59 protein-coding genes and 2 tRNA genes (2 of these 61 cut by a window edge) are annotated in these 55,067 nt (G+C 70.1%); 31 read left to right on the top strand and 30 right to left on the bottom strand.

Features of this window, described 5'->3' with window-relative positions:
- Positions 1–262, top strand: partial view of an HVO_0234 family beta-propeller protein gene (locus K6T36_RS10150; protein ID WP_222921178.1) — the end only. The gene continues 593 nt to the left of window position 1, outside the view; only the last 262 of its 855 coding nucleotides appear in the window; its start codon lies off the left edge, out of view; it ends in the stop codon at positions 260–262.
- Positions 263–407: 145 nt separating this feature from the next.
- Positions 408–1,259: a ribose-phosphate diphosphokinase gene (gene prs, locus K6T36_RS10145; protein ID WP_222921177.1), complete on the top strand. Its 852-nt coding sequence runs from the start codon at positions 408–410 to the stop codon at positions 1,257–1,259.
- Between the two features lie 73 nt (positions 1,260–1,332).
- Here the strand turns inward: prs and K6T36_RS10140 are convergent, their stop codons facing one another.
- The gene (locus K6T36_RS10140; protein WP_222921176.1) at positions 1,333–1,575 is read right to left on the bottom strand and encodes a DUF8151 family protein; all 243 of its coding nucleotides are present in this window, start codon (positions 1,573–1,575) and stop codon (positions 1,333–1,335) included.
- 149 nt (positions 1,576–1,724) lie between these two features.
- Between K6T36_RS10140 and K6T36_RS10135 the strand changes: the two genes are divergently transcribed.
- From K6T36_RS10135 to K6T36_RS10105, 7 genes are all read left to right on the top strand, one after another.
- A complete protein-coding gene (locus tag K6T36_RS10135; RefSeq protein ID WP_222921175.1) occupies positions 1,725–1,886 on the top strand; it encodes a DUF7860 family protein in 162 nt (53 codons plus the stop codon).
- 194 nt (positions 1,887–2,080) lie between these two features.
- Positions 2,081–2,404 carry a TM2 domain-containing protein gene (locus tag K6T36_RS10130; RefSeq protein ID WP_222921174.1) on the top strand — a complete coding sequence of 108 codons (324 nt, stop codon included), beginning with the start codon at positions 2,081–2,083 and terminating at the stop codon, positions 2,402–2,404.
- 74 nt (positions 2,405–2,478) lie between these two features.
- Complete coding sequence (locus tag K6T36_RS10125) at positions 2,479–2,940, top strand: zinc ribbon domain-containing protein (protein ID WP_222921173.1); 462 nt, start codon at positions 2,479–2,481, stop codon at positions 2,938–2,940.
- Positions 2,941–2,989: 49 nt separating this feature from the next.
- Positions 2,990–3,613: a uracil-DNA glycosylase gene (locus K6T36_RS10120; RefSeq protein ID WP_222921172.1), complete on the top strand. Its 624-nt coding sequence runs from the start codon at positions 2,990–2,992 to the stop codon at positions 3,611–3,613.
- A gap of 93 nt (positions 3,614–3,706) precedes the next feature.
- A complete protein-coding gene (locus tag K6T36_RS10115; RefSeq protein ID WP_222921171.1) occupies positions 3,707–4,216 on the top strand; it encodes a hypothetical protein in 510 nt (169 codons plus the stop codon).
- A 51-nt stretch (positions 4,217–4,267) separates the two neighbouring features.
- Complete coding sequence (locus tag K6T36_RS10110) at positions 4,268–4,687, top strand: HIT family protein (protein ID WP_222921170.1); 420 nt, start codon at positions 4,268–4,270, stop codon at positions 4,685–4,687.
- A 98-nt stretch (positions 4,688–4,785) separates the two neighbouring features.
- The gene (locus K6T36_RS10105; protein WP_222921169.1) at positions 4,786–5,580 is read left to right on the top strand and encodes a CpaE/TadZ family protein; all 795 of its coding nucleotides are present in this window, start codon (positions 4,786–4,788) and stop codon (positions 5,578–5,580) included.
- A 12-nt stretch (positions 5,581–5,592) separates the two neighbouring features.
- Here K6T36_RS10105 and K6T36_RS10100 read toward each other — a convergent pair whose 3' ends face one another.
- On the bottom strand, positions 5,593–6,108 hold the full coding sequence (locus K6T36_RS10100) for a DUF7858 family protein (RefSeq protein ID WP_222921168.1): 516 nt from the start codon (positions 6,106–6,108) through the stop codon (positions 5,593–5,595).
- 168 nt (positions 6,109–6,276) lie between these two features.
- Between K6T36_RS10100 and K6T36_RS10095 the strand changes: the two genes are divergently transcribed.
- Positions 6,277–7,137 (top strand): transcription initiation factor IIB, encoded by an 861-nt coding sequence (locus K6T36_RS10095; RefSeq protein ID WP_222921167.1) that lies wholly within the window; start codon positions 6,277–6,279, stop codon positions 7,135–7,137.
- Between the two features lie 61 nt (positions 7,138–7,198).
- Here the strand turns inward: K6T36_RS10095 and K6T36_RS10090 are convergent, their stop codons facing one another.
- The 9 genes from K6T36_RS10090 to K6T36_RS10050 all read right to left on the bottom strand — a co-directional run bounded on the left by K6T36_RS10090 (position 7,199) and on the right by K6T36_RS10050 (position 15,427).
- Positions 7,199–7,861, bottom strand: a complete 663-nt coding sequence (locus K6T36_RS10090) for a MinD/ParA family ATP-binding protein (protein ID WP_222921166.1) — start codon at positions 7,859–7,861, stop codon at positions 7,199–7,201.
- Positions 7,858–8,637: a DUF7857 domain-containing protein gene (locus K6T36_RS10085; protein WP_222921165.1), complete on the bottom strand. Its 780-nt coding sequence runs from the start codon at positions 8,635–8,637 to the stop codon at positions 7,858–7,860. The genes K6T36_RS10090 and K6T36_RS10085 overlap by 4 nt, the downstream gene beginning before the upstream one ends.
- A gap of 84 nt (positions 8,638–8,721) precedes the next feature.
- A complete protein-coding gene (locus K6T36_RS10080; protein ID WP_222921164.1) occupies positions 8,722–9,651 on the bottom strand; it encodes a DUF7856 family protein in 930 nt (309 codons plus the stop codon).
- A complete protein-coding gene (locus tag K6T36_RS10075) occupies positions 9,648–9,986 on the bottom strand; it encodes a DUF7855 family protein (protein WP_222921163.1) in 339 nt (112 codons plus the stop codon). The genes K6T36_RS10080 and K6T36_RS10075 overlap by 4 nt, the downstream gene beginning before the upstream one ends.
- A gap of 67 nt (positions 9,987–10,053) precedes the next feature.
- Complete coding sequence (locus K6T36_RS10070) at positions 10,054–10,338, bottom strand: DUF7854 family protein (RefSeq protein ID WP_222921162.1); 285 nt, start codon at positions 10,336–10,338, stop codon at positions 10,054–10,056.
- A gap of 6 nt (positions 10,339–10,344) precedes the next feature.
- Complete coding sequence (locus K6T36_RS10065) at positions 10,345–12,459, bottom strand: minichromosome maintenance protein MCM (RefSeq protein ID WP_222921161.1); 2,115 nt, start codon at positions 12,457–12,459, stop codon at positions 10,345–10,347.
- Between the two features lie 69 nt (positions 12,460–12,528).
- Complete coding sequence (locus tag K6T36_RS10060; protein ID WP_222921160.1) at positions 12,529–13,350, bottom strand: group I intron-associated PD-(D/E)XK endonuclease; 822 nt, start codon at positions 13,348–13,350, stop codon at positions 12,529–12,531.
- A gap of 51 nt (positions 13,351–13,401) precedes the next feature.
- Positions 13,402–13,474, bottom strand: a tRNA-Pro gene (locus K6T36_RS10055).
- A gap of 111 nt (positions 13,475–13,585) precedes the next feature.
- Positions 13,586–15,427, bottom strand: coding sequence for an SLC13 family permease (locus K6T36_RS10050; RefSeq protein ID WP_345778306.1), 1,842 nt, complete (start codon positions 15,425–15,427; stop codon positions 13,586–13,588).
- Between the two features lie 157 nt (positions 15,428–15,584).
- Here K6T36_RS10050 and K6T36_RS10045 point away from each other — a divergent pair, with 157 nt between their 5' ends.
- Complete coding sequence (locus K6T36_RS10045) at positions 15,585–16,184, top strand: DUF5789 family protein (protein WP_222921159.1); 600 nt, start codon at positions 15,585–15,587, stop codon at positions 16,182–16,184.
- 54 nt (positions 16,185–16,238) lie between these two features.
- Here the strand turns inward: K6T36_RS10045 and K6T36_RS10040 are convergent, their stop codons facing one another.
- The 3 genes from K6T36_RS10040 to K6T36_RS10030 all read right to left on the bottom strand — a co-directional run bounded on the left by K6T36_RS10040 (position 16,239) and on the right by K6T36_RS10030 (position 19,687).
- A complete protein-coding gene (locus tag K6T36_RS10040) occupies positions 16,239–16,661 on the bottom strand; it encodes a DUF7539 family protein (protein WP_222921158.1) in 423 nt (140 codons plus the stop codon).
- 119 nt (positions 16,662–16,780) lie between these two features.
- The gene (locus tag K6T36_RS10035) at positions 16,781–18,823 is read right to left on the bottom strand and encodes a DEAD/DEAH box helicase (protein WP_222921157.1); all 2,043 of its coding nucleotides are present in this window, start codon (positions 18,821–18,823) and stop codon (positions 16,781–16,783) included.
- A gap of 444 nt (positions 18,824–19,267) precedes the next feature.
- The gene (locus K6T36_RS10030; protein ID WP_222921156.1) at positions 19,268–19,687 is read right to left on the bottom strand and encodes a cupin domain-containing protein; all 420 of its coding nucleotides are present in this window, start codon (positions 19,685–19,687) and stop codon (positions 19,268–19,270) included.
- Positions 19,688–19,761: 74 nt separating this feature from the next.
- On the opposite strand from K6T36_RS10030, the gene K6T36_RS10025 reads away from it, so the two are divergent.
- Positions 19,762–20,949, top strand: coding sequence for a CBS domain-containing protein (locus K6T36_RS10025; RefSeq protein ID WP_222921155.1), 1,188 nt, complete (start codon positions 19,762–19,764; stop codon positions 20,947–20,949).
- 106 nt (positions 20,950–21,055) lie between these two features.
- Here the strand turns inward: K6T36_RS10025 and K6T36_RS10020 are convergent, their stop codons facing one another.
- Positions 21,056–21,832 (bottom strand): response regulator, encoded by a 777-nt coding sequence (locus tag K6T36_RS10020; protein ID WP_222921154.1) that lies wholly within the window; start codon positions 21,830–21,832, stop codon positions 21,056–21,058.
- 147 nt (positions 21,833–21,979) lie between these two features.
- Positions 21,980–22,052, bottom strand: a tRNA-His gene (locus tag K6T36_RS10015).
- Between the two features lie 218 nt (positions 22,053–22,270).
- Between K6T36_RS10015 and K6T36_RS10010 the strand changes: the two genes are divergently transcribed.
- Positions 22,271–22,726 (top strand): DUF5814 domain-containing protein, encoded by a 456-nt coding sequence (locus K6T36_RS10010; protein ID WP_222921153.1) that lies wholly within the window; start codon positions 22,271–22,273, stop codon positions 22,724–22,726.
- Positions 22,727–22,867: 141 nt separating this feature from the next.
- Positions 22,868–24,289, top strand: coding sequence for a YjiH family protein (locus K6T36_RS10005; RefSeq protein WP_222921152.1), 1,422 nt, complete (start codon positions 22,868–22,870; stop codon positions 24,287–24,289).
- A gap of 57 nt (positions 24,290–24,346) precedes the next feature.
- On the opposite strand, the gene K6T36_RS10000 is transcribed toward K6T36_RS10005, so the two are convergent.
- Entirely contained in the window at positions 24,347–24,991 is a 645-nt protein-coding gene (locus tag K6T36_RS10000; RefSeq protein WP_222921151.1) for a helix-turn-helix domain-containing protein, read from the bottom strand.
- Between the two features lie 87 nt (positions 24,992–25,078).
- Here K6T36_RS10000 and hutU point away from each other — a divergent pair, with 87 nt between their 5' ends.
- From hutU to hutH, 4 genes are read left to right on the top strand one after another with little or no spacing between them, the layout of a single operon-like run.
- On the top strand, positions 25,079–26,833 hold the full coding sequence (hutU, locus tag K6T36_RS09995; RefSeq protein ID WP_222921150.1) for a urocanate hydratase: 1,755 nt from the start codon (positions 25,079–25,081) through the stop codon (positions 26,831–26,833).
- Entirely contained in the window at positions 26,830–27,762 is a 933-nt protein-coding gene (gene hutG, locus K6T36_RS09990) for a formimidoylglutamase (RefSeq protein WP_222921149.1), read from the top strand. The genes hutU and hutG overlap by 4 nt, the downstream gene beginning before the upstream one ends.
- Positions 27,759–29,000 (top strand): imidazolonepropionase, encoded by a 1,242-nt coding sequence (hutI, locus tag K6T36_RS09985; protein WP_222921148.1) that lies wholly within the window; start codon positions 27,759–27,761, stop codon positions 28,998–29,000. The genes hutG and hutI overlap by 4 nt, the downstream gene beginning before the upstream one ends.
- Positions 28,997–30,652 carry a histidine ammonia-lyase gene (hutH, locus tag K6T36_RS09980; protein WP_222921147.1) on the top strand — a complete coding sequence of 552 codons (1,656 nt, stop codon included), beginning with the start codon at positions 28,997–28,999 and terminating at the stop codon, positions 30,650–30,652. Before hutI ends, hutH begins: the two co-directional genes overlap by 4 nt.
- Positions 30,653–30,658: 6 nt before the next feature.
- Here hutH and K6T36_RS09975 read toward each other — a convergent pair whose 3' ends face one another.
- From K6T36_RS09975 to K6T36_RS09965, 3 genes are all read right to left on the bottom strand, one after another.
- Positions 30,659–31,072, bottom strand: coding sequence for a DUF8146 domain-containing protein (locus tag K6T36_RS09975; protein WP_222921146.1), 414 nt, complete (start codon positions 31,070–31,072; stop codon positions 30,659–30,661).
- A gap of 150 nt (positions 31,073–31,222) precedes the next feature.
- Positions 31,223–31,828, bottom strand: coding sequence for an RPA family protein (locus tag K6T36_RS09970; protein WP_222921145.1), 606 nt, complete (start codon positions 31,826–31,828; stop codon positions 31,223–31,225).
- The gene (locus K6T36_RS09965) at positions 31,828–32,766 is read right to left on the bottom strand and encodes a replication factor A (protein ID WP_222921144.1); all 939 of its coding nucleotides are present in this window, start codon (positions 32,764–32,766) and stop codon (positions 31,828–31,830) included. The genes K6T36_RS09970 and K6T36_RS09965 overlap by 1 nt, the downstream gene beginning before the upstream one ends.
- Before the next feature lie 239 nt (positions 32,767–33,005).
- Between K6T36_RS09965 and K6T36_RS09960 the strand changes: the two genes are divergently transcribed.
- Positions 33,006–33,299, top strand: coding sequence for a DUF7091 family protein (locus K6T36_RS09960; RefSeq protein WP_222923418.1), 294 nt, complete (start codon positions 33,006–33,008; stop codon positions 33,297–33,299).
- A gap of 343 nt (positions 33,300–33,642) precedes the next feature.
- Here the strand turns inward: K6T36_RS09960 and K6T36_RS09955 are convergent, their stop codons facing one another.
- The gene (locus tag K6T36_RS09955) at positions 33,643–34,032 is read right to left on the bottom strand and encodes a helix-turn-helix domain-containing protein (RefSeq protein WP_222606496.1); all 390 of its coding nucleotides are present in this window, start codon (positions 34,030–34,032) and stop codon (positions 33,643–33,645) included.
- A 130-nt stretch (positions 34,033–34,162) separates the two neighbouring features.
- A complete protein-coding gene (locus K6T36_RS09950; RefSeq protein WP_222921143.1) occupies positions 34,163–34,405 on the bottom strand; it encodes a DUF8001 family protein in 243 nt (80 codons plus the stop codon).
- Positions 34,406–34,463: 58 nt separating this feature from the next.
- Here K6T36_RS09950 and K6T36_RS09945 point away from each other — a divergent pair, with 58 nt between their 5' ends.
- Complete coding sequence (locus K6T36_RS09945; RefSeq protein ID WP_222923417.1) at positions 34,464–34,862, top strand: VOC family protein; 399 nt, start codon at positions 34,464–34,466, stop codon at positions 34,860–34,862.
- A gap of 66 nt (positions 34,863–34,928) precedes the next feature.
- Here the strand turns inward: K6T36_RS09945 and K6T36_RS09940 are convergent, their stop codons facing one another.
- Together K6T36_RS09940 and K6T36_RS09935 are read right to left on the bottom strand one after the other, a co-directional pair.
- Positions 34,929–35,642, bottom strand: coding sequence for a DUF5828 family protein (locus K6T36_RS09940; protein WP_222921142.1), 714 nt, complete (start codon positions 35,640–35,642; stop codon positions 34,929–34,931).
- Positions 35,643–35,729: 87 nt separating this feature from the next.
- The gene (locus tag K6T36_RS09935; RefSeq protein ID WP_222921141.1) at positions 35,730–35,951 is read right to left on the bottom strand and encodes a DUF8007 family protein; all 222 of its coding nucleotides are present in this window, start codon (positions 35,949–35,951) and stop codon (positions 35,730–35,732) included.
- Between the two features lie 113 nt (positions 35,952–36,064).
- On the opposite strand from K6T36_RS09935, the gene K6T36_RS09930 reads away from it, so the two are divergent.
- Positions 36,065–36,439 (top strand): cupin domain-containing protein, encoded by a 375-nt coding sequence (locus tag K6T36_RS09930; protein ID WP_222921140.1) that lies wholly within the window; start codon positions 36,065–36,067, stop codon positions 36,437–36,439.
- A gap of 2 nt (positions 36,440–36,441) precedes the next feature.
- Positions 36,442–37,170: a DUF8052 family protein gene (locus tag K6T36_RS09925; protein WP_222921139.1), complete on the top strand. Its 729-nt coding sequence runs from the start codon at positions 36,442–36,444 to the stop codon at positions 37,168–37,170.
- A gap of 6 nt (positions 37,171–37,176) precedes the next feature.
- Here K6T36_RS09925 and hemL read toward each other — a convergent pair whose 3' ends face one another.
- The 5 genes from hemL to hemC all read right to left on the bottom strand — a co-directional run bounded on the left by hemL (position 37,177) and on the right by hemC (position 43,862).
- Positions 37,177–38,520, bottom strand: coding sequence for a glutamate-1-semialdehyde 2,1-aminomutase (gene hemL, locus K6T36_RS09920; protein WP_222921138.1), 1,344 nt, complete (start codon positions 38,518–38,520; stop codon positions 37,177–37,179).
- 381 nt (positions 38,521–38,901) lie between these two features.
- Positions 38,902–40,536 (bottom strand): ammonium transporter, encoded by a 1,635-nt coding sequence (locus K6T36_RS09915; RefSeq protein ID WP_222923416.1) that lies wholly within the window; start codon positions 40,534–40,536, stop codon positions 38,902–38,904.
- A 414-nt stretch (positions 40,537–40,950) separates the two neighbouring features.
- Entirely contained in the window at positions 40,951–41,757 is an 807-nt protein-coding gene (locus K6T36_RS09910; RefSeq protein ID WP_390182332.1) for a uroporphyrinogen-III synthase, read from the bottom strand.
- A 71-nt stretch (positions 41,758–41,828) separates the two neighbouring features.
- Positions 41,829–42,728 carry a uroporphyrinogen-III C-methyltransferase gene (gene cobA, locus K6T36_RS09905; RefSeq protein ID WP_222921136.1) on the bottom strand — a complete coding sequence of 300 codons (900 nt, stop codon included), beginning with the start codon at positions 42,726–42,728 and terminating at the stop codon, positions 41,829–41,831.
- Positions 42,729–43,862, bottom strand: a complete 1,134-nt coding sequence (hemC, locus tag K6T36_RS09900; protein ID WP_222921135.1) for a hydroxymethylbilane synthase — start codon at positions 43,860–43,862, stop codon at positions 42,729–42,731.
- Between the two features lie 382 nt (positions 43,863–44,244).
- On the opposite strand from hemC, the gene K6T36_RS09895 reads away from it, so the two are divergent.
- From K6T36_RS09895 to argF, 9 genes are all read left to right on the top strand, one after another.
- Positions 44,245–45,492, top strand: a complete 1,248-nt coding sequence (locus tag K6T36_RS09895; RefSeq protein WP_222921134.1) for an argininosuccinate synthase — start codon at positions 44,245–44,247, stop codon at positions 45,490–45,492.
- Positions 45,493–47,001: an argininosuccinate lyase gene (argH, locus tag K6T36_RS09890; RefSeq protein ID WP_222921133.1), complete on the top strand. Its 1,509-nt coding sequence runs from the start codon at positions 45,493–45,495 to the stop codon at positions 46,999–47,001. It abuts the gene before it with no gap.
- Positions 47,002–47,375: 374 nt separating this feature from the next.
- Entirely contained in the window at positions 47,376–47,546 is a 171-nt protein-coding gene (gene lysW, locus K6T36_RS09885) for a lysine biosynthesis protein LysW (RefSeq protein WP_073308810.1), read from the top strand.
- Position 47,547: 1 nt separating this feature from the next.
- Positions 47,548–48,423: a lysine biosynthesis protein LysX gene (gene lysX, locus K6T36_RS09880; protein WP_222921132.1), complete on the top strand. Its 876-nt coding sequence runs from the start codon at positions 47,548–47,550 to the stop codon at positions 48,421–48,423.
- Positions 48,420–49,481: an N-acetyl-gamma-glutamyl-phosphate reductase gene (gene argC / locus K6T36_RS09875; RefSeq protein ID WP_222921131.1), complete on the top strand. Its 1,062-nt coding sequence runs from the start codon at positions 48,420–48,422 to the stop codon at positions 49,479–49,481. The genes lysX and argC overlap by 4 nt, the downstream gene beginning before the upstream one ends.
- Positions 49,478–50,428: an acetylglutamate/acetylaminoadipate kinase gene (locus K6T36_RS09870; protein WP_222921130.1), complete on the top strand. Its 951-nt coding sequence runs from the start codon at positions 49,478–49,480 to the stop codon at positions 50,426–50,428. The genes argC and K6T36_RS09870 overlap by 4 nt, the downstream gene beginning before the upstream one ends.
- Entirely contained in the window at positions 50,425–51,588 is a 1,164-nt protein-coding gene (locus tag K6T36_RS09865) for an aspartate aminotransferase family protein (RefSeq protein ID WP_222921129.1), read from the top strand. The genes K6T36_RS09870 and K6T36_RS09865 overlap by 4 nt, the downstream gene beginning before the upstream one ends.
- Positions 51,589–51,619: 31 nt before the next feature.
- Positions 51,620–52,714: a [LysW]-lysine hydrolase gene (locus K6T36_RS09860; RefSeq protein WP_225935090.1), complete on the top strand. Its 1,095-nt coding sequence runs from the start codon at positions 51,620–51,622 to the stop codon at positions 52,712–52,714.
- Positions 52,715–52,821: 107 nt separating this feature from the next.
- The gene (gene argF, locus K6T36_RS09855) at positions 52,822–53,757 is read left to right on the top strand and encodes an ornithine carbamoyltransferase (protein WP_222921127.1); all 936 of its coding nucleotides are present in this window, start codon (positions 52,822–52,824) and stop codon (positions 53,755–53,757) included.
- A gap of 27 nt (positions 53,758–53,784) precedes the next feature.
- Here the strand turns inward: argF and K6T36_RS09850 are convergent, their stop codons facing one another.
- A protein-coding gene (locus K6T36_RS09850; RefSeq protein WP_222921126.1) for an ATP-dependent DNA helicase crosses the window boundary here: on the bottom strand, positions 53,785–55,067 show its 3' portion. It continues 919 nt past the right edge of the window; 1,283 of the gene's 2,202 nt are visible here — the last part of the coding sequence; its start codon lies beyond the right edge, outside the window; it ends in the stop codon at positions 53,785–53,787.

Raw genomic sequence — 55,067 nt, 5'->3', positions numbered from 1 at the left:
CGGATTCCGCTGTGTCGCCGCGGATGCCGACGGGGAGCGAGCGGTCGCCGCAACGGGCGCGGCGCTGTACGAGCGCGCCGACGCGACCGCGACCGAGTGGGTCCGCCACGACGAGTCGGGCGTCGTCGACGCCGCGTTCGCGGGCCGGCACCTCGTCGCGGTCACCGACGGCGGCGAGGCTCGGGTGTACGCCGACGGGGGATGGCGCGGCCGGACCCTCGGCCTGCCGGACGTGCGGGCGGTCGCGATCCCCGGCGAGTAGTGACGACGACGGCTGAGTAGTGAAGACGAGCGCCGAGTAGTGGCGCCGCCGTCCCGTCCTCGATCGGGTCGTCGCGGGCTGTGATGCCGCCGCACGCGTCGCCCGAGTAGGAACGCGTTTGTATCCGGCGGCGGGAACGACGTGTATGATCGTACCCGGGTCCGCGTCGCAGGCGCTCGCGGCCGCCCTCGCCGAGCACACCGGCCGCCCGCTCGCCACGCCGGAGTACCGCTGGTTCCCGGACGGCGAGGAGTGCGCCGCCGTGCCCGAGTTCGCGGGCGAGGAGGCCGTCGTCGTCGCCGCGACCGACTCCAACGACGCGTTCGTCGAGCTGCTTCAGCTCCAGGACGCCGTCCGCGAGGCCGGCGCGGAGACCGTCACGACCGTCATCCCGTACATGGGCTACGCCCGCCAGGACCGGGCGTTCGAACACGGCGAGCCCGTCTCCGCGCGGGCGGTCGCCCGCGCCGTCTCGACCGGCACCGACCGCGTCGTCCTCGTGACGCCCCACGAGGCCGACGTTGCCGACTACTTCGACGTGCCCGTCGAGGTGCTTGAGGCGGCGCCGCTGCTCGCGGAGCCGCTGCCCGACGACCTCTCGGAGCCGCTGTTTCTCGGCCCCGACGCCTCCGCCGAGGGGCTCGCGGTCGCCGTGCGCGACGCCTTCGGCGGCGGCGAGACCGACTTCTTCGAGAAGGTTCGCGACTACGACACCGGCGAGGTGACCGTCAGCCCGAGCGACGCGGACGTGGCCGACCGCGACGTGGTCGTCGTCGACGACATCATCGCGACCGGGTCGACGATGAGCGAGGCGGTCGCCGCCCTGCGCGACCGCGACTGCGGCGACGTGTACACGGCGTGCGTCCACGGGATGCTCGCGAGCAACGCCCGCACGAAGCTCGCCGCCGCCGGCGTGACGCGGGTGATCGCGAGCGACACCCTCGAACGCGCCGAAAGCGACGTGTCGGTGGCGCCGCTCGTGGCCGACTCGCTGTAACCGCTCGACGGACGCGCTGTAACCGCCCGACTGACGCACTATTACCCCCGACAGACGCGCCGTCGCCGCCCGCTCACCGAGAGGCGAGGACGTGCCGCATCCGGGGAAGCGCCTGCCTGTAGCCGACGAGGTAGACGCCCCAGAACAGCGCGACCGCCCCGAGCACGGCGTCGACCGCCGCGACCTCGGGCGCCGTCGCCATCGTCGCCGCCGCCGCCCGCTCGAAGTGGATCCCGATCCCGGTGAGGACGACCGACGCGAGCAGTACGAAGAGGTACTCCGCCGCGACCCACGCGGCGTCGAACAGTCCTGACATACCACCAGGGCCGCCGTCGGCGAGTGAAACCCTTTCGGTCGGACCGAAAGCGCGAATCGACCGGCCCCGAAGTTCGGCCGCATATCAGGCAGAGACGGGAACCCCGATTACCCGACGCTCACCAGCGCGCGCTGCTCGGTTGTGCCGCCGTGTTCCTGCTCGCGGTCGCCGTCGAGGTCGGCGCCGCGGTCGCGGGGACGGCCCTCCCGCCGTGGGAGCACGCGCTGCTGGTCGACCTCGAACTGTTCGCCGTCGGCGGCGCGTTCCGCTCGGTGTTCGTGTTCGGCGTCGCGCTGCCGCTGACGGAGTAGCGGAGTCCTGTCCGGACGCTGATACGGATCCCGACGGCCGGTTCACCGCGACCCTCGCACCGGCCGACAGCGCTCGCCAACCGGAACCGAAGTCGGGCCCGTCCGGCGATCGGGTACATGCAGTATATTTCGCCTATCGTGATCGATATTCAACCAGTATACTTATTATAGTTGATGAAAGGTTTGACACGAAGATGAGCAATGCAACTCCCGGCGCCGACGAGCAGTTCTGCAGCAGTTGCGGCGAAGTGATCAAGAAGGAAGCGGAGATCTGCACCGAATGTGGCGTGCGCCAGTCGGGCGGGTCCTCCTCGGGCTCGAAGGACAAGACGAGCGCCGCCCTCCTCGCCATTTTCCTCGGCGGGCTCGGCGCACACCACTTCTACCTCGGCAACACCGGTCGCGGGATCATCTACCTCGTCTTCTCGTGGACGTTCATCCCGCTCCTCGTCGGGCTCATCGAGGGGATCATCTACCTCACGAAGTCCGAGGACGAGTTCCAGCAGCAGTACGCCTGACGTAGCGATACCCGCCATTTTTCGATGCACGCCATCCATCCAAGCCCCGGGACCGCCGATCGCGGATCACAGCCATGACCAAACGGAAGGCGGCCGACGAGGTGTTCTGTCGCTCCTGCGGGGAGGCGATCAAGCAGGCGTCGGAGCTGTGCCCCAACTGCGGGGTCCGAAACGACAACTACAGCCCCGCCAGTAGCGGCGGCGGTAGGAGTAGCGTCCACGACCCCGCGCAGTACGAAACCTCGGTGTCCGACACCTGGTGGTACGGCGTCGCCGCGGGAACCGGCGTCTGGGTGCTGCTCGTGCTCGCGTCGGCCCTGGGGGGCGATCTGGGTGCCGGCGGCGGAATACTCGTCCTGATCGGGTGGGCCGGGCTGCCGCTGTCGGTGTACTTCGATACCCAATACGTCCGCGCGAACTCCGAGTGGGACCCGAACGTCGCGGTCTGGGTGATCCTCTCGGCGATCTGGTTCCTCAACATCGCCGCCGGCGCGGCCTACCTCTATCGGCGCCATCAGGTGCTCGGGGAGCCCTGACCGCGGTCGGAGCGAAACCGCCAATCGCCGCGGCCCCGAACTCGACACCGTGACCGACACCGAGGAACCGATCCGGCACCCGGATTCCGACGATCGGCTCGTGATCGAGCCAGGCTGCTCGCGGTGTCCGGCACTGGTCGAGTCGCGAACCCGCATCTCGTGGGGCACCGGTCCCCGGGACGCGAGCGTGCTCGTCGTCGGCGAGGCACCCGGCGCCGGCGACCCCGACGCCGAGACCTGGAAGGGCGGCAACCACACCGGTTGCGCGTACACGTCCCGTCACTCCGGCCGTCGCGTGCGCCGACTCATGCGCGAACTCGGCTACGGCGACGACTGCTTCTTCACGAACGCGGCGAAGTGTCACCCCGAGGGAAACCGCGATCCGACCGACGCGGAGCTGTCGAACTGCCGCGGCCACCTCGAAACCGAGTTGGGGATCGTCGACCCGGCGGTCGTCGTCACGACGGGGAAACACGCGACGGCGACGCTACTCGCGTTCGAGGAAATCGAGCAGGACGGCTTCCTCGACTCGGTGTGCGAGCCGATCGAGTGCCCGACGCTCGGCGTGACATGTCTGCCGATCCTCCATCCGAGTTACCGGGAGGTGTGGCTCTCGCGCTTGGGGCTGAGCGCCGAGGAGTACCGGGAGCGGATCGCGGTGCACCTGCCGTAGCGGGCGGGTCGGGGAAGTCAACGAAGGCGGCCCCCTCGATCACGAACGAACGGGTATAGCAACAGATAACTAGGACTTCAGAGCACTTCGCTCATGCCCGCCGCCGACCCCTACATCGTCAACCGGATCAACGGGAACACCGAGGGATTCTTCGACGTCTCCGACCGCTACGACCCCGACGAGATCGAGGAGCTGTTCGCCGTCTCCGAGGTCGAGTTCGTGGTCGGCGGGGCCGGCGCGGGGATCCCGTACGAAGCACACGACGGGATGCGGACGTCGTTCAAGACCGACGTGGTGACGCACCGATACTCGCAGAACGGCATATGCGTTATCTCGGGGTCACGCATCGACATCGTCTCCGAGGAGGGGTACTCGTGGTCGGTTCCGTTCGGTTCGATCGACGCCGTCGGGCACAACGGCGTCTGGAACACCACGACGTACGGGATCATTCGGACGAAGACCGAGGACCGGTTCCGGTACAGTCTGTCCCTGGTCGTCGGCGGGACGGTGGTCGAGATCAACTCGACCGAGTTCGAGTTGGAACCCCACAGGCCCGACATCGAGGCCGTGGCCGAGTCCATCGCCGAGTTCATCTCGACGTAGGGGGACGAACGGCCCCTATCTTGAAGCGTGATGCCGACGCACCGATCGTCCATGAGCGACGACTGCATCTTCTGTTCGATCGTCGCGGGCGACATTCCCGCCCGCGTGGTCGCCGAGACCGACGACGCGCTCGCGTTCCTCGACGCGAACCCGATGGCCCGCGGTCACACCCTCGTGATCCCCAAGGCGCACCACCAGCGAGTCGCCGACCTCTCTCGTGAGGAGTCGCGCGCCGTCTTCGACCTCGTACACGACCTCGCGCCCCGGATCGAGGACGCGGTCGACGCCGACGCCCACACGATCGGCGTCAACGACGGCCCCGACGCCGGCCAGGAGGTCCCCCACGCGCACGTCCACGTCATCCCGCGCTTCGACGGCGACGGCGGCGGACCCATCCACGTCGCCGCCGGCGAGCGGCCGGACCTGGGCGACGACGAGTTGGACGAGATCGCCGACGCGATCGGAGCGTAGTCCCCGCCGCGGTCGCGGAGCACCGCTCCGGCCCGGTCCGATCTTGTTCCGCGAACTCAGACACGTAACTATATGGCGGATGCGGGCACAGCAGCCGCATGGCCAGCATCCGATCGCTCGCGTTCGTCGGCGCCGTCGGCGGCGCGGGCACGACCCGAACGGCCGTCGAGTGTGCCGCCGCGCTCGCGCGTGACGGCCGCGAGGTCGTCGTTCTCGACGCCGCCTACGCGACGCAGGGGCTCGGCGAGTTCGTTTCGGGCCGCATCGATCCCGACGTGACCGAGCTGTGTCTCGATCCCGACCGACCGCTCGCCGACGGGTTGTACGACCTCGATGCGGCGGTCGACGCCCGGATCGAACTCGCCCCGGCGCACGCGCCGTTCGAGCGTCTCGCCCGCGCGACCGGCGACGACGCGGCACAGGTGCTCGGCGAGCGAGTGGCGGAAGCCGTCGCCCGCGCCGACCACGTGATCGTCGACGTTCCGCCGGTCGCCGCCAACCCGCCGATAGCCGCGGTCCACTCGGTCGACCGCGTCGCGATCGTCGCTCCCGACACCGACCACGGCGCGGACGGCCGGCGGCGACAGCGGGACGTGCTCCGCGACATCGACGTGCCCGACGGCGACCCCGCGAGCGTCGCCGTCGCCGCTCCCGGGTCCGCCGGGCGAAGCGACGAATCCGGAAGCGCCGAGGCCGACGCGGACGCGACGATCCCGCGCGGGCCCAGCGAGTTCGCCGCCGCGCCGGCGTGTCTCGGCACGGACACGTTCGCCGCCGGCGTCGTCGCCGCGACGGAGACGCTGTTCGAGACCGAACTGGACGTCGAGTTCGAGGACCGCGGTGTGATCGGGCGGCTCGGCGCGGGCGTCGACCGCGTGCGCGGCGGGGAGTGAGAAACGGGCGGGTCAGCGCAGGTCGACGGCGGCAGTCATCGTCTCACCGAGGGCGTCCCGCTTCTCCACGCTCGCGTTCCCGCCCGCGGCCAACGCGCCGCGGGCGACGTCGGCCAGCTCCGGCACCGGATCGTGTGACTCGACGTAGCTCGCGAGCGCGAACGCCGCCTCGTCGCCGCCGCTGAGTTCGAGCGCGTCCGCACGCGGGATCTCGCCGCCGAGCCAGTCGCGAACCACGCGGCGGGCTGTCGGCGCGAGCGGGGAGACGCCCTGCACGCCGCAGCGATGGAGCACCTTCGCGGCCGTCACGGCCGCGACGCCGGCCTCGCGTGCGCTCGCGCCCACGCTCTGGCCGCGGGCGTGGTGGTCGAGCACCACCGCGGCCGCCTCGGGCGTACACGCCAACGCGTCGGCGTGGGGGGCGAGCCGGGAGGCGAGGTCGCCGCCGGTGTCGTCGACCGAGGCGACGCCGCGCGTCTCCTGACGTGCGGTCACCTCGATCCCGGCGGCGATGTCGGGGAGCGCCATGGTCACGCTCGGTCGCCATCCGATATAAATTCGATCGTCCGGGTCGATACGATAACGAGACTGTTGGGAGTAACGTACCGGTTATCGGTACGTTCGAGCGCCATAGAGCGGGTCGGGAGCGGCGGATCCCCCCACACATAAGTATGGGTTCGGGACCGACGTTCGAGTATGGAAACGAGCACGACGGCGTGTCCCGAATGCGAGGGTCGAGTGCACGCGGACGGCGACGAGGCGGTATGTAGCGAGTGCGGGCTCGTCGTCTCGGCGGACCGCATCGACCGCGGCCCCGAGTGGCGCAGCTTCGCGGACGACGACTGCGATCCGAGGCGGACCGGGGCGCCGTTGACGCGCTCGCGCCACGACCGCGGCCTCTCGACGGAGATCGGACACACGCGCGTGAAGGGGCGCAAGCGCCGGCAGTGGGCCCGGATGCGCAGACAGCACACGCGGGCGCGGATCTCCTCGAAACGGGACCGCAACAAGGTGTACGGATTCACCGAGATCCGGCGGATCGTCTCGGCGGCCGGGCTTCCCGAGTCGCTGCGCGATCAGGCGTGTTCGCTGTTCGAGTCGGCCCAGGACGCCGACCTGCTTCGCGGACGCTCGCTGGAGGGGTTCGCCGCCGCGGCGGTGTACGTCGCCTGCCGGGTCGCCGGCGTCTCGCGCACCCGCGGCGAGCTCGTCGCCGAGGCGAAGGCCGACGCCGACGAACTCCGCGCCGCCTTCGACGCGATGAACCGCGAGCTCGGCCTCCCCGTCGGACCCATCGATCCCGTCGAGTATCTCCCCCGGTTCGCCACGGAACTCGGGCTCGACGCCGCGGTCGAACGCGCCGCCCGCGAGTACCTCGATGTCGCCCGCGACGAGGGGCTCACGAACGGACGGAACCCCTGCGGCGTCGCCGCGGCGTGTCTGTACGCCGCCGCGCGCGACGGGGACGCCGACTGCACGCAGGCGGCCGCGGCCGACGTTGCGGACGTGACGCCCGTTACGCTCCGCTCGTCGTACGTCGAGCTTCGCGAGGAGTGACGGGGACCGGGTGACGGAGACCAGGCGAAACCGTCGGAGGCGACGGGAGCCGATTCCCTTCTTACGCGACCGCACAGCGCCGAACGGCCGCGGCGAGTTCATCGACCGCCCGCGCGGCGGCCGACTCGGCGTCCGTTTCCCCCACCGGCGTCTCGGTCGCGACCGACCGCGCGAGGCGCGGATCCGCCGGCACCGCGGTGGCGGGCGCCCCGAGCGCGCGTCCGACCGCCTCCGTGGGCGGGTCCTCGACGGCGCGGTTGAGCGCGACGGCCGCGAGCCCGCAGTCGAGTTCGCGGGCCAGCTCGCGCGCCGCGATCGCGTCCGCCAGCGCCCACCGCGTCGGCGACGCGACGAGGAGACAGGCATCGGCGACCGCAAGCGGCGCGCCCGCGTCGGCCCGCAGGCCGGCCGGCGAGTCCACGACGACGAACTCGTAGCCGCCGACGGCGACCGCCTCCCGAAGCCGGCGCACGTCCGCCAGTCGCGCCCCCGCGAGGGTCCGGCCGCACGGAAGGACGTCCACCGCCCCCGGCCGAACGGCCTCCGCGGGCGTCGCCCGGTCCGAGAGCACGTCGTGGAGATCCGGCCCGCGCTCGCGACCGCCCGGCAGGTCCGCCATCGCGAGGTCGGCGTCGACGACGAGCCCGTTCAGCGCGCCCGCGAGGTTGTACGCCAGCGTCGACTTGCCGACGCCCCCCTTCCCGCCGGCGACGGCGACGATCACGCGAGGCGCTCCAGCGCGTCGGTCGGCACGTCGACGGCCGCCGCCCGGGCCGCGAGCGAGTCGGCCCGGGCGGCAAGCCCCTCCAACGCGGTCGCGTCCAGCGCGACGAGTTCGGCCAGACCGTCGGGATCGGTGTCCGCCTCGAGCAGCCCCGTCGCGTCCGCGACCGACCCGTCCGCGAACGCCTCCGCCCGCGAGATCCGACCCTCGACGGTGTCGAGATATCGCGCGACCGCCGGGGGAACGTCCGTCGGCGCCGCCGTCGCCTCCGGCGGCGACTTCGACTCCCCGCAGTGGGCGGAGGTGGCCGCCGTTCCGGAGGGGTCGCTCGGGCGGTCAGGGGCCGCGGCGGCGCCGGCGGGGCCGGCGGCGCCGATGGCGATCGAGGCCGCGTCGGGGGGCGGTCTGTGGTTCCCCAAGTCGCCGATAACGGCGTCCATCGGGTCGGGCTCCGCGGCCGACGGATCCCCGACGGCGACGAGTTCGACGGGCGCGTCGTCGCTCGGTGGGTGATCGTCGGACGGACCGCGTTCGCCGACGGCGACCCGACAGGCGTACCCGAGGGCGAGGTCGGAGTCGGCGGCGACGACCCCGTCGTACCCGTCGTCCGACCAGCCCGGTTCGGGCGTACCGTGTCGCCGCGGCGGGAGCACCGGACCGGGGAGGCGGTTCTCGATGCGGACGCGGCGGGCGACCGGCTCCGTGTTGCGGACGCGGACGGCGACGAGCGCGACGCCGCCGGCTGTCGTGACCGTCGAGTCGAGCGTGACCGGCATGGTCGTGCTGGTCCCGGTATCGGCGATAAACGTCCGCACGGACCGCGCCGTCAGCGCGGGCACCACGGGCGTGGGTCGTGGGTCTCACTCGGCTCCGACGAGGACGACCGGCGCGCGGAGCCAGTCGCGTGCCGCGGTCGCGTCGACGAAGCGGTCGACTCCCACGACGACCGGGTCGGACCGCTCGGCGATGCGGATCGCGGCCGCGTGGGCGACGACCGCGTCGCCGTCGAAGTCGCCGGGGTCGTCGCCGACCTCGGCGTCCGCGACCCTGCCGTCGACTGGATCGACTTCGGAGTGAAACGCCGCGACCGCGTTCGCGAAGGCGGGATACACCTCGCGGGCGAGGTCGCGGCGCGCCTCCCGACGGCGGTTGGCGAGCGCGTCGCGCAACCGGAGGCGTCGCTCGCGGGCGTCGCGAACCGACCGCGAGCGTTCGGCGGCGCGGGCGAGCGCCTGGTCGGCGGCGACGCGCTCGGTCTCCGCCTCGCTCAGCGCCCGCGTCGCCGCCGCGAACTCCGCCCGCAGCGAGTCGACCGCCGTCGCGTCCGCGTCCTCGTCCGCGTTGCCGCTCGCGTCCGAATCGTCGCTCGCGTCGTGGGTCGTCCGCTCGCGCGCCTCCGCGAGCCGCCCGCGGAGCGTGGCCGCCCGCTCACGAAGCCGATCCACGTCGGCACCGGCGGCCGCCGCGCGACGCCGTGCGGCCGCCAGCGCGTCGCTCGCGTCGTCCGCGGTGTCCGCGCCGTCGGCGGCGTCGATCTCCTCGGCCGATTCATCGAGAGCGGTTCGGAGCCGACGACGCTCGTCGTCACCGGGATGCTCAAGGCCGCGCTCGCGGGCCGCCGCCGCGAGCGCGCGCCACAGGGACGGCGGCCGCTCCGTCAGCGTCGCCAGCGGGTCGTCCGGGTCGAGGTCGAGCGCGGCGCATGCGTCGTCGACCGATCCCGAACCCGCGGCGTCTCGCAGCGCCGCCGACTCCGACGGGGCGACACGAACGGCGAACCGCCGGGTCACAGCTCGGCGTCGCGCATCGCCGCCGGGTCGGGGTGGTCGGCGCCGACGGCGAACTTCGCGTACGGCGTGCTCGGCGCCTCGCGGTCCTCGTAGGCGACGGCCGCCTCGCGGACCGCCGGTCGCACCGCCGCGAACTCGTTGAACGGCTCCGTCCGCTCGACCTGCACGTCGGTCCCGTGTTTCGCCCGCAGGCGACACGCGAGGAAGGCGCCCAATTCCGTCTCGGCGAACAGCGCCGCCCGACCGAACCGCCGGACGAGGGTGTCGTCGTGGCTGCGACAGACGTTGCGGAGCGTCGTTCGCGCCGCGCGCGAGTACGTCACGACGAGTAGCATACACTCACAGATTCGGTTCACAATATAAACGTATTGAATCGTGTATCGAAGTCGGAACCGCCGTTCCCTACAGCGGTTCGACCGTCACGTCCTCGGGATCCATCTCGTCGTCGACGGCGGCGAGCGAGGCGATCCGATCGCGGGCTTCCTCGGGGTCGCCGGCGACGACGACGCGCCCCTCGCCGGGGCCGTCGACGGCGCGGTACGCCCGGCGGTCATCAACCTCGAACTCGGTGGCGTACGTCCGCAGCACGGTGGCGACGCGTCGCTCGGTGGCGGCGAGGTCGGCCTCGCCGTCCTCGAACGCGCGGATGGCGTCCTCGACGTTCCGGAGCGCGGAGATTCTATCCATCGGCGGTTACGTCGTCCGCACGTAGCCGGACTGCGGCTCGTAAATTTCCCCGCGCGTCCGGAGCTTCTCCAGTTCCTTCTCGGCCTTGCCGGCGTCCATCCCGACCTCGTCGGCCCGCTCCAGGATCGTGTCGACGGGCGCGCCGGGCTCGTCCTCGTACTCCTCGGCGATGGTGCCGATCAGCTCCTTGATGTTCTTGATCCGGTCGCGCTGGCTCTTGCTGGTCCCGGTCTCGACCACGTCGGCGTCGAACTGTCCGGTCTCGGGGTCGACGCCGATGTCCTGGAGACACGAGCGGACGATCTCGATCACCCGCGTCGCGTCCTCCTCCTCGACGGTGTCCGACAGGCGGACCCGCGCACTGGCCTCCGAGAGCCGGACGAGCGCCTCCAGCTTCCGGGCGGTGACGGGCACGGGGGCGTCCTCGTCGGCGCCCTTCGCCCGGAGGTCGACGTAGAACTCGCGGATCGCGGCCTTCGCCTCGTCGGTCATCGTGGGGTAGCAGTTGCGCTTGGCGTACGCGATGTACTTGCGCAGGAGTTCGGCGTCGATGACCGGCGCCACCTCCTGGGTCACCTCGTCGACCTCCTCCTGGGTGAAGTTCGAGGCCGCCATCTCCGTGCGCTGGGTGTTCAGCTCGCCAGCGTAGTTCGTCGTCAGGATGTGGTCCGCGAGCTTCGCGTCGTGGTCCGGGTCGGGGCTGTCCGTGACGGTGAAGATGAGGTCGAACCGCGAGATGAGCGCCGGTTCGAGGTCGATCTGCTCGCCGATGGGCTCGTACTGGTCGAAGCGTCCGTACTTGGGGTTCGCGGCGCCGAGGAGCGAACACCGAGATTTGAGAGTTGCATTTATGCCGGCTTTGGACACCGAGATCTGTTGCTGTTCGAGTGCTTCGTGCATGGCCGACCGATCTTCCGACCTCATTTTGTCAAGTTCGTCGACAGCGGCGATCCCCTTGTCCGCCAGGACGAGCGCACCCGCCTCCAGCGTCCACTGCTGGCCGTCGCCGAAGTCGTCGCGAACCGCCGCCGCGGTGAGCCCGGCCGAACTGGAGCCCTTCCCCGAAGTATAGACGGAACGTGGAGCGATATTTCGGATATATGACAGCATTTGCGATTTGCCGGTTCCGGGGTCCCCTATCAGCAGCATGTGGAGGTCGCCACGGATCCGTGACCCGTCCGGGAGGTGCTTCGTGACCCCCGAGAACAGCTGGAGGATCATCGAGAGCTTCTCCTGGTCGTAGCCGTAGATCGACGGCGCGACCGAGGCGACCATCTCCTCGTAGATGTCGTCGTGGGTCGAGAGTTCGAGGATCTCCTGTTTGTCCTCGTCGGTGATGTCCATGTCCTCGAACTCCTCGTCCTCGATGACGACCGAGATCCCCTCCATGTACGGGTCGAAGACGGTCGTCTTCTCCTGGCCGCTGGTCACCTGCTCCATCTCCAGGCGGCCGACCACGGTGACGTGGTCGCCCGGCGTCACCTGCCCGCAGATGTCGTCCTCGAGGTTCACGTCGATACTTTGGGGCGTCTCGCCGCCGCGGAGGCCCTCGGGCGACTCCTGGACCCGGAGCTGCTGGGAGTCGATGAACTTCGACTCGTTGTTGTTGACGCGGAAGGGACCCTGGCGCTCACAGCCCTGACACTCGTGGGGCTCCTGGAAGCCGGAGTCGTTCTGCGGGATGTACGTCATCGTCCCGCAGCGCTGGCACTCGAAGGCCGCCTCGGTGATCTTGGGGCGCACGTCCGTCGCCTTGCGGACGATGCCTTGCACCGCGACCATCGAGCCGATGTGGTCGTTGCTGACGCGGATGCCGCGGATGTCGATCGTGTTCTCGCGCGGGAGCCCGCGCATGCGGACGTGCGCCTGCCCCAGCGAGATGTCGACCGGGAGGTCGTACGTGCGCAGCGCCTCCTCGGCGATCTCCTGCATCTCTCCCGGGCGGTTGAGGTAGCGCTCGGCGAGGTCGGGATCGAACGTGTACAGGTCGTCGTACTCGACGTACAGCGACCGCTGTTCCTTCGGGTAGTTCTGGGCGAGGCGGGCGATGTCGTCGCTGTAATAGGTCCGGTAGAAACTGAGGAACGCGTCGACGTCCTGCCCCTCGGAGACCTGACTCATTGCACAGAGGTAGCCACCTCATCGGGTAAGAACTGTCGCCTCTCGGTGGAAGTAATGAGGCGGGAGCGGTCAGTTCGCGATGTCGTCGGGCCAGCGCTCATCGAACTCGTAGTCTTCCGCCCAGTTGATGCGACTGTCCTCCTTTTTCGGCTCTTCGACCCGGAAAGAGATGGTTACGTCGTATTCGTCGCGACGAACGAGGTATAGCGTGTCGAGTTCGTCGCACTGGACCAGAACAAGATCGGTTTTAGTTGCGTCCGGAACGACGTTCGCCTTCCCGTCGAACCGAATTCGTCCCTCTATCAGGTAGCCGGGAGTGATCGTGGTTCGATAGTACCCGCCGTTGGGTGATTCGACGAGCAGGTCGTACGGGCGATCCGTCGTCGGTTCGTGTACCCCTATCCCAGCGTCTTCAAGCGTCTCGATCACTCGGCGACCATCCTGCTGGGGGAGCGATATCGTCTCGGGCGGCCAGTTATTGTCGAACTCGTAGTCTTCCGCCCAGTTCGTTGTCCGGTGGTTCTGCTTTCCAGCCTCGGTTCGTAGAAATACTCTCGACCCAACCTCCGATTCGGGGAGCAGATACATCGACTCGAGTTCGTGACAGTATCCAATAAAGAAATCAACGTCATCCTCGTACCGCTTGTATACGTTGCCGCTTCCGTTTGTATGCTGTGAGACGCCACGGATGGTGAGTCCGTTCCCTTCGTAGGCAGCGGTTTTCACTTGAATTGAAAAATAGCGATCGTCCCAGGGGAGTACGAAATCGTACCGTTCGTTGTCGTTCATCGGGCGGAGAACCGGAATTTCACGGCGTGTTAATTCGGCGACGACGACGGCCTCGGTGTAATCGCCCTTCCGATGACTCGGCATTTCGTCCAGCGGGTGCATAGGCTGGTTGGTTCGCTATCGTATATGAATTTGAGCGAGGGCAGCAGGAAGTGGGACCGCCCAGATTTGAACTAGGGGCTTGAGCACCCAAGGCTCAGAGGTTACCAAGCTACCCCACGGTCCCGTGTATCAACGATTCCCGTCGATTGACTAAACCGTTCCGTTCGCCTCGCCCCGCGAGCAACCCACAGTCCGATCGCGACTGCGAGCACCCCTCAGCACCATCTCCAACCCCTCACAGCCCCAGTCCGAACACGACCGGGATCCCCAGAGTCGTCACGACCGCGAACAGGGCCTGCAGTGGAGCTCCCACGCGCAGGTAGTCGGTGAAGCGGTAGCCGCCGGGACCGTACACGAACAGGTTCGTCTGGTAGCCGACGGGCGTCATGAACGCCGTCGATGCCGCGAACGTCACCGCCATGGCGAACGCGAGCGGGTTCGCGCCGAGGGTCGCCGCGACCTGCAGGGCGACGGGGATCATGAGCACGACGCTGGCGTTGTTCGAGATGACGTTCGTGAGCAGCGCCGTCACCACGTAGAACGCACCGAGCAGCGCGATCGGGGAAAGCACGTCCGCGCTCGCGACGATCGCGTCCGCCAGCAGCCCCGCGGTCCCGGAGGTCTGCATCGCGATGCCCAGCGGGATGACGCCGGCGAGCAGGAAGACCACGTCCCACTCGACGGCCTCGTACACCTCGCCGGGCTTCAGACAGCCCGTGAGGACCATCGCGAGCGCCCCCGCGAGCGCCGAGACGACGATCGGCACGAGGTCGGCCGCGGCCAGCCCGATCACGAGCGCGACGATCCCGGCGGCGACGACCGTCCTCGACCGGCGGTAGTCGTGCGTCTCGATCTCGCGCGCGAGGATGAAGTTCCGGTTGGCGTCGAGGCGTTCGATCGAGGGCTCGCTCGCCTGCACGAGGAGGGTGTCGCCGACGCGCAGGGGAATGTGATCCATGCGCTGGCGGACCAGCTCGCCGCCGCGCCGCAGCGCCAGCACCGTCGCGTCGTAACGCTGGCGGAAGCTGGCGGAGGCGAGCGACTCGCCCACCAGCGACGACCCGGGCGCGACGACGACCTCGACGAGGTTCTGCGTCTCCTCGGCGGTCTCCAGCTCCGCCTCGTCGACGACATCGGGGATGAGGTCGAGCCCCTCCACGTCGAGCAGGTCGACCAGCGTCGCCCGGTCGGTTCGCACGGCGAACACGTCGCCCGCGCGGATCTCCTTTTGCCCGAACGGTTCGAGGAACGTCCGGTTGCCGCGGACGAGTTGGACGAGGTCGACGTCGAACTCCGTCGCCGAGAGCGCCGTCTCGACGCGCTGGCCCACCAGCGGCGAGTCCTCGCGGACGACGACCTCGGTGAGGTAGTCGGCCATCTGGAACTCCTCGGTGAGGTCCGCGCGCGGCGCGATCCGGGCGGGCGTGAGCCACCGGCCGACGGTGAGCAGGTAGATCGAGCCGACGACCAGCAGCACCGCGCCCAGCGGGAGGAACTCGAACATCCGGAACTGCCGTGCCACGTCGGCCGGCGCGAGCGTCGCGTACAGGTCCGACGCGAGGATGTTCGTGGAGGTGCCGATGAGCGTCAGGGTCCCGCCGAACATCGACGCGTAGCTCAACGGGAGCAGCAGCTTCGAGGGCGAGGTCTTCCCGCGCTCGGCCAGGTCGATCACCATCGGGAGGAGGATCGCGACGGCGGCGGTGTTGTTGATCAGCCCGGAGATCGGGCCGACGACGCCGATCGTCGCGCCCAACTGCTTCGTCTCGTCGCCTTTGGTGAGCCGGGCGATGAACGCGCCGAGCCGCTGGACGATGCCGGTCATCCGCACGCCCTCGGAGAGGACGAACATCGCGAGCACCGTCAGCGTCGCCGGGTTCGCGAAGCCCGACAGGCCCTCCTCGACGGAGACGAGTTCGAACGGCTCGGCGAGCAGCCCGACGTTCGCGAGCGCGAGCGATGCCGGGCCCGAGAGCAACAGCGCGACGAGAATGCCGATCGCGGTGATGTCGACCGGCACGGGTTCGGTGACGAACAGCACGAGCGCCGCGAGGATCACCGCGAAGACGAACAGGATCTCGGGCGCGAGCACGCCGAGTCCGACACCGGCTGCGGGCAAAAAGGGTGCGGGACCGGACCGGCACGGCCGCCACCCGGCCTCGTCCGCGGTCCGCGTTCGCACGGTTCGACAATCGGACGCGGGGTTATCCGGGTCGGGAGCCAACTCCGGGGGAATGGCAGACGACAAACGCGGCCGCGACAAGCAGGCGCACGACGCCGAGAAGCGCCGACAGGAGCGGGCCCTCGCCACGGAGATGGAGCGATACGACGAGGCGGAGCCGCCGGTCGACGCGGACGTCCTCTCCGATATCGAACGGGATCTCGAGTCGGTGGAGTTCCCCGCGCCCGGATCCGAGGTCGTCGATGCGATCGGCGAGCGCGAGATCCCGACCGACGACGGGACGTACGCCGTCGAGGCGCTCCTTCCCGACACCGACGAGGAGGTGTTCGCCTCCGCCGCGGCCGTCCGAGTCCGGATACAGCGGCCGACAGTCGCCGCGGCGATGAAGCGGATCGCCGAGACCGTCGGGTCGATCCGGGAGCTGGAACTCGCCGGCTCCCAACGGGACGGCTACGAGCGAACGTTCAGGGAGCTCGTGGACATCGATCCGATCGACGAGAACGAGGGGATCCCGGTCGTCGCCGACTGGATCGTCGAGCGGATCCGCGAGGATCGCGAGCTTCCCGGGTCCCGGTCGGTCCGGCGACGGGCGGCCGAGTACTGCCGGGCGAACGGCTACGAGGTCCGGAACGACGAGTGGCTCGGCGTCTGACGGGAACGCCTGACCCGGCGGGGTCACGCAACGGTCCGCCTTCGCGATCTGGGATCAGTCCCGGTCGAGGTACTCGTCGAGCGCGTCCTCGATGAGTTCCGTGACGCGCTCGGCGTACGTCCACAGCGCCGCGTTGATCCGCTCTTCGGTCTCGTCGTCGAGGTCGTCCATGCCGCGCAGCACCGAGTCGCTCGTCACCTGCGGGTGATACACGCAGACGACGCCGAGCGCGTCGGTCGATCGCCCGCCGTCGGCCGAGTGGATGCCGTACCGGTCGGTTCCCCAGACGCCGTCGCCGCCGTGTCGTTCCAGGCGCGAGTCGACCGCATCGAGCAGTCGGAGCTCCTCCTCCGAGAGGATCGGGTCGTCGCCCTCGAACAGCTCGGCGTACGCCTCGACGCGGGCGCGGTCCGTCCACCCGTCGAGCTGTGATCGAACCTCGCGAACGAGCTGTCGGCTGGCGGATGCGTCGGCCATGTCCGGATGACGGCCGCGACGGCAATCAACCTTGGTACAGGCTCCGACACGTTCGGAACGCGACTGCGGTCGGTTCCCACCGGCGGTCGGACGGCCGACCGTCGATCGCCCCCGGTCGGTTACAGCTCCTCGTCGGCCAGTTCCATGTCCGCGACGATCTCGTAGGGGTGGTGGTCCTTCCGGATCCCGTCGAGGATGCGGAACGCGTCGTCGGGCGCGAGGAAGTGCTCGGCGACGGCGCGACCCAGCGGCGTCGGGTCGAACCCGTCGATGAACTCCCACTCCAGCAGCTTGCCGACCGCGTGGGTCGTCGGCACCTCGCCGATCATGCGGTCGTTCAGCCGCTTGGCGCGCTTGCCCGCGACGACGACGTTCGCGAGCGTCTCCTCGGCGGCGGAGGCCGTGTCGTACACCGTCTTCACGTCCTCCATCTCGCCCTTGAGGAGCTTGAACGCCGTCTCGTCCTCTGTCCCTTCCATGGAACTGTGGTAGCTGGCGTCGGGTTCGACGAGCACGTACACCTTCCCCTCGTCGTGGTAATCGGGGCGGCCCGCGCGGCCGAGCATCTGCTCGAACTCCTGGACGGAGAGCCACTCGATCCCCATCGCGAGGGTGTCGAAGATCACCTGCGAGGCGGGGAAGTCGACGCCGGCGGCGAGCGCGGCGGTGGTGACGACGGCCGCAAGCTCCTGATCGCCGAACTTGCGCTCGACGGTCTTGCGGCGCTTGTAGTCGAGCCCGGCGTGATACGGTGCGGAGTCGTACTCCAGCTTCCGGGAGATCTCGTGACAGCGTCTGCGGGAGTTGGTGAAGATGATCGTCTGGCCGCGGTACCCCTTCGAGGATTTCGTGTCGAACTCGCGCCTGACGAGTTTCTTCTCGATGTCGACCTTCTCGCGTTCGCCCGCGAAGGTGACGTGGCGCTCGATGGGGACCGGACGCTCCTCGAACTCGATGAGCCGCGCGCCCAGCCGCTTCGCGAGGAACTCGGGGTTGCCGACGGTCGCCGAGAGGTACACCCACTGCGCCGAGGAGCCGCGGTTCTCGGAGTAGTGCTTGAGCCGGGAGATCATCCCGTCGAGGCGGTGGCCGCGCTCGGGTTCCTTCAGGGTGTGGACCTCGTCGATGACGACCGTGCCGATGTCGCCCATGTCCTTGCCCGTCCGGAGGGCGTGGTCGATCCCCTCGTAGGTGCCGACGATCACGTCCGCGTTCGGGTCGAAGCGGTTGCCGTCGTCGTTGATCCGGGAGGCGCCGACGCGGATCGTCACGTCGAGCACGTCGCCGTAGCGGTCCTCGAAGTCCTCGTGTTTCTGGTTCGCGAGCGCGACCAGCGGGACGAGAAACAGCATCTTCCCCTTCCCGTTGAGCGCGTTGTTCACGCCCGCCAGCTCGCCGACGAGCGTCTTCCCGGTCGCCGTCGCCGAGACGACCAGTTGGTCGTCGCCGTCGAACAGGCCGTTCTCGACGGAGAGGCTCTGCACCGGCAGCAGCTCGTCGAACCGGCCCTCGACGCGCTCCTGCAGCGCGGGGTGCAGCGAGAGGGAGTCGGTGGTGACGGGGTCGATCTCGTCGGTCGTCGCGGAGATGGTGTCGAACTTCGTGAGGTCGGGGTCGAGGTTCCCCTGCAGGAGGTTCGTGATGCGTTCCAGATCCTGCACCTCGAACAGGAGGTCCTCCAGGCGGTCCTGCGCGTTGCCGGTAAACTGGCCCTTGTAGGAGAGTTCGCGTTCGAGCTCGCGCTTCGCGCAGTCGGGGCAGATCCAGTCGCGGTCGGCCTTCACCGCGGTGTCGGCGGTGACCGGCGAGTAGCGCCCGGCGTTGGCGCAGTAGCGGCAGGTGCGCACCTGCTTGGCGTCGAGCTGGTAGGCGTCGAGCATCTCGACGAGCCGGTCACGGGGGCGTGCGTCGGTCTGCTCGGAGATGCGGATGCGGCGCGCGTTGCGCGCGAGCTCGACGAACTGGTCGGGCTGGCGGGGCTCCTCGCCGCCCTTGCGCTTGACGCGGAAGCGACGCGGCCGCGGGCCGGCGTCGGCCTCCTTGAGTTCGAGGACGCCCTGAAGGACCCGAGAGCCGTCGCGCTCGACGACGACGGTGAACTCGTCGTCGTCGCTGCGTTCGTGGAGGAACAGGGTCTCGACCTGCGGGAGTTGCTCGGACACGGTGATCGCTTGGGTCGTGGTAGGCGGATGCGGTATTTCAGGGATTCGGCTCCAGTGTGTGAGTGTGTGACGTGATCTGCATCGGGATCGGTTCGGCTGGTGCTGTCGTCGTTGTGGTCGTTGCTGTTCTCGTCGTTATTGTTGCGAGGAACTGGACGACCGCGAAAGCCCCTCCCAGTCTCGTGGCCTGCGACACACGCCGCGCTCCTCGGCTCGCGTCACTTCGTTCCGCTCGCCTGCGGTGCTTGCGGTGTCTCGGCTCACGAGACTGGGAGCCCCTTTCAGTCCCACCCGACAGCACCGCACCGCCACCACACCCTCCCCAGCCGATTCAGTCGTCGCGCTCGCTTCGCTCACGGACTCCCTCATCCCTCGCGCGCGTCCGCCGCGGACGGAGCCGCGGCGGCGCGCGCCACCGCAGACGCCGCCGGCACCCAGGAAACGCTACTCCTCGTCCAGTACACGTATCGTGTCGTCGCCGTGGGGGACCACGCAGATGAACGCCGCCGCCTCGTCGCCGTCGTTGCGGTACCAGTGTGGCACGCCCGCGGGGATGAGCAGCGCGTCGCCCGCGCTCACGGTGTGCTCCTCGCCGTCGAGCCCCACCGTGTACTCGCCCGCGAGCACGTACTGCTCGTGTTCGACCTCGTTCGTGTGGTTTGGGACGTGCGCGCCGGCCGCGAGCTCGAACCGCCGCATCGCGAAGTGGGGGGCGCCGTCGGACTCGTCGATGAGCACGCCCTTCGACATCCCCCCGCCGGCGTCGACCTCGCTCATCGCGAGCTCGGCGCCGCGCTGTACCACCGGCTCCGTCGTCGATCCGTCGGTCGCCGGCCCGTCCGTCGTCGCGTCGGTCTCGGCCATGACCGTCGCTTTCGCGCGATAGGAGATAAATCTCGGCGACCGGGTTTATACGCGATGAGGGACAACTCCGAGACATGCGAGGAATCCGTGTCGGGCGGGTCGCCGGTATCCCGATCCAGCTGAACTGGACGTTCCTTCTGATCCTCCCGCTGTTCGCGTATCTCATCGGGAGCCAGGTCGGGGAGTTCTCCGGCATCGTCGCCGACACGTTCGGCGTCGCCATCCCGGCGGAGGCGCTCACCGCCGGCGCGCTCCCGTGGGTGCTCGGCACCGCCGCCGCCATGGGGCTGTTCGTCTCCGTTCTCCTCCACGAGTTCGGCCACTCGCTCACCGCGATGCACTACGGCTACGAGATCAAGGCCATCACGCTGTGGCTGTTCGGCGGCGTCGCCCAGTTCGAGGAGATGCCCGAGGACTGGAAACAGGAGTTCACCATCTCGATCATGGGTCCGGTGGTGTCGGTCGCGCTGGGACTCGTCGCCTACGCCGTGCTCGTCGGCGTCGCGCTCCCCCCGACGGTCGCGTTCGTCGTCGGCTACCTCGCGCTGATGAACCTCGTGCTCGCGGCGTTCAACATGCTCCCCGGTTTCCCGATGGACGGCGGCCGGGTGCTGCGCGCCCTGCTCGCTCGGAACCGTCCGCACGCGCGGGCGACCCAGATCGCCGCCGAGGTCGGGAAGGTGTTCGCGTTCCTGCTGGGGCTGGTCGGGCTGTTCGGCGGCAACTGGCTCACCGTCGGGCTCGCCTTCTTCATCTACATCGCCGCCTCCAGCGAGGCCCAGCAGACGACGATGCGCGCCGCCTTCGAGGGCGTCGCCGTCGGCGACATCATGACGCCACGCGAGGAGCTCCACACCGTCGAACCCCGGACGAGCGTCGCCGAACTGATGGAGCGCATGTTCCGCGAGCGCCACACCGGCTACCCGGTTCTGAAGAACGCGAACCTCGTCGGAATGGTCACCCTGGAGGACGCCCAGGGCGTTCGCGAGGTGGAGCGGGACGCCTACACCGTCGAGGACGTGATGGAGACCGACATCGCCAGCGTCACCCCGCGGGCCGACGCCCTGACCGCGCTGGAGACCATGCAACAGCGCGGCGTCGGCCGCCTCCCGGTCGTCGACGCCGACGGCGAGCTCGTGGGGCTCATCTCGCGGACCGACCTCATGACCGCGTTCAACATCATCCAGCAGGGCGGTCGGGAGTCGCTCGGCATCGGCCGAGAGACGGGACCGCTCCCCGATGTCGGGGGACAGGGCCTCTGACGGCGGCATCGGGACACGAGCACCGGCCCGCCGATACCGTCGCGTCGACAGCGTCGCACCGACATCGACCCGCCGAGATCGACCGCGCCCGTCGTCTCCCGGGTGTTCACTCGTCGCCGCCGAGCGGCAGCACGAACCCCTCGACGAACGCGTCCCCGTCGGCCGCGTCGCCGCCGGGGACACCACGGCCGCGCTCCCACACCCGGATGACATCCCCGTCGGCTCGGCGAGCGCGGTAGGTGAACTCGAACGGGTCGCCGGCCGACAGCGACGCCTCCATCGCGTCGTGGGTCCACTGGCGGTCCTCGGGGTGAACCACGTCCTCGGCGTACGTCAGCTCTCCTCGCTCGAAGGCCTCGGGCTCGTAGCCGAGCAACACGGTCACGCCCGGACCGACGACCTCGGCGGGCCACCCCGGGGCCCGCCGGCATCGGTAGAACATCGCGTCCGGGCGGGCGGGCGCCGAGGTGTCCCCGGGCGTCGGCGCCGCGACCGCGGCGCCGGCGGCGACGCACAGCCGGTACAGTCCACGCGTGAGCGATCCGAGCGCGTCCGCGCCGCCCTTCTCGTACGTCGGCGGCGCGTCGCCCCGCCGCACGGCCCGCGGGCGCCCCGTGAACAGGACGAACGGAAGCGACGGATGCGTCTCGCGGACCCGTTCGTACAGTTCCAGTCCGGACAGCCCCGGCATCTCCAGGTCGCTGAGCAGGCAGTCGTACGGCTCGCGATCGAGCGCCGCCAGCGCCGCCTCCGCGTCGGGGACCCGGACGACCGAGTCGACCCACGCCTCGCGCTCGAGCGCGAGCGTGACGACTTCGGCGAGTGCGTCGTCGTCCTCGGCGTGGAGGACCCGCAGCGGCTCCGTCGCACCGGGGGAGGTCATCACGCGCACCACGAGCCGAGTTCACCAAAGAATACCGATCCGACACGTCGCGGCCGCTGTCGAGTGTCGAAACCGGACCGGGTGCGAGAATTGACCCTCGGCCGTTCGCGGACCATCGGCTGCTCACGTTCGTTCGCAGCCAGAGGAGTCCAGGTGCGAGAATTGAACCCGCGTCTCAGCCTCCACAAGGCTGAAGGATAGTCCACTACCCCAACCCGGACACGCACCCGTAGGTAGCCGGGTGTGACTCAAATACGTTACGACTCCGCGGGTGTGCCTGCATGCGATGCACACGCACGCAAGGGGCCGCCGCACATGAGGGGACCGCGGCCGACACCCGCGGCGACACGGAACAGGCGGGAAGTGCGGGAGACGGGGACGCCCCGCGGCGAGTGACCGTCGCGCTTTTCTCGCCCGCTCGAGTACGTTCGGGTAGCAGTGGCCATCACGGACAAGATCTATCTGAAGAACCACCGGCAGATCGCCTCACAGCTCGACGCCAACATCCCCAAGAGCGCGTTCGCCGGGGCGACGCTGGATTTGGTGTTCTCGGGCGAGGGGCTCTCCGAACTCGACGAGACGACCCGCGACCGGGTGCTCGAGTTCGCCGAGGACTTCCTCGACTGCGGCTGCGACGACGCCCCGTACTGCGGCCACCCCGAGCGGAAGTTCGTCCGCTACCTCCTGGAGCTGCGCGCGCAGGGGCTCGGGCCCGACGCCATCGTCGACGTGATGGGCGACGACTACATGCTGTACGCCTACCCCGGCGACGTGCTCTCGTTCCTCGACAGCGCGGTGCGGACGCTCGAGGCGACGGAGTCGCTCGCGAGCGTCGAGGGCGACGGGGAGGCCGCCGAGGAGGCACGGAAGCGGCGGCGGGAACTGTCCGGGTAACTGTCGGTCACCCCTGTACCCGTTCGAGACGCTTCGACCCGTCGATAGCGACCGCGATGCTCACTCCGCGGGAGAGCATACATAAAACCATGACCGTTTGGAACTCGACAGACTATGCGGTGCGTTCACATCGTCCGAGGCATGTCGACGGAGCAACCCGACACGTGGACGGTAGATACAGAACGGACGGTGAACCAGATCGACGATGTGGACCTTCACGCGTTCGAAACGCGTCCGGTTCTCAAGTTCCTCGTCGCGTTCCTGATCGGGGGGGTGTTCTTCCTGTTGCCGGTGCCGTATCAGGGCGAGATCACGGTGCCGTTCGACATCGTCGTGAGCACCATCACCGGGGCTGCCCCCGACGCCGTGGGGGTGTACTCGCTGTGCATCGTCGTCGCTGGCGGGGTGGTGACGACCGCGGCGATGCTCTCGGACGGCGAGGTGGCCGGCGCCGATCTCTCGTACTTCGAGACCTCGCTCGTGTTCTGGCTGCTGCGCGTTCTGGGTGTGCTCATCGCGCCGGTCATGTTCTTCAAGCTCGGACCGGAGTTCCTCCACACGCCGGGGACCGGGGGCCTGATGTGGGGAACACTGGTGTACAGCGTCGGTATCATCATTCCCATCGGAGCGATCTTCATCACCATCTTCGTCGAACTCGGCGGGCTGGAGTTCGTCGGCACGCTCGCGCGACCGCTGATGAAGCCGCTGTTCAAGGTACCTGGTCGGGCGGCGCTCGACAGCCTCGCCTCCTGGGTCGGCTCCTACAGCGTCGGACTGTACGTCACCCGCAACGTGTTCGAGAACGGCGGCTACCACAAGCGCGACGTGTTCACCATCGCGACGTGCTTCTCGACGGTGAGCATCGGGTTCGTCGGGGTCGTCGCCGCGACGCTGGAGATGCTCTCGTTGTTCCCCCTCATCTTCGCCGCGTACTTCGTCTGCGTGACGATCTGTGCCATCGTCCTCGTTCGGGTGCCGCCGATCTCGACGACGCCGAAGGAGTACATCGCCGAACCGGACCCCGAACTGGCGTTCGCGGGGTCGCCGGGCGACTACCTCCGGCTCGCGCTCTCGGAGGCGGTGAGGAAGGCCGACGAGGGAGAGACGTTCCTGGAGGCGGCAAAGCGGGGCTTCGTCGACGGGCTGAAGCTGACGAGCCTCATCCTCGGAACGATCCTCGCCGTCGGGTTGGCGGCGACGTTGCTGTCGGCGAACACGCCGGTGTTCGACATACTCGGCCAGCCGTTGGTGCCGGTCATCGCCGCGCTCGGGATCCCCGACGCCGAGACCGTGGCGCCCGCGACCGTCGTCGGCATCACCGAGATGTACGTCCCCGTCCTGCTGGTGTCGGAGACGGCCCCGATGGCGAAGTTCTTCGTCGCCGTGCTGGCGGTCTCACAGCTCATCTTCTTCTCCAGCGTCGGCCCGATGGTCATGGACATGTTCAACGACGTCCCGATCCGCTTTCCCGACCTCGTCGCGCTGTTCGTGATGCGGACGGTCATCCTCGTCCCCCTCATCGCGGGCATCACGCACCTCGTCAACGCGCTCGGGTTGCTGTAGGGGCCGAGGGTACGGAAACACAAGGAGAAAGCCCCGCCCGTTAGGGCGGGGATGATATCAAAGATACTCGACGAGCGCGTCCGCGAGTTTCTGTTCGGCACGCCGGAGGTGGTGTTCGGCGGTACGCCGCTCGATACCGACCTCGTCGGCGACTGCCTCGGTCGTCGTCTCCCGCGGGAGTTCGAAGTAGCCCGACCGGTGGGCGGTGGTGTACACTTCCCGCTGCCGCGGGGAGAGCGTCGGTAGCAGGGCGTCGACCGACGGGAGGGGCGCGTCCGCTCGCACGCCGGTCACCTCGCGCTTCGACTCCACCGTGACGGAGTAGTCGTCGGCGATGTCCCGGTAGAAGGCGGTGAGGTTCTCGCCCTCCAGCGCGAGCACGCGGACGACCTTGGCCCCGTTCTCGTAGCGCAGCGGCGGGAGCGTGAGGCAGTCGTGGAGGGCAAGATACTGCTCGACGTTGTCGCCGCCGTGCTGTTTCAGACACGATTCGGTGACGAGCAACCGGTCGTCCCCGTCGGCGACGCGTTGCTCGACGCCGACCTGCTCGCGGATGTGGTCGAGCACGAGGTCGTCCTCGTCGCCGACGACGTGGAGCAGGTCGCAGTGGTCGTTGCACCACAGCTCGATCCTGGTGTCGCTGGCCGCCGTCGCCCGTTCGTACGGGCCGTCACCCCTGATGTGGAATACTGCCTGATTCATGCTGTCATATCCCACGCCGTATTTAAAAATATGGCCAAGCGGTCACTCTATTCTCTCGGTGGTCGGCGGGGATCGGTACTAGTAGACATGGAACGACAGTCGTCGTCGGCCGAGAGCCGAATCGGCGAGCCGTCCGAGCAGTGGCGGGAGTATCAGGGCGCGCCCACCGGCACCGACATCGAGTGTGAGGGCTGGCGTCAGGAGGCCGCGCTCCGGATGCTGAACAACAACCTCGACCCCGAGGTCGGCGAGGACCCCGAGAACCTGGTGGTGTACGGCGGCACCGGCCGTGCCGCGCGGTCGTGGGACGCGTACGATGCCATCCTCGCCGAGCTACGGGAACTCGGCGACGACGAGACCCTGCTGGTCCAGAGCGGCAAGCCCGTCGGCCGGTTCGAAACGCACGAGCGGGCTCCGCGGGTACTCATCGCGAACTCGAATCTCGTGGGGAAGTGGGACGACTGGGAGCACTTCCACGAACTGGAGGCGAAGGGCCTCATCATGTACGGCCAGATGACCGCGGGGTCGTGGGCGTACATCGGCACGCAGGGCATCATCCAGGGCACCTACGAGACGCTCGCGGAGGCGGGTCGTCAGCACTTCGGCGGCGACCTCGAGGGCACGATCACGGTCACCGGGGGACTCGGCGGGATGGGCGGCGCCCAGCCGCTCGCGGTGACGATGAACCGGGGGGTGTGCATCGCCGCCGAGGTCGACGAACACCGCATCGACCGCCGGATCGAGACGGGGTACTGTCAGGCGAAGACCGACGACCTCGACGAGGCCATCGAGCGCGCCGAGGCCGCAGCCGAGGCCGGCGAGGCGTTCTCCGTCGCGGTCCACATGAACGCCGCCGACATGCTGGAGGAGATGGCCGACCGCGGGTTCGTCCCGGACGTGCTCACCGACCAGACCAGCGCGCACGACGAACTGGAGGGGTACTACCCGTCCGGCTACACCGTCGAGGAGGCCGATCAGCTTCGCGAGGACGACCCCGAGACGTACGTCGAGGAGAGCCTGGACACGATGGAGCGCCACGTCCGGGCCGTCCTCGACCTCCAGGACGCGGGCGCGGTCGCCTTCGAGTACGGCAACAACATCCGCGGCCAGGTTCGGGAGCACCGCGGCGTCGAGAACGCCTTCGACTTCCCGGGGTTCGTCCCGGCGTACATCCGGCCGCTGTTCTGCGAGGGGAAGGGGCCGTTCCGGTGGGCCGCGCTCTCGGGTGACCCCGAGGACATCCACCGGACCGACGAGGCCGTCAAGGAGCTGTTCCCCGAGAAGGACGCGCTCCACCGGTGGATCGACCTCGCGCAGGAACGGGTACAGTTCCAGGGACTCCCCTCGCGGGTGTGTTGGCTCGGCTATCACACGAGCGAAGCCGACGGCGACGACGAGCCCCTCACCGAGCGCGCCCGGTTCGCGCTCCGGATCAACGAACTCGTCCGCCAGGGCGAGATCGCGGCGCCGATCGTCGTCACCCGCGACCACCTGGACGCGGGCTCGGTCGCCAGCCCGAACCGCGAGACCGAGGCGATGAAGGACGGCTCGGACGCGATCGCGGACTGGCCCATCCTGAACGCGCTGGTCAACTGCGCGGCCGGCGCCGACATCGTCAGCGTCCACGACGGCGGCGGCGTCGGCATCGGGAACTCGCTGCACACGAACAACCACGTCGTCCTCGACGGGACCGACCGGGCAGCCGAGACGGCGCGACGGGTGTTCACCACCGACCCGGGGATGGGCGTGATCCGTCACGCGGACGCCGGGTACGACGCCGCCCTCGAGACGGCCGAGGAGTCGGACGTGGCCGTGCCGATGCGCGACCGAGGGGCGGAATGACCGCCCTGCTCGACGCCGGGTTCGAGTGGCGCGGCCGCTCGGACGACCCGAACGACGAGCAGTTCGGCGACGTGGTCGAGGCGACGACGCTCGACGACGCGGGAGAATACGACGCCGTGCTCGTCGGCGAGCCGTACGACGGCGCGGTCATCGGTCGCCGGGGCGCGAGGGAGGGTCCAGCCGCCGTCCGCGAGGCGCTCGCCGGCCTGAAGACGCACCACTTCGACGCCGGTCCCGCCGGACCCGTCGGCGACCTCGGAACCGTCGACATCCCCGACGGCGACGTGGCGAGCGTCCAACGCGCCGTCCGGGACGCCGCCGCGGCGGTCCACGGCGCGGACGCCTTCCCGGTGTTCCTCGGCGGCGACAACTCCCTCACCTACGCGAACGCGGGGCCGCTGCTCGGGGGAGGATCGGTCGGCGTCGTCAACGTCGACGCCCACCTCGACGTGCGAGAGCCGCTGGAGGGACCGTCCAGCGGGACGCCGTACCGGCAGCTACTCGACGACGGGCTGGACGGGTACGCCTGCGTCGGCGCGCGACACTTCGAGACCTCGACCGCGTACCACGATCACGTCCGCGAGCGGGGCGGCGCCGTCGTCACCGCGGAGGAGGTGGGCGAGGACCCGGTGACGGCGGCCGACCGCGCGCTCGACGCGCTCGGCGACGTGGACCGCGTGTACCTCTCGCTCGATTGCGACGTGCTCGACGCGGCGGCCGCGCCCGGCGTGAGCGCGCCGACACCCGGCGGCATCTCCACCCGCGAGTGTTTCCGTCTGCTGCGACTGCTCGCGGCCGACGAGCGCGTCGCCGGCTACGAGGTCGTGGAGTGCGCGCCGCCGCTGGACCGCGACGGCCTGACGGTCGCGGCCGCCGCCCGCGCCGTCGCTCACGTCCTCGCCGCGCGCGGGGCGGGGGTGGGGGCGTGATCGACGCCGTCGTCCACGGCGCGGGCGAGGTCGTCGTCGGCCCGGACGCCGTCCACGAGGACGCCGCCGTCGCCGTCGCGGACGGCCGGGTCGTCGCCGTCGGGCCGACCGACGAGGTGACCCGCGAGTACCCGCCCGAGAACGCCGTCGCGGCCGTCGACGCCGCCGGTCGTGCCGTGATTCCGGGGTTCGTCGATTCCCACACGCACGGCGTGTTCGCCGGCGACCGGTCGGACGAGTTCGCCGCCAAACTCCGCGGGAAGACCTACCGGGAGATCCTCGCCGAGGGCGGCGGGATCCTCCGGACCGTCCGCGCGGTCCGGGGGGCGGGCGACGAGCGCCTCCTCGGGAACCTGCTCGCGCACCTCGACACGATGCTGGCCCACGGCACGACGACCGTCGAGGTGAAGTCCGGCTACGGCCTCGACGCCGAGACCGAACTCCGACTGCTGGAGGCCGTCGCCGCGGCGGACGACCGCCACCCGGTGGACGTGGTGGCGACGTTCATGGGTGCCCACGCCGTTCCCGAGGACCGCGACGCCGACGAGTACACGGACGAGGTGGTCGACGATCAGCTCCCGGCGGTCGCCGAGCAGGGGATCGCGGAGTTCTGCGACGTGTTCTGCGAGGAGGGCGTCTTCTCGGTCGAGCAGTCCCGGCGCGTGCTGGAGGCGGGCGCGGAGTACGGCCTGACGCCGAAGGTCCACGCCGAGGAGCTGGCCCACATCGGCGGGAGTCAACTGGCCGCCGATGTCGGCGCCGCGAGCGCCGATCACCTGCTTCACGCCACCGAGGCCGACGCCGCCGCCCTCGCCGAGGCTGGCGTCACGCCGGTCCTGCTCCCGGGGACGGCGTTCGCGCTGGGCGCCGACTACGCCGATCCCGCGCAGTTCGCCGAGGCGGGTGCGACCGTCGCCGTCGCCTCCGACTTCAACCCGAACTGCCACTCGCAGTCGATGGCGATGGCCGTCGCGCTCGCCTGCGTCGGGATGGGGATGGCCCCCCGCGACGCGCTCGACGCGGCGACGCGCGGGGGCGCGGCCGCGCTGAACCGCGCGGACGGCACCGGGACGCTCCGGGCGGGCGCGCCCGCGGACCTGATCGTCCTCGACGCGCCCTCGCACGTCCACGTCCCCTACTCGTTCGGGGTGAACCGCGTCGCGACCGTCCTGAAGGACGGCGCGGTCGTCCACGACGCCGACGGGCTGGCCGTTCCGGGTCCGGAGGTGACACAGTGAGCGAGCACGTCGTCGGTCCGGACGACGCCACGGTCGTCCTCGACGGCGAGTCGCTCACGCCCGAGGAGGTGGTCCTGGTCGCCCGCCGGGACGCCGCCGTCGCCGTGAGCGAGGACGCCCGCGAGGCCGTCCGCGAGGCCCGCGCCCGCGTCGAGGGCGTCGTCGACAGCGGCGAGGCCGTCTACGGCATCAACACCGGGTTCGGCGACCTGGTGGACACACGGATCGGCGACGACCGCGTCGACGAGCTGCAGACCAACCTGGTCCGGAGCCACGCGGCCGGCGCCGGGCGGACGCTCGACCGCGAGGAGGTACGCGCGATGCTGTGCGCCCGGATCAACGCGCTCGTCAAGGGGTACTCGGGGATCCGCGAGGTCGTCGTCGACCACCTCCTCGCGCTGTTGAACGCGGGCGTCACGCCGGTCGTCCCGTCCCGCGGGAGCCTCGGCGCCAGCGGCGACCTCGCCCCCTTGGCTCACGCGATGCTCGTCCTGCTCGGGGAGGGCGAGGCGGACGTGGAACCGGACGGCGGTCACGGCGGCGACAGCGCCCGACGGCTCTCGGGGGAGGAGGCGCTCGACGAGGCGGGACTGGAGCCGCTGACCCTCCGCGCGAAGGAGGGGCTCGCGCTCATCAACGGTACGCAGCTATCCGTCGGCGTCGCGGCGCTCCTTGTCCACGACGCCGAGCGGCTCCTGCGGGCGGCCGACGCCGCCGGCGCGCTCACGACGGAGGTGACGATGGGGACCACGGCGGCCTCCGACCCGGCGATCCAGCGCGTCCGCCCGCACGCCGGACAGGCCGCAAGCGCCGCGAACGTCAAGCGGCTGTGTGCCGACTCCGGGATCGTCGAGTCCCACCGCAACTGCGACCGCGTGCAGGACGCCTACTCCGTGCGGTGTCTCCCGCAGGTGCACGGCGCCGTTCGCGACGCCGTCGCGCACCTCCGCGACGCCGTCGCGGTCGAGCTCAACGCCGCGACGGACAACCCGCTCGTGTTCCCGGCGGGCGAGGTCGACCGCCGCACCTCCGGCACGCGGAACGCGGACGTCGTCTCCGGCGGCAACTTCCACGGCGAGCCGCTGGCGCTCCGCCTCGATTACGTGACGAGCGCGCTCGCGGAACTTGCGGCCATCGCGGAGCGGCGGATCGACCGCCTGCTCAACCCCCACGTCCAGGAGGATCACCTCCCGCCGTTCCTCACCGCCGAGAGCGGCGTCCGGTCGGGGTACATGATCGCCGGGTACACCGCCGCGTCGCTGGTCGCGGAGTGCCGTCGCGAGGGGCGCCCGTCGACCGACAACGCGGTCGTCTCGGGCAACCAGGAGGACCACGTCAGCCTCTCGGCCACCTCGGCGTACGCGGCCCGCCGGGCGCTCGGGAACGCCCGGACGGTCACCGCCATCGAACTGCTGTGTGCGGCGCAGGCCGCGGAGTTCGTCGACGACGACCTCGCCCACGGCGTCGGCACGGGCGCGGCCTACGGGGCCGTCCGGGCGGTCGTCCCCCCGCTGGAGGACGACCGGCCGCCGCGACCGGACATCGCGGCGGCGACCGAGCTCATCGCCTCGGGCGCGCTCGACGACGCGTTGAGCGGGGCGCTCGGCGAGGGCTGGGACGCCGGCGAGAACGAAGGCCGGAACGAAGGTTGAGCGGGCCTATCCGAGCTGGTACGGCTCGTCGTCGTCGCGGTCGCCGTCCAGTTCCTCGAGGAAGACGACCTCCTCGCCGTCGTCCGCCTCCTCGAGCTTGTCCTGCAGGTACGTCACGAACGCCTTGTACTCGTCCAGCTGCTCGCGGAGGTGTTCGGCCTCCAGCTCCAGACGCTCGTGCTCGCGGACGAAGCTCTTGGGCACCTCGACGGTCGGCGGGAACGACTCGTCGTCGGCGTCGGTCTCCTCGACGCGGTTCTCCGGGACGACCTCCACCTGTCCGTCGTGGGCGACGAGGGTGTCCACGTAGTCGCGGAACACCGCCGACAGCGAGAGGTCGCGCTCGTCGGCGATCTCCCGCAGCGCCTCGAAGGCGTCCTCGTTGACGCGGAAGGAGACCGTCTTGTTCTTGCTCCCCATCGACGGCTACTCGCGCGCGCTGTCACTTAACCGTTCGTCAGACGCTCGCACGGCACACGACCCGGAGCGGTGCGGTCGGTGGCTGCAAAAACGGGAACAGAAGGGGGGCGCGGACCGGCCGGGGATCGAGCGTCCGGGACGACCGGCGGCTTACGCCGGCGCCTCGCCCTCGCCTTCGAGTTCGTCGGCGTCGTCGAGCGACTGCAGCGCCGCGACGGCGGCGTCGCGGTACTCCTCGACGGGCAGGTCGTACTGCTCGCGGGCCATCCGCGCGTACTCGTTGCCCTCGTCGTCGAACGCCTCGATGCGGTCCAGCGTCCGCGCCGCGGTCTCGGCGACCCAGCGGTCGCGCGTGGCGGCGTCGACGGTCGTGATGGACTCGGGACGCACGGAGACGTTCACGCTGCCGTCGTCCGTCTCGTAGGTGCGCGGCTTGCCGACGACGGCAACGTACGCGGGCGGTTCCAGCTCGCGGAGCGCGCTCGCGGCCTCCGGCTGGTACTGCCCGGCGTAGGTGAAGAACGTCCCCGTCGGGTCGACGATGCGCCCGCGCCAGTACTCGCTGTCCTCGCCGACGTCCTCCTTCTCGGTGAGGGTGCCGACGATGAACACGCGGTTGGCGCGCTCGCCCGTCGGGAGCAGCAGGTACAGCGGCGCCCGCTCGTCGTCGGACTCCTTGAAGGTGTAGCTGGCGTCGTTGTACTCGCTCGCGAACACGCGGCGTGCGACCTCTCGGGTGGGAACGGACTGGCTCATTACAGGGACCTCGCGCGGATCAGCAGCGATTCGGCGTCGACCGTCTCGTCGGCGCCGGACAGTTCCTCGAAGTCGTCGGCGAGCACGTACCGGCCCAGCGTGGGACCGCGAACGCGGTAGTAGCGGCCGACGATGCGGTCGGCCATCTCCTCGCCCACGACGGTCGTGTCGAGGGCGTCCTGAGCCATCTCCTTGGCCTCCTCGAGGCCGATACCGGTCAGCTCGGCGGTGGCCTCCTCGTTGAAGATGACCTCCTGGACGGCGTCGCCGTCGTCGAGGACGGCCTTGATCCGGAGGTCGAACTCGCCGTCGACCTGGCCGTGCTCGCTGCAGCGGCCGTTCTGGAGCACGCGCGTACAGTCGTCCTCCGGACAGCGCTTGATGAGGCCGGAACCGGACTGGATGTCGACGAGGGCGCCCTCGACCTCGTCGGAGTCGTCGCCGACCTCGATCTCCTCGTCGAGTTCGGTGATCGTCGTCGTCCGGTTGAGCTTCACCGAGTAGTTGCCCTGGTACTCGTCGGTGACGACGTTGGAGAGGGCGTAGCTCGTGCCCTCCTCCAGTTCCTCCAGTTCGCTCGTCGAGAACGAGACGAACTTGATCGTGCCCGACTCGTCGCCGAGCAGGCCCACCTGCGCGATGGAGTCGTGGTTGGGGTCCCACAGGTCGGCCACCGTCACGCGAAGGTCGACCCACTGCTCGTCCTCGTCGATGTCGCCGACGAGCGCCTGTTCGGCGCCGCCGGAGCCGATCTCGTCGCGCTCCAGCCCCGCCTCGTCGAGGTAGGAGTTGACGACGCTGCGGCGCGCCTCGTCGACGGGGACGCTGTACTCGTTCACCAGCGAGGCGAGGCGCTCCTCGATCTCCTCGACGGTGAGGTCCAAGTGGTCTGAAAACTGCTCGTGTATCTCTTCCGCGTGGGTTTGCAGGTCTGCCATGGTTCTCCTGCCTCCGGGTATGTGTTCGGTGGGAGGCGTACGACGGTTGGTTCGGGATCCTATTTAGTATTCCGTCGCCGCGGCGAAAGTGAAAGCGCTCGACTGCGGGCGACCGTCGGACGAGCGGCTGCGCGGCGGTCCGCGACCGCGCGCGGCGTGTCGATGTCGTTCAGGTCGCGATCGGCGCGCTCGCCGGCAACGGACTGATAGTCGGGGCGGCCGGAGGATGATCCATGGGACTGGGCGACAGACTCCGGCGGGTGCTCCAGCAGCAGGCGCGCAAGGCCGGCCGCGAGTACGCGCGCAGCAAGCGTGCCTACCACGAGGGGCGCGAGTGGGGGGAGAACCACGCCGACGAGTTCGACCTCCCGACCGACGACGAGGACCGCGCGCGGATCGTCTGTCGCCGGTACGCCGAGAAGCGTCGGGTCGCTGTGAACGCCGACGGCGAGCCGGCGTGTTTCGAGGCCGGTCACCCGGACTGTGATGGGTGTGCCGAGGACGTGCGGGAGGGGCGTGTACAGACGTGGTGAGCGCGGTCGAGCGGAGCGAGACCGCGGATGCGAACGGCGACCGAAGGGAGCCGTGAGCAAGGCGAGGCCGAGTGAGCGAAGCGAACGAAGCCTCGACCAACGGTGGCGAGATCTCCGTGCAGAGCCGCCCATTACGTGAGCGGGGCGAGGGCTAACGAAGTGAGCCCTCGATGCGAACGGCGAACGGAGTGAGCCGTGAGCAGGGCGAGGCGTGAGCGAGCGGCGCGAGCGAACGCCTCGAAAAACGCGAACGGCGACTGAAGGGAGCCGTGAGCGCAACGAGACCGCGTGTGCGACACGCCCGCCTCGGTTCCGTGGCGTCGCCTCGGCCGAACCCGGCCGGTTACTCGTCGTCGACGCCGCGCTGTTCGTCGAACGTCTCGATGACCTCGTGGACGGTCTCGGCCCACTCGTCGAGCGCCTCGTGGAGCAGCTCCTTCGCCTCCGGCAGCGGCGTCGCGGTGTACTGGTACACGTAGCCGCCGGGGTCGAGCAGGCGTCGCTCGCGCTCGGCGAGCCCCTTCTCCAGCAGCGTCGTGAGCGAGCGGTTCACGTTCGAGCGGTCGCGCTCCAGCACGCCAGCGAGCTCCTCGACGGTGCTTCCGGGGTTGTCGAGCAAACGGAGGTACGTCCGGCTCTCGTGCTCCTGGATCCCGAACACGCACGCCATCACGTGTCCGAAACTGGGGTCGTTCGTGTCGATGAGGTCCTCCATGTCCGGCGCGTCGCTCATGTCGAGTGATCCGACGACCGCGGCGCGAATAAACCCCGGCGGTCGCGGCGACGCCGCGACGGACCCGCCGCGCCCGTCGCGGTCCCGCGGTGCCCGTCTGTCGTCTCCGGGCCGCCGGTCGTCGCCCGACTCAGTCGTCGTCCTGTTTCGCGTAGCCCATCTTCTCGATGCAGGTGAGCATCCCCGCCTCGTCGTCGTGTTTGTGCAGCCGCGTCGGCGTGTCACAGTAGAACGTCTCGCCGTCGTGTCGGAGGGTGAGCGTCTGCTCGCTCCCGAACAGGTCGGCGGTGACGACGACCCGCCGGCCATCCCGGAGCGCGTCGAGGATCTCCTCGGCGGTCAGCTCGCCGGCGTCGACTTCGAGCGGTGTCATGAGCAGGGATGCGCGATGCGGCGTAATGTTTCTTGTCTCCCGGCCGCGTCCACCGGACGTGCACGTCCGCACCATCGATCACGTCAACCTCAGGATCCCGGCCGACGGCCTCGCGGATGCCCGCGAGTTTTACGCCGACGCGCTCGGCTTCGAGTTAGAGGGCGTCGACCGGTTCGAGGCCGGCGAGAAACCGTTCTTCGACGTGCGGCTCGCGCCCGAGCACGTGATCCATCTGTGGCCCACCGACGAGTTCGACGCCCCCGGGGCGACGAACTACGACCACGTCGCGCTCGTCGTCGAGGAGGACATCGAGTCGGTGACGGAAACCCTGGACGACGCGGGGGTGGCGGTCGAACGGGAACTCGACAGTCCGCTGGGTTCGACGGGCGAGGCGGGCGCGGTGTACGTCCGCGACCCGTTCGGCTATCGGGTGGAGTTGAAGGAGCCGGTAGAGTAGGGGCGTCGCTACGTCGACACCAGTGAGCTGGGTCGACGACAAGAAGCAACGGCCGACGGAGCGGCCTCAGTTCGTCGTCGGGTTGGACTCCCCGTCGTTCCCGTCCTCGACTGTCTCGACGGGCGCCTCCGCGCCCTCGGCGGCCTCGGACGCCTCGACGGCCTTCGGCGTGTCGACGTGCCAGCGGTCGACCTCGTCCTCGTACGACGAGAGCCGCTCGGACACCGCGGACTTCAGTCGGTCGTCGTTGACGTTCACCTCGAAGACGAACTCCGGCCCGCCCTCGCCGCGGGTGGACTTCTGGATGTTCGCCGAGACGAGCTCGTTGTCGAAGTAGTACGGCGCGATCTGCGTCATCACGCGCTGGTACACCGTGTTCTCCAGCTTCCGAACCGCCTTGCGCCCGGCCGAGTCGGCCGCGCGCGCGACGTGGTCGATGGAGTCCTTCCACGAGTCGAGCGCGCCGTCGTTGTCGCCGTTCTCGACGCGCTCGTACGACTCCGAGAGCTTCTCGCCTGCGGTCTGGAGGTCGTCCTCGGGACTCTTGCCCTCCTGCTCGCCTTTCCCCTCGGCGACGCTCGCCTGTTCGGCGGTCTTCTCGTTCACGTCCTCGCCGAGGCGCTCGTGGGCTTTCGGTCGCCACTCGTTCCACGCCTCGAACGCCTCGGGATACTCCTCGGAAGCACCGGCGTCCTGAAGCGCGCGGGTGATGCGTTCGCCGTGCTCTACGGCGTCCCCCCATTCCCCGCGCAGCTTGAAGCCGGAGATACTCTCTTCCATGCGATTAGCAGCCGCCTACGCCCCGGAGCGGTATAAGGGTCCCTCCCTCGGCGCGCTCGCCCGGGGCTCGCGTCGCCACTGTCCGCCTCAGCGTCGGCCGTACGTGAGGCGGTTCCCGATGTCGTCGAGCGCCGAGACGACGCCGCCGAGCCACGCGGTCGGCGACGTCCGCCGAAGCTCGTCGGCGTCGAGTTCGATCCGGTCGTCGCCGAAGGGGTCGCGGTCGGCGACGCCCTCGCCGTCCTCGGTGGCGTCCACGACGGTCGTCATCGAACACCGGCCGCACGCTTCGCGATCGCCGAATCCCATGGTATTCGGTAGCATTATGGGGGACGGCGATGATAAATCCTCGGCCCCGCGGGCCTCTCGCGGCGTCGCCGTCGGACGACGGGCTTTTCATCCCCGTGAGCCTCCCGCGAGGTATGGGTTACCACGTCATCGATCCGGACGAGCTGACTGCCGTTCCGGACCGTCCGTGCGAGCTTCGTCGCGTGAGCGAGGCGGCGGGGTTCGAGCGGATGGCCGCCAACTGGTTTCGCGCGGCCCCCGGCGAGGACGTCCCGCTCGCGTACCACTACCACGACGACCAGGAGGAGCTGTTCTACGTGATCGAGGGGACGCTCCACGTCGAAACCCCGGAGACGACCTACGAGGTGCCCGAGGGCTCGCTGTTCGCCGTCGAGCCGGACAGCCCCCAGCGCGCGCACAACCCCGAGGACGCCGACGACTCGGTGACGCTGATCGCGGTCGGCGCGCCCGCCGTCGACGACGTCCACCCGTACGAGCCGGAGGCGTAACCATGGACGAGGACGACAGGGAGACGCGAGCGGAGGCCGACGGCTCCGGCGGCGGCGTCGACCCGGGGACTGCCGACGACGACGTCCTCGTCGACGGAGAGGAGCCGCGGACCGACGATCACGGCCGGATCCTCGACGGCGCCGCCTACGAGGACGTGCCCGTCTGGGACGACCAGTACCTCGACCGGGTAAGCGACCGGCTCATGTTCAACTACGACCTCGAACGCGACTATCGCGTTCGCGGGGAGCGCTTCGACCTCTACGGGCTGATGCGCATCGAGTCACAGAAGCAGTTATTCCACCCGGCGCTGGGGTACGGCGACCACCACAGCGACGAGTACCTGTTCGCCCGCCGGCAGTCGTCCGTGACCGTCGGGGAGTTAGAGCGGATCGTCCAGTTGGGACACGCCCTCGCCGACGAGCGCGTCGAGGGCGACGAGGAGCACTACGGGACCGACCTCTCGTTCGTCCTCGTCGTCCCGGAGATCCCCGAGGACGTCCGGGAGTTCGTCGTCGACTTCCGCGAGCGGGAGCTCCTGAAGTACGGCTACTTCGGGCACTACGAGATCAACCTCGGCGTCGTCGCGCCCGAGCGCGAGGCCGCGGTCGCGAGCCAGGAGGCCGACGTGGTGTCGGCGTTCGCGCTGTGGGACGAACTGCCCGATCGCCGCTCCCAGCGCGGGTACGTCACCCGGCTCGTCGGCACCCTCCGCGAGAAGCTCCTCGGATAGAACTATCTATAGCGCCTCCTTGTACGCCTCCAGCGTCTCCTCGACGTCCGCGTCGGTGTGGGCGTAGGAGACGAACTGCGACTCGAACTGGTTGGCGGTGAGCCAGATCCCCCGCTCTTTCATCTCCTGCCAGAACACGCGCTCCCAGCGCTCGGTCGCCGCCGCCGCGGTGTCGGCGCCGGTCTTCGGACAGATCTCGTATCTGGGACACGACTCGCGCTGGCGACAGCCGCCCTCGCAGTGTCCCTCGAACGTCTCGGGCGCCTCGCGGGTGAACACCGTCTTGAACATGGAATCGGTGCCGACGACGGTGTACTCGGGGGCCTGGTCCTCGCAGATGTCCTGGATCCCGGAACGGAGGCGATCCCCGAGAGCGTTCACGTGGTCGTACACGTCGTGTTCGGCGGCGTAGCGGAGGTATTCGCGACCGGCGGCCATCGTGACGGGGTGGCCCGAGAAGGTGCCCGACTGGAACACCTCACCGCTCGGGGTGAAGTGCTCGATTATCTCCGCGGGGCCGCCGATGGCGCCGACCGGGAAGCCGCCGCCGATGATCTTCCCGAAGGTCGTGAGGTCGGGCGTGACGCCGAGCTTCCCCTGCGCACAGCCGAGGCCGCCGACGCGGAAGCCGGTGATCACCTCGTCGAAGATCAACAGCGAGCCGTGGTCGTCACAGAGATCCCGGAGGGCCTCGTGGTAGCCGTCGACGGGCATCACGATGCCGTAGTTCGCGAGGATCGGCTCGGTCAGCACGGCCGCGATCTCGTCGCCCCGCTCCTCGAAGACCTCCCGGATCGCCGCCTCGTCGTTGAACGGGACGGCGATGGTGTGCTCGGCGAACTCCTCGGGGATCCCCGGCGAGGAAGGATGGGTGTGATAGGGGTCGTCGCCGGCCTCGACGAGGGTGGACTCCTGAGCGCCGTGGTAGCCGCCCTGCATGATCACGATCTTGTCGCGACCGGTGTACGCGCGGGCGAGGCGGACCGCCGAGACGGTCGCCTCCGTGCCGGAGTTGACGAACCGGAGCATCTCGACGCTGGGGACGTGCCGGGCGACGAACTCCGCGTGGTCGACCTCGATCTCGGTCGGCCCGCCGTACATCGGCCCCTGGCTGGCGTGGCGCTGGATCGCCGACTGCACCTGCTCGGGGGCGTCGTGGCCGTACAGCAGCGGGCCGTAGCCCATCACGTAGTCGAGGTAGCGGTTGCCGTCGGCGTCGATCACGTGGGCGCCGTCGCCGCGCTCGATCACGAACGGGTACGGTCGCGTCGCGCGGACCGAGGAGTTCACCCCGCCGGCGAGCACCGAGAGCGCGCGGTCGTACAGCTCCCGCGAGCGGTCGTGGTTCATACGCCGCCCTTCGAGTGTGACCCCGAAAGTAGTTACTGGGTCGCGGCGGTCGCCGCCGCTCTCGTCGTCGTGTTCGGGACAGAAGTCGGGTGACGACCCGCGACGGGGTGGCGACCCGTCGCGGGCGTAGCCGGACGCATCACCCGGCAGACAGCTGCGGCGGCCGCGGGGGCGGTGACACGGAACGTGGCACGGTGGCGGGCGCGAGGAGGTGAGCACCAGTACCAGTGGGGTCCTCCGTCGCGTGCCCCCGGCGGCCGCGTCCGCGCCGCATGCGAAGCGGGCGTCCGGCGGTTCGGCTGCCGACGGGCGTCGGCAGCGGGCTGTTCGGATCGAGTCGAAGAGTGTCGGTCGGCTCGTGGCCGACCGGGTCGGCCGCGCTTACACCGCCTCGCGACCCACCTCGCCGGTCCGGATCTGGTAGGCGTTCTCGACGGGGAGGACGAACACCTTCCCGTCGCCCTTCTCTCCGGTCTGGGCTGCCTCGCTGATCGCCTCGGCCACGTCCGCGGCCGGGATGTCGGCGACGACGCACTCGATCTTCACCTTCTGGTGGAGGTCGACCGTGTACTCCTCGCCGCGCCACTGGCCCTTCTTCGCGGGCTGGCTGCCGCGACCGGAGACGTTCGTCACCGTCAGCGAGGGCGCGCCGATCTCCGCGAGACCGGTCTTGACCGCCGAGAGCTTGTCCGGGCGGATGAAGGCGGTCACCATCTTGATCCCGCCGTCGTTCGCCTCGCCGCCGTCCGCGCGAATGATACCGCTCTCGTCCTCCACGAAGCCGCCGTCGGCGGCCGTGTCGGGACGGCCGAACTCGGGGTACGTGTCGACGCCGTGCTCGGAGGAGTCGAGCCCCTCGAGCTCGTGGTCGCGGGTGACGCGGATCTCGCCCAGCGCCTTGATGACGCCGAAGACGATAGCCGTCGCCGCGATGGTCCAGGCGGCGATGACGACGACGCCGACGACCTGCGAGACGAGCGCGCCGACGGTGAAGCCGTCGACCGCGAAGAACGGCAGCAGCACCGCGCCGAGCACGCCGGCGCTCCCGTGGACGGGGAACACCGCACACACGTCGTCGATCTTCAGGCGCTTCTCGACGAACTCGAAGACGATGGGCAGCTGGGCGCCCGCGAGCAGACCGATGACGATCCCGCCGACCCACGTGATCGCGTCCGTGTTCGAGGTGACGCCGACGAGCCCCGCCAGAAGCCCGTTCGCGACGTACAGCGTGTCGACCTTTCCGGTCTTGAACAGCGAGAGCGCGCTCGCGCCGATGGCGCCGGCGGCCATGCCGAGCGTCGTCGTCAGCGCGACGCGACCCACGTAGGAGAACGCCCCGAGCGTGAGTTCGCCGTTCTCGACGGCGAACACCGAGGCTGCCGTGCCGACGTTGAACCCGTACCAGCCGAACGCGAGCACGAGCGTTCCGAGCACCGCGAACGTCATCGAGTGGCCGGGAATGACGTTCACCGAACCGTCATCGTTGTAGCGACCCAGGCGCGGGCCGACGACGTACGCCGCCGTCAGGCCGGCGATGCCGCCCATGCCGTGGACGATCATTCCGCCCGCGAAGTCAGCGAAGCCGAGCGAGGCGAGCAGGCCGCCGCCCCACGTCAGCCCCGTGACGACGGGGTAGATGACCGCCGCCAGCAGGACGGTGTAGCTGACGTACGCGCGCAGCTTCATGCGGCCGGCGACGGCGCCGGAGACGATGGTCGCCGCCGTCATCGCGAAGACGGCGCCGAAGAGCCAGCTGACCCAATCTGCGGGGTTGCTGGTCGTCAGTACGCCGAACGCCTCGGCGATGGAGTAGCTCCCGCCGGCGGTGATCCCGCCGACGAGCGCGGAGACCCCGGCGCCGACGAGGAAGAACGCGACGACGCCGACGCTCCACGTCAGGAGGTTCTTCGTCAGCTGGTTGGCGACGTTCTTCGACCGTACCTGCCCGGCCTCCAGCATCGCGAAGCCGGCGTGCATGAAGAAGATGAGGAAGGTGACCACCAGCACCCACATCATGTTGACCCCCTCCGCCAGGACCGCGGGGTCGACCTGCAAGAGCGTCACTGTGCCACCTCATTCGTTCCACAACTGTTCAGCAGTGCCGTGAATTCCGTGTCGTTCTGGTACATCTCGACGCCAGACAGCCTGATCCGGATACACATAAAGATTGGAGTTGAAATACACAAATTTTGGGTGGCGTATTCACACGAGCGTCTGATCTTCGGGTGAATATAGGTCATATAAGGATGTAACATCGTCGCATGCGTGGCAATTGTTGCACTCGGAGTTGACGGACATAGTGACAGCAGGGTGATATATAAGGCGAGGATCCGCCGGATACGGGCGATATCACTCGCGCGCGCTCCCCGGATCGGCGTGAAAAACGGTGGTTCGACGGATCGATCCGATCAGGTTACCGATGCGCGGCGATCAGTCGTCCAACCCGAACTCGTCCAACTCGGCGACGACGGATTCGGCGAGCGCCTCGAACGTCGCCTCCGCGGGCACCACGTCGACGCCGACGCCGTGTGACTCGGCCGTCTCGCGCGTCGGGTGGCCGATGCAGCCGACGACGGCGTTCTCCAGGCCCGCAAGCGCCTCCTCGCGGACGCCGCGATCGTCGGCGGCGTCGAGGAAGTGCTCGACGGTGAGCGAGGAGGTGAAACACGCCCCGTCGAGGTCGCCGGCGGCGGCCGCCGCCGCGGACTCGCCGCTCCCCTCGGGCCGGACGAGTTCGTACAGGACCGTCTCGCGGACGGTCGCGCCGGCGTCGCGGAGCCCGTCGAGCAGCACCTGGCTCCCGTGGTCCGACCGGGCGACCTCGATGCGGACGCCCTCGACGCCGAGGGCGTCGAACGCCGCGACGATACCGGTCGAGGAGTACTCCTCGGGGATCAGCTCGATCGGCCACCCGGCCTCGCGTGCGGCGTCGGCCGTCGCCGGGCCGATGCACGCGATCGCGGGGCCGTCTCCACGGCGCAGGGGATCACCGTCCGAGCCGTCGCTGCCGGCGTCGCCGCCGCGATCGCTGTCGTCGCCGACGGCGTCGCCGGGCGACCACCCGGCCTCGTCGACCAGTTCGACGCCCGTCTTCGAGGTGAACACGATCCAGTCGGCGCCCTCCGGCACCGCGCCGGTCGGTCGGACCGCCAGCATCGGGTCCGCGAGCGCGTCGACGCCGAGCGCGTCGAGCGTCTCGACCGCCTCGGTCGTGCGCTCGTCGTCGGGGCGGAACACCGCGACGCGCGGGCGGTCGGCGCCCTCGTCGGCGCCGGTGTCGCCTCCGTCGTCTCCGTCGGTTCCGTCGCTCACGCGTCCTCACCCCCGGCGCCGGCGGCTCCGTCCGCGTCGCCGGCGCGTTCGTCGCCACTGTCGACGCCCGCGTTCGCGGCCGCCTCGGCGTCGCCGCGGCCGCGCAGGAGCTCGACCACCCGATCGCGCGCGCCGGCGACCTCGCCGATCACGGTGATCGCGGGCGGCTCGATCCCGGCGTCGTCGCGCACGTCGACGATGTCCGCGAGCGTCCCCGTGGCGACGCGCATGTCGGGCCAGGTGCCGCGCTCGACGAGCGCGACGGGCGTCCCGGGGGCCATCCCGGCGTCGAGCAGTTCGCCGGTGTACAGCGGGAGCTTCCCGACGCCCATCAGCACGACGATGGTGCCGCCGGTCGCCGCCAGCGCGTCCCAGTCCACGGCCGATTCGTCCTTCGTCGGGTCCTCGTGGCCCGTGACGAACGAGACGGAGGAGGCGTGATCGCGGTGGGTCACCGGGATGCCGGCGACGCCCGGGGCGGCGATGGGCGAGGTGACGCCGGGGATGACCTCGAACGGGACGCCGTGGGCGGCGAGGTGTTCGGCCTCCTCGCCGCCGCGGCCGAAGACGAACGGGTCGCCGCCCTTCAGGCGCACGACGTGCTCGCCCGCCTCGGCGAGTTCGACCAGCCGGTCGTTCGTGTACTCCTGGCTGGTGCGCTCGCCGCCGGCGCGCTTGCCCACGTCCTCGCGTTTCTCATCGGGGATCGAGCCGAGGATCTCGGGGCCCGGCAGCTTGTCGTGCAGCACCACGTCGGCCTCGTCCAGGAGTCTGCGGGCCTTCACGGTGAGCAGTTCGGGGTCGCCGGGGCCGGAACCGACCAGCGAGACGAAGCCGCCGTCGCGGTCGATCCCGTCGCCGCCGCGGTCGCCGGTCGCGTCGCGCTCGTCGCTCATCTACTCGTCACCCTCCTCGGCGCGTTTGGCGGTATCGGTATCGGCAGCGCGCTTCGCGGCCTCGATGAGGTCGGCGGCGCCCTGCTCGCGCAGCGAGTCGGCGAAGTCGGCGGCGGCCTCGCGATACGAGCGCAGCGGGAGATCACGGTTCGCCTTCACCTCGGTGTCGCCGTCGGCCGACAGCACCCGGACGCGGGCGCTGACGTGCTCGCCCTGAACGAGCGCGTTGACGCCGATCGGCGCGATGCAGCCCCCGCCCAACTCGGCGAGCACGGTACGCTCGACGCTGGTGGCGACGCGGGTCGGCTCGTGGTCCATCGCAGACCGGATCGTCTCGATCACGTCGGGGTCGCTCGCGGTGACCGCGACGGCGCCCTGGCCGGGGGCGGGGACGTGGTCGGCGCGGTCGAGTCGCTCGACCTCGTACTCGTCGCGGTAGAACAGGTCCGAGCGCCGGAGGCCCGCCTCCGCGAGGACGATCGCGTCGTACTCGTGGTCGAGCTCGTGTTCCAACGCGCCGCGTTGAAACTCGGTGAGGTCGTCGAACCACTCCTCGACTGTTCGCTCGTACTCGCGGTCGTCCTCGCGAGCCTCGGGATCGCCCTTGTGGTCGGCGTCGGCCTCCACGCGGCGCTCGTGTTCGGCCTGCAACGCGGGCGCGATGAGCTTCTGGATCCGCGTGTCGACGTTGCCGCGGAGGGGACGGACCTCCAGGTCTGGGCGCTCGGCGAGCACCTGCGCCTTGCGTCGCAGCGAGGAGGTGCCGACGACCGAGCCGCGCGGGAGGTCCGCGAGGTCGCCGCCGTCGCGGGTGACGAGCGCGTCGCCGGCGGGGGCGCGCTCGCCGACGGCCGCTACGACGAGGTCGTCGGGCATGTCGGTGGGCATGTCCTTCAGCGAGTGGACCGCGGCGTCGACCTCGCCCGCGAGCACGTGTTCGTCGAGCGCGCGCACGAACGCGCCGGTGCGGCCGAGTTCGGTGATGAGGTCCTCGTCGAGTCGGTCGCCGCGGGTCTCCACCTCCACCAGCTCCACGTCGCGGCGGCGCGTCGAGATCTCGTCTCGGACGCCGGCCGCCTGTCGGAGCGCGAGGTCGGAGCCGCGGGTTGCGAGCCGCAGCGTCCCGGTTGTCATACCCGAAACTCCGGCGCGACCGGGGAAAACGGGTTCGCTTCGCCAACACGGCGGGAGGGTGCACCGTCCCACGGTCGCTCCGCCGTCGGCCGCGTCGCAACCTTCGCCGGACCGGTACCGTTTTTATCGATCGAGTGAGTACCTATGGCTATGACAGCGGACGCCGTCGCTCACGTTCGCGACTCCTTCGAGCGACGCGTTCGCGGTGCCGCGGCCCGGAGCCGAGTTTCCGCGCCGCGACGACCGGGCCGCTAGGCCCACACATCACCACTCCCTCGTCGGCCCGACCCGCTCGCGTTCCTCCGGGTAGCGTGCAGTCCGCAAGTAAATTTCATCGACTTCAAACGCCGAATTTATGAGTGTCGACGTTCGAGCGTGGAGTATGACAAAGCGCGTTGCACTCGCATTCAGCGGCGGACTCGACACGACCGTCTGCGTCCCGCTTCTCGAGGAGGAGTACGGCTACGACGAGGTCGTCGGCGTCACCGTCGACGTGGGCCAGCCCGCGGAGGAGTTCGAGGAGGCCGAGGAGACCGCCGAGGCGCTCGACCTGGAGCACTACGTCGTCGACGCCAAGACGGAGTTCGCGGAGCTGTGTTTCGACTCCGTGCGCGCGAACGCGACGTATCAGGGCTACCCGCTCGGCACCGCGCTCGCGCGCCCCGTGATCGCGGAGGCGATCCTGGGGGTCGCCGAGGAGCACGACTGCGACGCCCTCGCCCACGGGTGTACGGGCAAGGGCAACGACCAACTCCGCTTCGAGACCGTCTGGCGCGCCTCCGACAAGGAGGTCATCGCGCCGGTGCGCGAGCTCGGCCTCACGCGCGAGTGGGAGATCGAGTACGCCGACGAGAAGGACCTGCCCGTCGAGGGCGGCAACGAGGGCGCGTGGTCGATCGACACGAACCTCTGGTCGCGCTCGGTCGAGGGCGACGACCTGGAGGACCCCACCTACGTCCCGCCGGAGGACATCTACGACTGGACGACGACGCCCGGCGAGGTCGACGGCGAGGAGCTCGTCGAGATCGGCTTCGAGATGGGCTACCCCGTCACGCTGGACGGCGAGGCGCTGGACCCGGTCGCGCTCATCGAGGACCTCAACGAGATCGCGGGCCAGTACGGCGTCGGCCGCACCGACATGATGGAGGACCGCATGCTCGGGCTGAAGGTGCGCGAGAACTACGAGCACCCCGCGGCGACCGTCCTCCTCACCGCCCACGAGGCGCTCGAACAGCTCGTGTTCACGAAGAGCGAACGCGACTTCAAACAGCAGGTCGACGAGCAGTGGGCCCAGCAGGGGTACAAGGGCCTCGTGAACTCGCCGCTCGTCAACTCCCTCGAGGGGTACCTCGACGCCGGTCAGGAGAAGGTCACCGGCACGGTCACGGTCAAGCTGCAGGGCGGGCAGTGCCGCCCCGTCGCCCGCGACTCCGAGTACGGCGTCTACTCCGAGTCGGCGGCGTCGTTCAACACGGAGACCGTCGACGGCATCGAGCAGGCCGACGCGACGGGCGTCGCCAAGTACCACGGCTTCCAGGAGCGCCTCGCGAACCGCGTGCTGAAGGACGTGAAGGCCGGCGAGGACGGCGAGACGCTGGCGGCCGACGGTGGAAGCGAGGACGACGAGTAGATGACCGACGACGGTGGCGCCGGCGGCGACGTGGATGACACCGACGCGGACGCCGAGACGGTCGTCCGCCGCGGCCGCTTCGCGGGCGGTCCGGCCCGCGGATTCATGTCGAGCCTCGCGGCCGACGAACGCATTTTCGCGGCCGACCTCGCCGTCGACCGCGCGCACACGGTGATGCTCGCCGAGGAGGGGATCGTTGCCGACGACGAGGCTGCCGAGATCCTCTCGGGGCTCGACGCCGTCGAGTCGGCCGGCCACGACGCGCTCCCGGACGGTGAGGACGTCCACGAGGCGATCGAGTCGGCCGTCGTCGACCGCGTCGGCGACGTGGGCGGGAAGATGCACACCGCCCGCTCGCGCAACGACGAGGTCGCCGCCTGCATCCGCCACCGCTACCGCGCGGACCTGCTCGACGCCGCCGAGGCGACGCTCGCGCTCCGGGAGGCCCTGCTCGATACCGCGGCCGACCACGCCGACACCGTCATGCCCGGGTTCACCCACCGGCAGTACGCCCAGCCCGTCACCGTCGGGCACTTCCTGTCGTCGTACGCGGGCGCGGTCGAGCGCGACACCGCCCGGCTGCTCGCGGCGTTCGACCGGACGAACGAGTCGCCGCTGGGCGGCGCGGCCTTCGGCGGCACCACCTTCGACATCGACCGCGAGCGCACGGCCGACCTGCTCGGCTTCGACGGCGTCGTCGAGAACTCGACGGACGCCGCCTCCGCGCGCGACTTCCTCGTCGAGGGGACCGCCGCGCTCGCGAACCTGACGGCGACGCTGTCGGGACTCGCGGCCGACCTCATCGAGCACGCCAAGGACGGTTACTTCGACCCCTCCGACGACTACGCGTCGACCTCGTCGATCATGCCCCAGAAGGTGAACCCCGACACGCTGGAGCTGGCCCGCGCGGTCGCGGGCGACGTGTCGGGCGACCTGACCGGGCTGCTCACCACGCTGAAGGGACTGCCGCGCGCGTACAACCGCGACCTCCAGCGCGCGACGCCCCACGCCTGGGACGCCGTCGACGACGCGACCGAGGCGACCGAGGTCGTCGCCGGCGCGGTCGCCACGGGCGACTGGGACGCCGAGGCGTGCGCGGCGGACGCGGGCGCCGGCTTCTCGACGGCCACGGGCGTCGCCGACGCGCTGGCGTCGGCGGGCATCCCGTTCCGGACGGCCCACGAGGTCGTCGCCGAGGCCGCCGCGACCGCCCCCGACGACGCGGATCCGGAGACCCTCGCCGCAAATCTTGACACGGCCGCACAAGAGGTACTTGGGGAGTCCCTCTACGCGTACGTGAGCCGCGAGGACCTGTCGACCGCGCTCGACCCCGCCGGGAGCGTCGCCGCACGCGACTCCCGCGGCGGCCCGGCGCCCGACGCCGTCGCCGACTCCCTCGCGCGCATGACCGAGACGGTCGCCGACCACGAGGCCGAACTCGCGGCCCGCCGCGACGCGCTGGCGGCCGCCGAAACGGACTTGTCCGAGGCCGTCGACGAGTACGCCTGAGCGCGACACCGCGACCCACACCGACACCACGACCATGACCCGCCTCCGACGACCCCGGCCGCTCGCCCGACCGCGAGCGACGGCCCCGTCGCGCGGCCGGCGTCCGCGACTTCCGCGACGGCCGCGACGACGACCGCGAGGGGGCGTCCGACCGCGACCGTCGCCGCGTCCGGTCCCGGCCGCCGTCCCGCGCCCGCCGGCGGCGGTGGCCCCGCCGGCCCCCCTCGGGGCCTACACTACTCAGATTTCGAACACCGGATTCGAGATCCGCGCCGACCCGTCCGCTCACGCCGCGTAGCGACGACTACGTCATTAATTTTCCTTGACAGAATCGACGGATTAAAGTCCGATAGCGAGGTACTGGTGAGTACACCATGACCGAAGCCGAATGCGTCGAGTGCGGGGGCACGGTGGCCCTGCACGACGACCTGGAGATCGGAGAGATCGTCGACTGTGAAACGTGCGGCGCCGAACTGGAGGTCGTCGACGTCTCCCCGCCGGTCCTCGATCGAGCCCCGGAGCTCGAAGAGGACTGGGGGGAGTAAGATGAAGATCGGCCTGCTCTACTCCCGGATCCGAAAGGACGAGAAGCTCCTCCTGTCGGAGCTTCGCGAGCGCGGCCACGAGGTCGCGAAGATCGACGTGCGCAAGCAGCGGTTCGGCCTCGACTCGACGAGCGCCGGCGTGACCGACTGCGATCTCGTGATCGACCGCTGTCTCGCCACCTCGCGCTCGCTGTACGCGACGCGGTTCCTGTCGGCGTACGGCGTTCCCGTGATCAACAGTCCCGAGACCGCGGCGGTCTGTGCGGACAAGGTGAAGAACAGCCTCGCGCTGGAGGCGGCGGGCGTGCCGACACCGGCGACGGAGGTCGCGTTCACGAAGGAGGCCGCCATGGAGGCCATCGAGGACTTCGGCTACCCCTGCGTGATCAAGCCGGTCGTCGGCTCGTGGGGCAGGCTGATGGCGAAGATCGACTCCGAGACCGCCGCCGAGGCGATCCTGGAGCACAAGGCGACCCTCGGGCACTACGAGCACAAGGTGTTCTACGTGCAGGAGTACGTCGACAAGCCCGGCCGCGACATCCGCGTGCTGGCCTGCGACGGCGAGCCCGTCGCCGCCATGACGCGCTCCTCGGATCACTGGCTCACCAACGCCGCGAAGGGCGGCGAGACGGCCACCTTCGACCTCGACGACGAGGCGAAGGAACTCGTTGCGACCGCGAGCGACGCGGTCGGCGGCGGCCTGCTCGGCGTCGACCTGATGGAGACGAAGGACGGCGAGTACACGGTTCACGAGGTGAACCACACCGTCGAGTTCAAGGCGCTGAACGAGGCGAGCGAGGTCGACGTCCCCGCGGCGGTCGTCGACTGGCTCGAACTGAAGGCGGAAGTGGCCGAGGAGGCGGTGGCGACGGTATGAGCGAGGACGGTCACCCGACCCGCTCGGCCTCCGCCTCCGTCGTCGGCGCCTCCGGCTTCGCGGGCGGCGAGCTATGTCGCCTGCTGACGGGTCACCCCGACTTCGAGCTCGCGCAGGCCACGAGTCGCGAGTACGAGAACAAGACGCTCGGCTACGTCCACCCGAACCTGCGCGGGGTCGACCTTCGCTTCTCCTCGCCGGAGGATCTGGAGTCGGTGGACGTGCTGTTCGCCTCCACCCCGCACGGCGTCTCGATGGAGCACATCGACGCCTTCCGCGACGCCGCGGGCACCGTGGTCGACCTCTCTGCGGACTTCCGCCTGGAGGAGGAGGCCGACTACGACGAGTGGTACGACGGCCACACGGCGCCCGAGCACCTCGCGGACGCCGCGTACGCGCTCCCCGAGTTGGGCCGCGAGAAGCTCGAAGGCGCGGACCTCATCGCCTCCGGCGGCTGCAACGCGACGGCGACGATGCTGGCGCTGAAGCCGCTGGTCGACGCGGGCGTCATCACGCCCGACGACCGGGTCGTCGCGGACCTGAAGGTCGGCTCCTCGGAGGGGGGCGCCGGCGGCGGCGCCGCCTCCAGCCACCCGGAGCGCTCGGGCGTCGTGCGCCCGTACGCGCCGACGGGCCACCGCCACGAGGCGGAGATCCAGCAGGAACTCGGCCTCTCACTGTCGTTCACCGTCCACGCGGTCGACATGACCCGCGGGGCGGCGGCGACGTGTCACGCCTTCCCGAGCGAGCGCGTCACCACGGGCGACCTGTGGGGCGCCTACCGCGAAGCGTACGACGACGAGCCGTTCGTCCGCCTCGTCGCGGGCGGCGGCGGCGTGTACCGCTACCCCGAGCCGAAGGCCGTGGCCGGGACGAACTACGCCGAGGTCGGCTTCGAGCTCGACCCCGAGAACGGCCGCGTGGTCGCCTTCTCGGCCATCGACAACGTGATGAAGGGCGCGGCGGGGCAGGCGGTCCACGCCGCCAACGTCGCGCTCGGGCTGGAGGAGACGGCCGGCCTCGACTTCCAGGGGCTCCACCCCGTGGGATCGCCGTGAGCTGGCCCGGCGCGGCCGCGGCGGCCGACGGCGGCCCCCTCGCGGACGGCGGCGACGGCCCGCCCGTCGTCGTGAAGCTCGGCGGCGCCCGCGCGGTCGACCCCGCGGGCGCCGTCGGCGACGTGGCCCACCTCGTCGCGAACGGCCGCGACGTGGTCGTCGTCCACGGCGGCTCGACCGCCGTCGACGACCTGTTGGACCGCCTCGGCATCGAGTCGGAGTACGTCGAGACGCCCTCGGGCGTCACCGGCCGCTTCACCGACGAGGAGACGATGGAGGCGTTCACGATGGCGATGGCGGGGCAGGTGAACACCGACCTCGTCACCGCGATGAAGAACGCCGGCGTCGACGCCGTCGGCCTCTCGGGCGTCGACGGCGGCCTCCTGACCGGCCCCCGGAAATCGGCCGTCCGCGTCGTCGAGGACGGCAAGAAGAAGATCAAGCGCGGCGACCACTCCGGCACGCCGAAGGAGGTGAACGACGGCCTGCTCGACACGCTGCTCGCGGACGGGTACACTCCCGTCGTCTCCCCGCCGATGTTCGGCATGGAGTCCGAGAGCGAGGGCACCCCGGTCAACACCGACGCCGACCGCGCGGCCGCGGCCGTCGCGGGCGCGCTCGGCGCCGAGCTGGTCGTCCTGACGGACGTCTCGGGCGTGTACGCCGACCCGGACGACCCCGACACGCTCATCGAGTCGGTCGCCACGGGCGACGAGTACGACGCGCTCACCGACGCCGCCGAGGGGTTCATGACCCGGAAGGTGATGGCGGCGACCGAGGCGCTCGAATCCGGCGCGACGGCGGTGACCGTCGCCGACGCGAACGTCCGCGACCCCATCGTCGCCGCGCTCGACGGCGCCGGGACGCGTATCGAGCGCTCGGCGGTTATCGACGGCGACGAAGCCCACGCGGGAGGCGACGCCGCCGACGCGGAGGTGGACGGATGAGCGCCTTCGAGGACCCCAGCGACGCGGGCGAGGGGTTCGTCTTCTCCGAGAAGCCGATCCAGTTGGAGTCGGGCGAGGGCGTTCACCTCACCGCCAGCGACGGCACCGAGTACCTCGATTTCGGCGCGAGCTACGCCTGCACCCCGCTCGGGCACTGCCCGCCGGCCGTGGTCGACGCGGTGCAGGAGCAGGCGGCCGAGCTGCTGTACGTGCAGGCGTCGTACCCCAACAGCGCCCGCACGGAGCTGTACGAGCGACTCGGCGCGGTCGCCCCCGGCGACCTCTCGAAGGTGTGGCTGTGCAACTCCGGCACCGAGGCCAACGAGGCGGCGATGAAGTTCGCGCGCTCGGCGACGGGTCGCGAGAAGGTCGTCGCCACGAAGCGCGGCTTCCACGGCCGCACGCTGGGCGCGCTGGCGATGACGTGGAAGAAGAAGTACCGCGCCCCCTTCGAGCCCGTCGCCGGCGGCGTCGAGTTCGTCGATTACGGCGACGAGGAGGCGCTGGCGGAGGCCGTCGATGACGAGACCGCGGCCGTCTTCCTCGAACCCGTGCAGGGGGAGGGTGGGATCAACCCCGCCGGCGACGAGTACCTGCGGTCGGCTCGCGACCTGACGGCGGACGCGGGCGCGGCGCTGGTGTTCGACGAGATCCAGACCGGGATGGGCCGCACGGGTGACCTGTGGGCCTGCGAGGGCGCGGGCGTCCAGCCCGATATCCTGACGACGGCGAAGGGCGTCGCCTCCGGCCTCCCGCTGGGCGCGACGCTGTGTGCCGACTGGATCGCCGACGGCGCCGCGAGCCACGGGTCGACGTTCTCGGGCAACCCGGTCGTCGCCGCCGCGGCCAACGCGACCCTGGAGGAGCTGGTCGCCGAGGACGTGCCCGGCCACGCGGCGATGGTCGGCGACTACCTCACCACGCAACTGGAGGAGGCCGTCGAGGAACACGACCTCCCCGTGCGCGAGGTGCGCGGCGAGGGCCTGATGATCGGCATCGAGGTGAAGCGCGGGGCGAACCGCTACCTGCGCGAGTTGGCGCTGAACCACCAGATCCTCGCGCTGCCGGCGGGGCGCTCGGTGCTTCGCCTGCTCCCGCCGCTCGTGATCAACGAGGGGCACGCCCGCGAGGTCGTCGACGCGCTGACGGAGGTGCTGTGACGATGGCGAGCGAGCCCGAGGTGTCCGGATGATGGCGGTGTCGAACCCGCTGGACCCGACGGAGGCGCTCGACACCGAGGGTCGCCAACTGCTGTACGACCTCGTGTCGACGCCCTCCGTCTCGGGCGAGGAGGCCGATGCGGCGGCCGTCCTCGTCGACTTCTTCGAGGCGCACGACCGCGAGGCGTACACAGACGAGGTCGGGAACGTCCGCGCGCCCGGCGACGACTCGCTGTTGCTCACGTCGCACGTCGACACCGTCCCGGGCGACATCCCCGTCGAGATCGCCGACGGCGACGAGGAGTTGGACGCCGAGGGGCCCGTCCTGTGGGGCCGCGGCAGCGTCGACGCGACCGGGCCGCTGGCGGCGATGGCCGTCGCGGCCGTCGAGACCGGCGTCTCCTACGTCGGCGTGACCGGCGAGGAGACCGACTCCCGGGGCGCGCGCCACCTCGTCGAGACCCGCGACGCGCCCGAGGCCGTGATCAACGGCGAACCGTCCGGCTGGGACGCCGTGACGCTCGGGTACCGCGGGCTCATCTCGGGGACCTACGTCGCCACCAGTGAGTCGGGGCACACCTCCCGGCCGGACCCAAACGCCGTCGAACACGCGATGCACTGGTGGCAGCGCGTCGAGGGCGCGTTCGACTACTACGACTACGGGGCCGTCTTCGAGCAGGTGACGACCAAGCCCGTCGCCGTCGAGGGCGGCCTCTCCGAGGACGGCCTCTCGATGGAGGCGACGATGGACGTGCAGTTCCGCGTGCCGCCGTCGCTCGACCCCGAGGACGTCCGCGAGCGCGCCGACGCCGAACTCGACGTGGGGACGGTCCACTGGAACGAGCCGATCCCCCCCGTGATGGGGAGCCCGCGCGACCCCGTGGCGACGGCGCTTCGGGGCGGGATCCGGAAGGCGGGGGGCGACCCCCGCCTGCTCCGCAAGACCGGTACCGCGGACGTGAACCTGTTCGCCGGCGCCTGGGACGTGCCGATGGCGACGTACGGCCCCGGCGACTCCTCGCTGGACCACGCGCCGGACGAACGGCTCCCCCTCGCGGAGTTCGACCGCGCGGTCGACGTGTTGACCGACGCCTCGCGACGATTGCGAGGCCGAACCGACGACTGATCTACGGCGGCCCCGGCGGCTCCGACCGTCGCCCGCCCCGTTTTGACGTACTTCACACGACCACCGACTCACCACACACGACACCCACCCCACGACCCACGATCACGATGAGCACCCACACGACATCGACGACGCCGACCGACGCCGACGAGTTCCCGAGCGACTTCCTCGACATCGACGACCTGACCACCGACCAACTGGCGCAGGTCCTCGCGCGCGCCTCCGACCTGAAGGCGGGCAAGGACCTCACGCAGCTCCCGCGGACGACGCTGGCGATGCTGTTCGAGAAGCCCTCGACCAGGACACGCGCGAGCTTCGAGACGGGGATGACTCAGCTGGGCGGCCACGCGATGTTCCTCGGCCCCGACGCGATCCAACTGGGCCACGGCGAGCCGCTGAAGGACACCGCCCGCGCGCTCGGCGGCTACGCCGACGCGATCATGGTTCGGACGTTCGCCCACGAGAACGCCGAGACCCTCGCGGAGTACGCCGGCGTTCCGGTGATCAACGGGCTCACCGACGACGCCCACCCGTGCCAGACGCTCGCGGATCTGCTCACGATCCGCGAGGAGGTCGGCGACCTCTCGGAGGTGTCGGCGGCGTGGGTCGGCGACGGCAACAACGTCGGCCGCTCGTTCGCCGTCGGCGCCGCCCTGGCGGGGCTGGACCTCACGGTCGCGACGCCCGAGGGGTACGGCCTCGGCGACGACGTGTACGACCGCTGTGCCGAACTCGGGACCGAGCCGACCGCCGTCGACTCCCCCGAGGAGGCCGTCGCCGACGCGGACGTGGTGTACACCGACGTGTGGGTGAGTATGGGCGAGGAGGAGGAACGCGAGGGGAAGCTCCCCGCGTTCGAGGGGTATCAGGTCAACGAGGACCTGCTCGCCGAAACGGACGCGGCGTTCATGCACTGCCTGCCCGCCCATCGCGGCGAGGAGGTGACCGACGCGGTGCTCGAGTCGGAGCGGTCGCTCGTGTGGGAGCAGGCGGAAAACCGGATGCACGCGCAGAAGGGGCTGCTCGTGGAGCTGTTGGAGTAGTCGCCTCCGTACTGCACTCTCACCTCGCTACGGCTCCGGCGGCTCCCCGTCGTAGGCCGCGTGGTCGGTGAAGAAATTCAGCATCGCGAACTTCAGCTTCCCCGGGCCGATGTCGATCAGTTCCTCCCGCTCCTCCACGGGGAACGCGCCGCGCACGGAGTATTTTCCCATGTCCGCGGAGGTGTAGCGTTTGTCCAATAGCGCGCGCACGCCGAAGTCCTCGGGCGAGCGGATCACCCGCCCGAGCGCCTGCCGGGTCTTGCGGACGGTCGGGATCTCGACGGCGTACTCCCAGCCGGCGTCCCGTGAGCGCTCGGCGAACGCACGGTCGTAGGCCTCCTGCACCGCCTCCATGCGCTCGGAGAGGTGCGGGTACGGCACGCCCACGACCGCGACCGTCCGGGCGTCGTCGCCGTCGAAGCTCACGCCCTCGGCGAGCGTCCCCCACAGCGACGTGAACAGCGTCGCGCCCCCGCTGTCGACGAGGCGGCGGCGGAGTCGCTCGGTGTCGGGCTCCGAACCGTCGAGCAGGAGGGTACCGAGGTTCGGGTCGCCCGAAAGCAGTTCGTGGTAGCGCTCGGCCTCCGCGTACGACGGGAAGAACAGAAGGCTGTTGCCGGGCGTGAACCGCACGACATCCGACAGCGTCGCGGCGATCGTCTCCTGTGTCGCGGGGTCGTCGCGCTCGGAGGCGAACAGCGCCGGGGTGGCGACCGAGAAGGTTCGGCGGTTCTCCTCGGGGTACTCCATCCCGTACGCGAGCGTCGCCGGGTCCGACAGCCCGAGCACGTCCTCGGTCACGTCGAACGGGCGGAGGGTGGCGGACATGAGGACGCTCGCGTACACCTCGTCGAACAGCTCCGCGGTCACCTCCCGCGGGATGCAGGTGTACAGCTCCGCGCGGCCGTACACCTCGTCGGTGCCGGCGTCGCGCCGGACGGAGACGACCGGGTGCTGGCCGAGCTCGCCGCCGTCGTCCATCCACGCCGAGACGAACGCGGCCGCCCGGAGGGTCTGACACTCCCGCCGCGTCGTCGTTTCCCCGTCGCGGTACGCCTCCTCGTACTCCTCGTCGAGGCGCTTGCCGAGCTGGAGCGCCAGGTCGCACTCCGCGCGGATGCCCTGTCCCTCGTAGCGCTCCAGGAACGCGAGCGTCAGGTCGTCGCGACGGTCCTCGTTGGCGATGCTCACGTCGTCCCAGTTCTCGCCGACCTGCTCGCGGGCGCCGAACCCCAGCTTCTCGTCGTAGGTGTCCCGCAGCGCCTCGGTGAACGCCCGGAGGACGTTCTCCGCGGGTTCGGCGCGGGAGT

The organism is Halobaculum roseum, from assembly GCF_019880245.1.
GTDB classification, from domain to species: domain Archaea; phylum Halobacteriota; class Halobacteria; order Halobacteriales; family Haloferacaceae; genus Halobaculum; species Halobaculum roseum.
The sequence above is the reverse complement of the archived record's forward strand: the minus strand, read 5'-3'. Positions and strand labels throughout refer to the sequence as shown.

Bases quoted from the DNA above. Each gene is read 5' to 3' on its own strand.
- prs (WP_222921177.1), top strand. From the start codon at position 408: ATGATCGTACCCGGGTCCGCGTCGCAGGCGCTCGCGGCCGCCCTCGCC.
- K6T36_RS10140 (WP_222921176.1), bottom strand. From the start codon at position 1,575: ATGTCAGGACTGTTCGACGCCGCGTGGGTCGCGGCGGAGTACCTCTTC.
- K6T36_RS10130 (WP_222921174.1), top strand. From the start codon at position 2,081: ATGAGCAATGCAACTCCCGGCGCCGACGAGCAGTTCTGCAGCAGTTGC.
- K6T36_RS10125 (WP_222921173.1), top strand. From the start codon at position 2,479: ATGACCAAACGGAAGGCGGCCGACGAGGTGTTCTGTCGCTCCTGCGGG.
- K6T36_RS10115 (WP_222921171.1), top strand. From the start codon at position 3,707: ATGCCCGCCGCCGACCCCTACATCGTCAACCGGATCAACGGGAACACC.
- K6T36_RS10110 (WP_222921170.1), top strand. From the start codon at position 4,268: ATGAGCGACGACTGCATCTTCTGTTCGATCGTCGCGGGCGACATTCCC.
- K6T36_RS10105 (WP_222921169.1), top strand. From the start codon at position 4,786: ATGGCCAGCATCCGATCGCTCGCGTTCGTCGGCGCCGTCGGCGGCGCG.
- K6T36_RS10100 (WP_222921168.1), bottom strand. From the start codon at position 6,108: ATGGCGCTCCCCGACATCGCCGCCGGGATCGAGGTGACCGCACGTCAG.
- K6T36_RS10095 (WP_222921167.1), top strand. From the start codon at position 6,277: ATGGAAACGAGCACGACGGCGTGTCCCGAATGCGAGGGTCGAGTGCAC.
- K6T36_RS10085 (WP_222921165.1), bottom strand. From the start codon at position 8,637: ATGCCGGTCACGCTCGACTCGACGGTCACGACAGCCGGCGGCGTCGCG.
- K6T36_RS10075 (WP_222921163.1), bottom strand. From the start codon at position 9,986: ATGCTACTCGTCGTGACGTACTCGCGCGCGGCGCGAACGACGCTCCGC.
- K6T36_RS10070 (WP_222921162.1), bottom strand. From the start codon at position 10,338: ATGGATAGAATCTCCGCGCTCCGGAACGTCGAGGACGCCATCCGCGCG.
- K6T36_RS10065 (WP_222921161.1), bottom strand. From the start codon at position 12,459: ATGAGTCAGGTCTCCGAGGGGCAGGACGTCGACGCGTTCCTCAGTTTC.
- K6T36_RS10060 (WP_222921160.1), bottom strand. From the start codon at position 13,350: ATGCACCCGCTGGACGAAATGCCGAGTCATCGGAAGGGCGATTACACC.
- K6T36_RS10045 (WP_222921159.1), top strand. From the start codon at position 15,585: ATGGCAGACGACAAACGCGGCCGCGACAAGCAGGCGCACGACGCCGAG.
- K6T36_RS10040 (WP_222921158.1), bottom strand. From the start codon at position 16,661: ATGGCCGACGCATCCGCCAGCCGACAGCTCGTTCGCGAGGTTCGATCA.
- K6T36_RS10030 (WP_222921156.1), bottom strand. From the start codon at position 19,687: ATGGCCGAGACCGACGCGACGACGGACGGGCCGGCGACCGACGGATCG.
- K6T36_RS10025 (WP_222921155.1), top strand. From the start codon at position 19,762: ATGCGAGGAATCCGTGTCGGGCGGGTCGCCGGTATCCCGATCCAGCTG.
- K6T36_RS10020 (WP_222921154.1), bottom strand. From the start codon at position 21,832: ATGACCTCCCCCGGTGCGACGGAGCCGCTGCGGGTCCTCCACGCCGAG.
- K6T36_RS10005 (WP_222921152.1), top strand. From the start codon at position 22,868: ATGTCGACGGAGCAACCCGACACGTGGACGGTAGATACAGAACGGACG.
- K6T36_RS10000 (WP_222921151.1), bottom strand. From the start codon at position 24,991: ATGAATCAGGCAGTATTCCACATCAGGGGTGACGGCCCGTACGAACGG.
- hutU (WP_222921150.1), top strand. From the start codon at position 25,079: ATGGAACGACAGTCGTCGTCGGCCGAGAGCCGAATCGGCGAGCCGTCC.
- hutG (WP_222921149.1), top strand. From the start codon at position 26,830: ATGACCGCCCTGCTCGACGCCGGGTTCGAGTGGCGCGGCCGCTCGGAC.
- K6T36_RS09975 (WP_222921146.1), bottom strand. From the start codon at position 31,072: ATGGGGAGCAAGAACAAGACGGTCTCCTTCCGCGTCAACGAGGACGCC.
- K6T36_RS09970 (WP_222921145.1), bottom strand. From the start codon at position 31,828: ATGAGCCAGTCCGTTCCCACCCGAGAGGTCGCACGCCGCGTGTTCGCG.
- K6T36_RS09965 (WP_222921144.1), bottom strand. From the start codon at position 32,766: ATGGCAGACCTGCAAACCCACGCGGAAGAGATACACGAGCAGTTTTCA.
- K6T36_RS09955 (WP_222606496.1), bottom strand. From the start codon at position 34,032: ATGAGCGACGCGCCGGACATGGAGGACCTCATCGACACGAACGACCCC.
- K6T36_RS09950 (WP_222921143.1), bottom strand. From the start codon at position 34,405: ATGACACCGCTCGAAGTCGACGCCGGCGAGCTGACCGCCGAGGAGATC.
- K6T36_RS09940 (WP_222921142.1), bottom strand. From the start codon at position 35,642: ATGGAAGAGAGTATCTCCGGCTTCAAGCTGCGCGGGGAATGGGGGGAC.
- K6T36_RS09935 (WP_222921141.1), bottom strand. From the start codon at position 35,951: ATGGGATTCGGCGATCGCGAAGCGTGCGGCCGGTGTTCGATGACGACC.
- K6T36_RS09930 (WP_222921140.1), top strand. From the start codon at position 36,065: ATGGGTTACCACGTCATCGATCCGGACGAGCTGACTGCCGTTCCGGAC.
- K6T36_RS09925 (WP_222921139.1), top strand. From the start codon at position 36,442: ATGGACGAGGACGACAGGGAGACGCGAGCGGAGGCCGACGGCTCCGGC.
- hemL (WP_222921138.1), bottom strand. From the start codon at position 38,520: ATGAACCACGACCGCTCGCGGGAGCTGTACGACCGCGCGCTCTCGGTG.
- K6T36_RS09915 (WP_222923416.1), bottom strand. From the start codon at position 40,536: ATGATGTGGGTGCTGGTGGTCACCTTCCTCATCTTCTTCATGCACGCC.
- cobA (WP_222921136.1), bottom strand. From the start codon at position 42,728: ATGAGCGACGAGCGCGACGCGACCGGCGACCGCGGCGGCGACGGGATC.
- hemC (WP_222921135.1), bottom strand. From the start codon at position 43,862: ATGACAACCGGGACGCTGCGGCTCGCAACCCGCGGCTCCGACCTCGCG.
- K6T36_RS09895 (WP_222921134.1), top strand. From the start codon at position 44,245: ATGACAAAGCGCGTTGCACTCGCATTCAGCGGCGGACTCGACACGACC.
- argH (WP_222921133.1), top strand. From the start codon at position 45,493: ATGACCGACGACGGTGGCGCCGGCGGCGACGTGGATGACACCGACGCG.
- lysW (WP_073308810.1), top strand. From the start codon at position 47,376: ATGACCGAAGCCGAATGCGTCGAGTGCGGGGGCACGGTGGCCCTGCAC.
- lysX (WP_222921132.1), top strand. From the start codon at position 47,548: ATGAAGATCGGCCTGCTCTACTCCCGGATCCGAAAGGACGAGAAGCTC.
- argC (WP_222921131.1), top strand. From the start codon at position 48,420: ATGAGCGAGGACGGTCACCCGACCCGCTCGGCCTCCGCCTCCGTCGTC.
- K6T36_RS09865 (WP_222921129.1), top strand. From the start codon at position 50,425: ATGAGCGCCTTCGAGGACCCCAGCGACGCGGGCGAGGGGTTCGTCTTC.
- K6T36_RS09860 (WP_225935090.1), top strand. From the start codon at position 51,620: ATGGCGGTGTCGAACCCGCTGGACCCGACGGAGGCGCTCGACACCGAG.
- argF (WP_222921127.1), top strand. From the start codon at position 52,822: ATGAGCACCCACACGACATCGACGACGCCGACCGACGCCGACGAGTTC.